The sequence below is a fragment of the Legionella sp. W10-070 genome, from assembly GCF_900640175.1.
In the GTDB taxonomy this organism is placed as follows: Bacteria; Pseudomonadota; Gammaproteobacteria; order Legionellales; family Legionellaceae; genus Tatlockia.
The window spans coordinates 57,672-112,226 of record NZ_CAAAJC010000010.1 but is presented as its reverse complement, the minus strand read 5'-3'; the positions used below and the strand labels follow the sequence as shown (position 1 = coordinate 112,226).

Sequence of the window (54,555 nt, the reverse complement as noted above, 5' to 3'; positions counted from 1 at the left end):
CCCACGACATCCCCCTGCAAGGCGGCACCATTCACATTGAGTGTCAGTGTGCAAATTCCGTTAGCAGGAAGCTGGCAGGGTGCGCTTTGACTTATCCCTGCGATGGGTTTCATCACCAGCATTTTATCCCTCGATGATTGATTTTGTACAGTGTAAATAACCTGCGCGTTATCCCCTTGCGTGACAGTGATGTCAGTCGGTGTTTGTGGCACAAATGTCCATAAGGGCTTGGCCGCCTGCGCACCCGGCAGCATCAGACAGGAGAAAAAGGCTGTTAGTATGATATTCCTAAAAAAGTGTCTTTTTTTTTTGCATGGTTTCTATCCTTATGCCACATAGGTAAGATTCAATATTATTTGATATTGAAAAACCATTTATGATACTTTACTAACGATTAAAATCAAAAAAATTCCTTCATATTTTGATTCAATTAACAACACAAAGACGACAGAGATATTTTCAAAGTATGCGATTGCCCTGTAGGTTTATGGCAAGCAAATTGGTTTCAAACAGTTTAGAATGAGGGATTTAAGGATGAATAATGGATGATCAATATCTGGAAAACATTACCTTTGACGAATTGATAATTGGCACACAGGCCAGCTTGAGCAAGAAACTCACTCAGGATGATATTAACCTTTTTGCCATTATGTCTGGTGACATTAATCCTGCACATATGGATCCAGACTTTGCAAAAAGTGATATTTTCCAAGGAATAGTTGGCCATGGGATGTGGTCAGGTTCTCTGATTTCTACTATTCTTGGAACGATGTTACCAGGGCCTGGCACTATCTACCTTAAGCAAGATATTACATTTAAAAAACCGGTGCGAATTGGTGATACAGTAACGATTACTTTAACCGTTCAGCATAAGCGTGAGGATAAGCCGATTGTTACTTTTGACTGTATCGGTGTAAGTCAGCGTGGTGATAAGCTGATTGAGGGGCAGGCGGTTGTATTGGCGCCGACAAAAAAAATACGTGTCGCCCGTGCCAAATTACCGGATATTGCTATCCATAATCATGATCGGTTTCACGAAACGATTAAGTCTTGCCAGGATATGCCTGCCATCGTTGCTGCTGTAGTTCATCCGGTCAAGGCTGAAGTATTGAGAACGGTTATGGACTCGGTCAATGCCGGGTTAATTGTTCCTCTTTTGATTGGCCCGGAAAAGAAGATAAAGACGGCGGCTTCCGAGGCAGACATTGATATATCGTCCTGGCAGATTATCGATACTGAGCACAGTGACGCAGCAGCGGCCAAGGCAGCAGAGCTTGCAGCTACAGGAAAAGTAGATGCCATTATGAAGGGTGCTTTACAAACCAGTGAGCTGATGTCTGCCGTAGTACCCCTGGCGGCAGGATTGCGAACGAAATACCGTATTAGTCATGCTTATATCATGGATGTGCCGTCCTATCATAAACCGCTTATTGTAACTGATGCAGCAATCAATATTGCACCAAGTGTGTCAGTAAAAGCGGATATTTGTCAGAATGCTATTAATCTTTGGCGGGTGTTATATGGTGATAAATGCCCTAAAGTGGCCATACTTACGGCAACCGAATTGGTAAATCCTCGAATGCAGGCAACAGTAGATGCTGCCATATTATGTAAAATGGCAGATCGAGGACAAATTACGGATGGTATTCTTGACGGGCCACTGGCATTTGACAATGCAATCAATAAGCAGGCTGCAGCGGAGAAAGGTATTGTATCGGAGGTTGCAGGCGATGCTGATATTCTTCTTGTTCCTGAGATAGAGTCAGGCAATATCCTGGCAAAACAGTTCACTTTTTTAGGCCATGCTGATGCTGCAGGTATCGTGCTGGGTGCCCGGGTTCCAATTATTCTAACAAGCCGCTCGGATTCGTTGCGGACTCGGGTGTTATCCTGCGCTTTGGCGGTCAAAATGGCAGCAGCGCGCCGCGAAGGAATACTTAAATGACTTCAAGTGCAACAAGAAGTCTGCTGATGCTCAATGCAGGTTCTTCCAGCGTAAAGTTTAAGCTCTTCTCCAATTCCGATGATTTGCGCGTCCTTGTCAGTGGCAAGGTTTATAATCTTGGAAATTCTCCTTTTTTTATGGCTTCGGGCGAAAAATTAAATGGTGAAAATGAGCTGTTTAGCCAACAATTACCTTCTGATAGTACGCAGGATAGCGCATTACAGTTTATTCTCAACTGGCTTGATAACTGTGGTGAGCAATGGCAATTGGAAGCAGTCACTCACCGCATCGTCCATGGAGGAACACTATTTGCCCGCAGTATACAGATTGATTCAACAGTAACCAGGCAATTGCAAACATTGGTTCCTTTAGCACCATTGCATCAACCTTATAACCTTAACGCTATTGAAATTGTGAAAAAGGTTTTTCCCAATATACCGCAGTTTGCCTGTTTTGATACTGCGTTTCATGCCAATCGGGCTCCGTTGTTTACTGAATATGCATTACCGAAAACACTGCGTGAGAAAGGTATCCGACGGTATGGATTTCATGGTTTATCCTATGAATGGATTGTGCGTTTTTTACAGCAAAGCGAGCCAGACTTGGCGCAAAGCCGGGTGATAGCGGCTCATCTTGGTAATGGTAGTAGTTTATGTGCCATAAAAAACGGCTTGAGTATTGATACTACTATGGGGATGACCGCTTTGGCAGGGTTGCCTATGGGGACTCGTTGTGGTGAATTAGATCCTGGTGTGGTTATTTATTTACTTCGTGATTTGGAGTTATCGTTTGAAGAAACTGAAACTATCCTTTATGAAAACTCCGGGCTTTTGGGATTATCCGGCTGGACAAATGATGTTAAGACTCTACAGGCGAGTCAAGATAAGCGGGCGCAGTTTGCCCTGAATTTTTATTGTTTGAAGGCGGCTCAGTATATGGCAATGATGGCTGTCAGCATGGGAGGCGTCGACGGGATCGTTTTCACGGGAGGAATAGGTGAAAACTCTACTGTTGTGCGCGAGAGAATTCTTGGCTATCTTGAGTTTATGAAGCCGTTTGCAGTTCGGGTTATACAGGCTGATGAAGAACAGATGATGGCAATCCATACATTGTCTCTGCTTGAAAAAAAATAATGATCAATCTTTACGACTGGAATAGAGCATGACTAAGCAAAAAGGACTTATTGTTGGAATAGCGAACGAGTTATCAATTGCCTGGGGTTGCGCCCGGGTACTTCACCAGGCAGGTGCTGAACTTGCAATAACCTACCAGAATGAAAAAACAAAACAATATGTACAACCGTTGTTGCAAGGAGTTACCTGTCCAATATTTATGCCGCTTGATGTCGCGAATGACTCTCAAATGAACGATTTATTTGAGACAATAAAAACAAAATGGGGAAGGCTTGATTTTATTATCCATGCGATTGCCTTTGCCCCGAAAGCTGATTTGCAGGGACGGGTCATTGACTGCTCAAAAGAGGGTTTTGGGCTTGCCATGGATATTTCCTGCCATTCACTAATCCGCCTGGCAAAAGCTGCCGAACCGCTTATGACTAATGGTGGAACAGTTCTGACAATGAGTTATTATGGTGCTGAAAAAGTTGTTACTAATTATAACATTATGGGTCCAGTCAAAGCAGCCCTTGAAGCGACTGTCCGCTATCTGGCTGTGGAGCTTGGTGTAAAGGGAATCCGGGTGAATGCTATCTCACCAGGACCGATCCAGACACGTGCTGCTTCAGGTTTAGCGGATTTTGATAAATTGATGGAAAAAGCGGCAAAACAGGCTCCTCTTCATCAAATTGTCACGCCTGAGTCGATAGGTGAGGCTGCGGCGTTTCTTGCATCAGACAAAGGTAAATACATTACCGGACAGGTTCTCTATGTGGATAGTGGATATAATGTCCACGGCTAAGACATATCTGGTCTTTGAGTAACTTAAGGTAATTAATTGAAGAATAGATAATATATTGACCTTTTCGTTTAATTTACCATTGTTATAACTATATTCTTTAGATAGGATTATCATTTTTGGAGCGCCATAAACTTGATTAATTGGTCAATGTCATTTAAAGATTACAAGATTGATTACAATCATTGTTTAGGCTCAGGTGTCTTTGGTACTGTCTATGCGGTTTTTCCGCGTCCAGAAAATGAGAAAGGCTTTTTTTCTTATTGGTTTCCTTATGCTTATGATTATATTTTTAGGGATAGCTCATCAGAAGAAAAATCAACCCAGTATTGTGTGAAAATTTCTAAAACAGCAATACGTATGGTTTATGAAAATCCTTTGCATCCATTTCGTTTCAAATTACCTTGGCACTCCTTATTTGAAGCTAAAAAAGAAGAACATACAAATCAAGTTTTGCAAAAAAATGGATTATCAAACATATGTTTTTTTAAAACAAATAGTTTTTATTCTCAATTTAAGACCCGTGTAATAGGTAAAACATTACATGACTATATCGACAGTGGAGAATTATTTAATATTGATCATTTTGAGTTGAGGAAAAAATTAGTTAATTTTATGCGACTAATAAATAATCCAAAATTTACATTTTGGGAAATCCATGAGAATAACCTTATGTATGATGAACAAAATCAACAATGGGAAATTGTTGACGGAATATTTAATGAAATTAGTGATACAACACTTGAAAAACATGGAGATAATATTAATTTTTTCTTAGAACATTTGTTACAATCAAATGTTACAGATGAAACTAAAAATTGGTTAAAAACATTATCTGATATAGCTCGTTGTGAGAAAGAATATACAATCAGGATTGATGAATCGATTCGTGAGCAAATGCCAGTGGCTAATAAAATAGGTTCATTAGCATTTAATTGGGGCTAGAATTTTTATAGCCGCAAAACCAATAGTTACAAAATGATTTGCAGCGTCAATGATTAATAAAATACCCTTTCATCAGGTAGGGATTAATATGCAAAGATTGCTGATTGTTCTGGGAATTCTATTGATAGTAATTGGATTCACATGGCCATGGATTAAGCGTATTGGTTTAGGGCGCTTGCCAGGTGATATTATTATCCAAAGAGGCAACTTTACTTTTTATTTTCCTGTTACTACCTGTATTGTGATTAGTGTAATTATCATGTTGATATGGTGGCTTTTAAATCGTTAGTAACTACTTCAATTATACCCTTTCGCAAGGTGGTGGTTATCATAAAAGTACATTAACTGCTAAAATTATAAAGAAGTTACATTTCTACGGAGGAAAGTATTGTCAGGGTAGACATTATTGTCTATTGACCAGTAATGCAGTTGAAAACTCTGGGAGATACGGCGATGAAAACAATTACATTAAGTATTTTTTCTTTCTTTTTAACGTTTCTCAGTGTCTCTGCTCATGCCGACAGAATTGTTATTACAGGCAGTCCGGTTATATTGGAAGAGCGAGGAGATGTTTATTATGTTCCTGAAACCCATCCGGCGGTTACCAGCTATCATTATGTAACTATCGGTGGCACTAATCGGGTATGTTATGCAGAAGAACAGCCTAATTTGGTATCGCTTGACGCAAAGTTAGTTAATGTAGAAATAGGGGGTAGGCAGGTTCAATGGACTTGCTATGCTTATGATGATACTCACTTTATTATAAGCCCTTAATTCAGAGATTAATAGCAGGTTCTCCTGCTATTAACGCGAGCACATGCTGATATCGACTAACTGCTGCTATCATGTTTGGATGGCTAACTCATTTTGCTGGAATTTACATGGAGGTACAGATGGCTTCATTTGCTCATGCTCGAGGAAAATTCGATAAGGCGCTTTACGAGCTTTGCGAGGTGGATTACGATGCTGTAGAGGCTTATGAAGCAGCTATCGTTCGACTTGAGAGTCAGGATTATAAAAATAGGCTATCTGAATTTAAGTCGGATCATGAGCGGCATATCCAGGAACTTTCAAACCTACTTAAACGCCATAATATTAGAGCGCCAGAAGGTCCATGTAGCAGCAGACAACTTTTGGTTCAGGGTAGAGTTATTTTTGCCAATTTATTTGGTGATGAGGCGATATTAAGGGCGATGCTTGCTAATGAAATAGATACTAACATTGGTTATGAGCTGTTAAATGATCATGAAGAGAAATGGGAGGATTCAGGAAAAATACTGCGCTTGGGGGTGGGTGATGAAAGAAGACATAAACAATGGTTTGAAATCACTTTAGGGAGCACAAAGTAATCAATCTGGCTGGCCTGTATTATTCCTGGCAATAGGCAATAGGGGGCATTAAACGCTAAAGAGCCACTTCATATTGACTATGTGCGAATTCGCTACAGGTTGAAGAACAGCCAATGCGGGTTTGTTTTATTTTAATATCTTACAATTGGCATGTGCATGCCCCGAAATAATGCTTGCAGACATATCATATTAATCAGCTTTTTTTATAGCTTTGTTAATTTTTTGAATGATTGTATCAGGCGAGACGGGTCTGATATTACCACGTTTGTCAGGAATTAATATAACATCTATATCGATGATTCTTTTAAGCAATGCCCACTCTTCTTCAGTTAATCCTTCCTGAACTATATGCTCAATATTAAGGACGTTAGCGGTGATTTCGGTAATCGTGGCAATGGCATGGACTTCATCCTGAGTAAATTCAATCGTGATTTTCTTCATCACAGTCTCCCTTTCCATTTGACACGTTTAACATTAGAAAAATATACTTTGAAATTAATGACAACCCTGTAAATTTTAAGTATCTTAAATTCAGTAGCTCTAATCTGCGTTTTTATATAATCATAGGATAGATTGAATAAAAAATGGCGCCAGGAAGAAAAGATTGTACAAATCAGCGCAGGTGGTTTAATTCTCAAATAATTGCTGAGATTTTAGTCTTAATGAAGACAAGCCTTGAACGGGAGACTTTATCTTGATGTGGATTTAGTTGAAAGAGCGGGCCAAGGAGGACAAGTAGTTATGGAAGAAGTATTAACAAATTTAAGAAAGATTATTCAATCTTGTGATTGGACAAAAGAAGTTCGTTACAATGGCATCCGTCAATTCAGTAGAATGCTGGTATTTTTTACCACGCCAGATCTTGTTCCCCCATTTGAAGAAGCTGTGAAGTCTGAGTTCCTTAAACCTAAGGGCATTATTGCTATGGAGAAGATTCTTGAGGGGAACATGGATGATGAAGAAAAAATTACTTCGATCAAAAGCCTGTTGCTAGAAAAAGGCTATAATGGTGACGGTGGAACCAAAAGCTGGAAAAGAACGTTAAAAACCCATGCTATATATGGAACGCTAGCGAAAATTATTGCGAATTATGATAATGAACAGAGGAATACAGATGTATTTGTAGTTTAGGTTAAATTAATGGGAGGTAAGATGCATTATAATCTTAAAGATATTATTCAATATAGCAGAGATGTGGAGGAGGCTTGTGGTCGTACGGGTGTGGCTGCAAGATTTCCTGAGCGTTCCTGGGCAGCAAATAAAGCGCGGATAGATAGTAAATTAAGGGAATTTAATCACAATCGAAGCAGGCATACGTTAGAGCACTATGCACAGGTAATCAATGTGGCTGCACAATTTTTAAAAAACTCAAATGATAACAATGCTTCTTATCTAGCGTTTCTCAGTCTGCATCTTAGGGTTTTAGAGCAGGGATTAAAAGAGTTAATTCCTGAGCGTAATATCACTTTTCCTTCAGAAGGGACAATATCCAAAGGGTTTGGATTGTTTGGATTGTTTGGATTTAATAAAGCAACGACAACTGAGCCTTTAATAAATGACATAGTAGAAAAAATGGAAGCACCAAGTATATCTTGAAGTAGAATGACGCATTAATCTCAACTAAACATACAAGGATTTTTTATGAAACAACCTGCAATGGGTGAATTTTGTTGGAATGAACTGGCTACGCCTGATATTAGTAAAGCCAAAGATTTCTACGGTAAGGTATTTGGCTGGCAATTTGAAGCGCATGAAATGGAAGAGATGAGCTATACTCTGGTCAAATCCCAGGATAGGGAGTTTGCAGGCATATGGCAAATCCCAAAGGATCAACAGGAGCATATTCCCCCCCATTGGATAGCCTATATTTTAGTGGCTGACGTAGCTGCTTCTCTGGAAAAAGCAAAGCAATATGGAGCCAAAGAAGTTAAAGGCGTTACAAAAGTTGGTGAGTTTGGATGTTTTGCCATCATTACTGATCCTACGGGAGCTCATTTAGCACTGTGGGAGTCTGGAAATTGCTAATGTAAAAAATACAGACTACAGGATTAAAGACAAACTTGAATCTGATAGCCTCCCGATTTTAGAAGCGGCTGTCAGGTTAAATTCAGCTAATGACACATGGTTTTAAGGCGTTGCCCAATCCTTTATTTTGGCTTTTTCTGCTGTTTCAGTTAATTAATTCAACTGAATATCAACAGTTATTTTTTTAGAGGTGTTGGGAAACCTCTGGCAAGCTTAGGGAAATCCTGACAGCACAATTTTTCCTCTTGCCTCGCCGCTTTCAAGAAGTTGATGTGCTTTTCGAAGACTGCTTGCGCTAATAGTTCCAAAATGCTCATTTAAAGTGGTTTTAATAATTTTTTTATCTACTAACTGAGCTATTTCATTAAGTATATTATGCTGTTTTATCATGTCAGGAGTTTTATACATTGAGCGAGTGAACATCATTTCCCAATGAATAGAGATACTCTTGGATTTAAATAAAAGAGCATCAAAATGGATGGGATCATCAATTAAGGCAAATTTTGATTGAGGCTTCAGACAGCTGACCAGTTCTTTAACATGATTATCGGTGTGGGTCAGGCTAATGACATAATCTACTTCATTAATACCCAAATCCGCTAATTGCGGTTTCATTGGTTTACTATGATCGATAACATAATGACCACCGTGAGCAGTGATCCATTCTTTAGAGTCTTTTCTCGAAGCGGTCCCAATTACAGTTAAAGCAGTAAGTTGTCTTGCTAACTGTACCAGAACCGAGCCTACACCACCGGCAGCACCAGTTACTAACAGATTGGCTTTCTCGCCTGCAGTAATTAACAAACGATCAAAAAGAAGCTCCCAGGCGGTTAATGAGGTTAATGGAAGCGCTGCAGCTTGTTCAAAAGATAAACTTTTTGGTTTTAATCCAACGATGCGCTCATCGACCAAATGAAATTCGCTATTGCATCCAGGTCTTGTTAAGTCACCTGCATACCAAACTTCGTCTCCAGGCTTAAACAAGCTAACTTGCTCTCCCACTGCTTTAACAACGCCTGAGGCATCCCAGCCAAGAACTCTATGCTGGCCTGCTTCCGGGTTATTCCTCAGCCGCACTTTATAGTCAACAGGATTGACAGCAATAGCCCTTATTTCAACTAATAAATCTTGACCGGTTGCAACAGGGGTAGGTAATTCTATATCAATCAATGCATCCATATTTTCGATGGGTTGCGATTTTTGATAACCGATCGCTTTCATAATATGTCCTTATTTTTTATAATCAATTATATCTCAAGTAAAATAATCTGCTTTACTGGCGCCTGATGATCTGCTTCAGGGGATTTTTCTGCTTTGTTAAATGACAACTGTCGGTGTTTCTTTTATTAGACTGGATGTATGCGTTAAGTTAAAGTATATTATCATGATGCTGTTTGTTGTCTAAATGTTGTTTACTGCAAAAACCGATATCTCGGTTTGTAAAAAAACCAGCTTGTGTCGAGCTCTTGAGACGGTTAAGGCCAATGAATGCTATCACAACTAATGCATTGACTAATGCCCTGCATGCTTTTTTCCTTTTCTTCTATTTCTTAATGGCAGCAATTCAGTGGATGAAGGGTAATAAAAAATTCACACATTTTATCGTGATTTTTTTCCTGACAATTTTTGTATTGAAGATGCTGGGAGTCTGGGTTCATTATGCTTATGGACGGCCCTATGTAGAACATCTATGGATTATAATAAGTTTAGGTGTGGTATTCTTAAATTATTGTCTGATATATGCGATTCGAGCTTCTGAGGCTACCCGAGTTCTGGTAATGTTTGTTTCATTGGGATTTACCTATTTTTACCTTACACGGGATAACTTTTTATTTATTGCGCTTTCTGTGATCTTCATTTATTCACTGGCTGCAGTGCATTCAAAGGGATTGTCACGCATTGGGTTTGTAGCGGTTATCTTTTCTAACATGCTCTGGATTATATTGAGGGAGGGTGTAAGCGCGCTATTGGGTTATACAGTTCCTGTCCAATACCGTTATGATAATGATCTGTATCATATCTTGTTGATTATCTCCACTTTTATTATTTTTTTAGCAATTTGTCGGGGTGATTGGCCTTATCCAAAGACTGCATCATAGGGGATAGAAAATTCGGGTGGTAGCAGTCTTTTTTGCTGATACGGGTGTTGCACCCGAAAATTCTGAAAAGTGGATTAATAATTAATGTGGAAGGTATAATATGATAAGGATAAATCAACTAACCGGACAATGTTATGAGAATCTTATTTGGTGGGCTGCTACTGGCTTTTATGACGTTTGCCAATGCCGCTGATACGATGATTATTAATGTCGATGCAAATCAGCCGCACTTTATAATTACCTTACCCTCTAACCCAACAACTGGATATCAATGGATAGTTAAAGATTATGACCAGTCTTTTTTACGATTATTATCCAGTCGCTATGTAGCACCGCAAAATAAACTTATTGGTGCAGGAGGAAATATGATATTCACCTTTGAATTAATAAAGGGAAAAACCTATCCTCAAAATACCAAAATGACATTTAAGTATGTACGTCCCTGGGAATCAGATAACGGTACCCTGCAAAAAATTTCTATTAATTTCAAATCTTAATGTAAGGCTTTGTGAGGCCTTGTCTTGAATATTCAGAAACGGATGTTTCTGAATATTACCTTTCTTTAATTGCACTTAGCGGCCGTACTATTACCAGCGTGCCTGCTAAATTATTTTTTTTATCATAAAGGGTAATAAAATGTTCATTAAGCCACTTTGCGTCTTCTATAAACATACGAATACAGCCATGACTTGCCCGATATCCTGGCATGTCATCAGATCCATGTAAAGCATACCCTTTATGAAAAAACATACAGTAGGGCATTCTGGCACCCCCGCCCCCTGCGGGAAATGTATTGGATACGCAACGTTCGTTCTCTTTACTGAAAATCTCGAATATGCCGGTTAAAGTAAGGCAGGTGTTATCGCTATCAGAACATTTATCTTGACCTGATGAAATTGGTCCCCATTTCAGGAGTTGACCCTCCTCATTATAAGCGGCCCAAGCCAGTTTATCCTGATCTACAATAATCTGTTTTTCAGACGGTGGAATTTTTAACGGAAAAGGAGAGATGTCGAACAACGTTACATTCGATGGATTTTCAGGTACAGCCAAAATTTTACCTGGCCATAAGCGATTATAGCTGCGATTTAAGCGTTGTATTAAATCACGCTGTTTAGGGTCCGGGAACAACTTTTCCCAGGTTTTACCGCGAGGTACTTTAATGCAGGTATACTGAGGGTAATCACAAAGCGCACTACCATAGTATTTAGGTATCGTTTTATTTTCTGCTAATAAAATGACCGGGAAGAAAGCCAGTACAAATATAGGCAACCATTTCATATCCATATCCTCCTATTACAAATAAAACGAAGCATAAATTGTGCAAAAAATAATCAATAGGCTGTCATTTTTAATGCTAGACATTTTTTAGGTGAACCTGAGGGTAACGTTTTTTTTCTTATAGTCTTTGGGCTTATCCGGTATAATGAGCCGGCTGATATTTTGTATATTTGGATGACAAAAAATTGACAGATACAAAATGACGGGCACTCCCATAGTTTCCTTAACAAGAGGATAGAAATATGCGTGTTATAATTTCTTATTTATTAATTGGCCTTTTGACATTTGGGCTAGCGGTTAATGAGGCGGCAGCAAAACGATTTGGCGGAGGCAGAAGTTTTGGTGTTCAGCGCTCTCATAGCAGTCTTTTCTCTTCTGCTCCCAAAAAAAATTTTAGTGGAACGGGGAAGCAGGGTGCCAACAAAAGAACATGGGGTGGTGTTTTAGGCGGTATGTTGGCAGGTGGCTTGCTGGCAAGTCTTTTCATGGGTAATGGTTTAGGTAGTGGGATATTATCCTGGCTGATAATCGGGCTTATAGTGTTTAGTGTTGTAACTTTTTTACGTCGAAGAATACAACCAGGTTTTCAATCACAAAGCAATAGTTTCAGGCAACCACATGGTTCTCAACATTATGCTTTCACAAAAGATCAGGGTTTTCAAACTGCACATGGCAATACACAGACTTATTCCGCCGGATTTAATACAGAAGAGTTTGTGCGTGATGCCAAGGTGAAATTTATTCGGCTACAAGCTGCCTATGATCAAAAGAATATGCAGGATTTAACTGAATTTTGTGCCCCTGAAGTGTTTGCAGAAATCAAAATGCAACTTGAGGAGCTTGGCGATGTGACGGATAAAACGGAAGTAATTAATTTAAATGCTGAGCTGCTTGATGTTACAAATCAGGTTGACTCAATTATCGCAAGCGTACGCTTTACTGGCTCTATTAAGGAAGGCGGTGAAGCAGCTGCCCCACTTAATGAGATTTGGCATTTTCGTAAATTTGCCAATAGTAGCGATTGGGTAGTTGGCGGAATTCAGCAGGAAGTTTATCAACCTTAACTACTATAGAATAGGTTGAGCCAAGGCTCAACCTACCACAAATAAAGAGAGAGGCTGTCAGGATTCTGTTTTTCTGAATGGCAAATACCTGGGTTCCCAAAACATCTCTTGAACCAGCTTTTCCAGATTAGTCTCCTGGTTTTTCTGGGCAAGATTTTCATTTATTGCCGTACGAGCTACTTCCACTGCAATGTGTTTGGCTACTGTCTGCGCATCGTCAAGTGAGGGTAGTAAGGGTAAGAAACTGTCCTTTTTGCAGGGTGCATGTTCGCTTAATGTACGAGCAGCAGCCCATATCATGCCTTTTGATAATCTGGAAGCATCAACTGCTAAAATTCCCAATCCTATGCCAGGAAATACCAAAGCATTATTGCATTGAGCAATTTCAACCAGACGATTTTGATATTCTACAGCAGGGAAAGCGGTTCCGGTAGCAACTAATGCCTTACCTTGACTCCACATCATAATATCCGCAGGCTGTGCTTCACATTTTTCATCCGGATTTGAAAGAGGAAATATAATAGGGCGTTCACAGGTGGCTGCCATTTTTTCAATAATATCTTGAGAAAAAGCACCAGGCTGGGCTGAACAGCCGATTAAAATTGTCGGCTTGACTTGACGCACCGTGTCGGTCAAGGAAGGGTACTGCCTGTTATGGGTAGGCCAGCTTTCTATTTCACTTGCTTTGCGTGCATATGGTTTTTGGGCATCGGTAAGTTCCATGTCTGAATTAACCAGGAGACCTTGACGATCGATTAACCAAAAACGATCATAGGCCTCTTCCGCAGTTGAGCCAAGACGAAGCATCGCATCAACTATCTGATCGCTAATTCCTGTACCAGCAGAACCTGCTCCATAAACAATAATTCGATGGTCTTCCAGTCTTCTCCCTGCGACATCACAGGCGGCTAACAGGGCGGATAGAGTAACTGCCCCTGTTCCCTGGATATCATCATTGAAGGTGCACATCTTATCCTGGAATTTATCCAGAATACGTCTGGCGTTGCTTCGGCCAAAATCTTCCCAATGTAGAAATGCATTAGGGAAGCGCTTATGAATAGCGTCAACAAAACGAAGAATAAATTCATCATATTGTTCTGAATTTATTCTTTGATGTTGGCAGCCCAGGTACAAAGGATCATTGAGCAGTTCCTGATTGTTGGTTCCAACGTCAAGAAAAACAGGTAGCGTGCGTGTAGGGTCAATACCTCCACAAAGACTATAAACCATCAATTTGGCAACGGGTATGTCCATCCCGCCAATCCCCTGGTCGCCGATTCCTAGCACGCCTTCACCATCTGTAACTACGACAAGATCAATTTCAGGGTTTGAGCGATTGCTAATAATTTCTTCAATTTGATTGATGTCTGAATGGGCAATATACAAGCCGCGGGGTTGGCGATATTCATGACTGAATCGTTTGACAGCTGTTCCAACAATGGGGGTGTAGATAGTTGGCAGCATTTCGGCCAAATGCCTGCTGATTAATTTATAAAAAAGCACCTGATTTTTATCATGGAGATTGTTGAGATAAATGTTTTGTTGCAAATGGCTTTTATAGCTTGAATACTGTAAATAAGCGCGTTTTACCTGTTCATCCAGTGTTTCAACCCGATGGGGTAATTTACCCAATAATCCAAAAGCATGACGTTCTTCCTGAGTAAAGGCAGTGCCTTTATTAAGTTGGGGGGTCGTTAATAAGGGTTTGCCGCAAATGGAGGTTTGCATGACAAGTTCCCCGGTTTGCTCATCGCGAATCGTTTTAAAATCTAGCATGTTTTTTCTTACAAAATAGTGGCTATAGCAATTCCTGCAAGTAATAAAAAGTGTTGGAATTTGAGGATAAATATAGCTTATTTTATTCCCAAACCCAGATTACGGTTTATCGTCAGGAACACCTGGGTATAGCTAAATCAACATAGCGTTAATAACCTACAAATGATAACATCAAAAACTTTAATGAGAATACCAAGAGGTTGGTAATGTTAAGATATTTATTGCTGATTTGTGCCTTGCTCACTTTGGTTGCTTGTTCAGCTCGGGATGAAGACTACTACAGAAAAAACCCACAGGCATTACAGTTGGCTATTAAGAATTGTCCTGAACAAGCACCGGCTGGGTTAAGTTGTGAGCAATTAACAGCAATTGCTCACAGGATCAACCAGTTAGCTTATCAATTGCAAATAAGCCCGCAAAATTTTGGTAGGAAAATTTTAGAATTACAACAAACATTAGCAAAGCAGCAGGCTGAACTGGAGAAAAATCCGGAACAATCTGAAATTAAAGCGATAATTGAAGAAAATAAACAGCAACTGTCTGAGCGTTTGGCAATTGTAAAATGGTTAGAATCACCTGAGAGCTAAGAATGAGAATATTAGTAAGTAATGATGATGGTGTTCATTCGCCAGGGATACGTGCGTTAGCCAATGAAATGTCTCTTGTTGCCGAGACTGTGGTTGTTGCACCGGATCGTAATCGAAGTGGTGCCAGTAATTCGCTAACCTTGACAAGACCTCTTCGCGTCAGGCAGTTGGATAATGGATATTATAGCGTAGAAGGGACGCCAACGGACTGTGTCCATCTTGCTGTTACAGGTTTTTTAGAGTCAGCGGCTGATATCGTGGTATCCGGAATTAATGATGGTGCCAATCTTGGTGATGATATACTTTATTCCGGGACGGTAGCTGCAGCCATGGAGGGGCGGTACCTTGGCCTTCCAGCCATTGCTTTTTCGATGGTAGGGGATAATATCCAATATTACGATACAGCAGCGGCAATTGCCCGGCAATTAGTTCTTAAGTTACGGACAAATATGTTGCCATCGCAAACTATCCTTAATGTCAATATTCCTGATTTACCTCTGGATAAAATTAAAGGGATAGAAGTAACACGTCTCGGTACTCGTCATGGAGCTGAACCCGTCGTGAAGGAATATGATCCAAGAGGCAGGCCTATTTATTGGATAGGCCCTCCTGGTTTGGAGGCAGATGCCGGTCCTGGTACTGACTTTTATGCGGTGAGTCGAGACTATGTGTCTATTACGCCATTGCAACTTGATCTTACTCATTATAATGTGTTCGAGAAGATGTCATCCTGGGTGCAAGAGATTAACTTGACTTGATGAAGGTTTCCCTGCGCTGATAACTAAAATAAGCAGATTATCCGAGACTAACTATGCTCAGGCTTTGGGTGTTAATAATCCTATTTTTCCTTGCCGGATGTCAATCGAGAACTGATTTGGCACCAGTTGTCGAGCTAAAATGGCAACCTCAAGTGACCAATCCTGCTACTCATGTCGTACGTCGTGGTGAAACACTGTATGCCGTTGCTTTCCGCTATGATAAGGATTACAGGCAACTTGCTATCTATAATCACTTACGAAGCCCTTATGCTTTGAGAATAGGGCAAGTAATAAGGCTAAACGCTGCTCTTCACGAAACCAGACCTCTTAAGCAGACTCGGCCAGCTGCAACTCGGCATACAGTAAAAAGTACTATAATCAAAAAACGGGAGTCTAAAACGCCATATTATAGGACATTGGGATCATCATCTGGTAATCATGCCTGGCTTTGGCCTGTAAAAGGTCGGATAGCAACTGGATTTTTTCCACAACAAGGTAAAAAAGGCATAGATATTGCTGGTAAAAAAGGTGAGAAAATTCGTGCAGCATCTGGCGGAGTTGTGGCTTATTCAGGAAATGGTTTATTAGGTTATGGCAATTTGATTATTATCAAACATGGGAATCAAATGCTTACAGCCTACGGCAATAATCTGCGTAATTTGGTAACTGAAGGCCAAAAAATTAAGGCTGGAGAAGTAATTGCAGAGATGGGAGTTATTGATAGACGGTTTTGGGGAGTTCATTTTGAGATTAGAAAAGCTGGAAAACCGGTTGATCCCCTGGGTTACTTAAGGGGTTGATTCTGGCTGATGTTGCAAAGAGACCAAATAATTGGTGTTTTTTTCTTATATAGATAAACACATAGGTGGTGATATGATGCAACCAAATGATGAATCAATAAAAGTAGATGAGCTCTCGGAGAACTGGGAAGAATCTACGGACGAAGCATTATTTCTTGAAGAAGAAAGCACTGCTGATGATTCGGCAGATACAGAGCCTGATTTTAGTGATGAGGACGCGTTTCCCAGCTTTCAGCGAGGGCGACAAGCTGCCAAGGTCATGGATGCAACGCAAATCTATTTGAGTGAAATCGGTTTTTCTCCATTGCTATCAGCTGAGGAAGAAGTTCATTACGCTAAGCTGGCACTTAAGGGGAATACTGCTGCTCGCAAAAAAATGATCGAGTCTAATTTACGCCTGGTGGTTAAAATAGCACGTCGTTATCTTAACCGAGGTTTGCCATTGCTTGATCTTATTGAAGAAGGAAACTTGGGTTTGATGAAATCTGTTGAGAAGTTTGATCCTGACAGAGGATTTCGTTTTTCAACGTATGCGACATGGTGGATTAGGCAAACAATAGAAAGAGCTATTATGAACCAGACGCGGACTATACGGCTGCCAATTCATGTGGTGAAAGAGCTGAATGTATATTTGCGCGCAGCACGTCAATTAACGCAGAAACTCGATCATGAGCCATCGGCAGAAGAAATTGCTGAAATGGTTGACAAGCCTCTGGAAGATGTAGAAAAGCTTCTTGGTCTAAACGATAAGGTTACGTCAGTAGACACGCCGATTGGTTACGATGAGAATAAATCATTATTAGATACAATTGCTGATGAAAACAGCATGAATCCTGCTGAACTTCTGACCGATGAAAATTTACGTACCCATATCGAATCTTTATTGGACAAACTTACTGAGAATCAGCAGCAGGTTATTGCAAGACGTTTTGGCTTAAGAGGATTTGAAAAAGCTACTCTTGAAGATGTGGGGAAAGAAATTAATTTAACCCGTGAACGAGTCAGACAAATACAAGTCGAAGCGTTAAAAACGCTAAGAGGTCTTTTGGAAAAAGTGGGTTTAAGTCAGGAAGATTTATTTTAAATGAAGACACACCCTGGATTGGGTTTGCTTTTTCGGCTAATACAAAATTTACTCGATTTTTAAGTTAATATGTTATGATTGACGGCTTATTCCTGGCTTCATTAGAAAGAGCAGGTAGCAGCAATTTTGTTAATTTGATTGTCATAGTGTTGTTCAGACATGCTTTCTGCTTTTGCTATCAGGTTCAATAATTTTGGCTTAACGCAGGTACAATAGTTTGTAGTATTGGAGTTGCTGTCGGTTTGTGGTGAAATAAGACGTGTTCTATCTTCACAATAAGCACTAATATCTTCTTCTGTTGCTTTATCCAGACCAATTTCGTTTTCTATCGAGGCCATGATATCCTGAAGCAATGTTTGAGAAAGACAGAGTGTACTGTCTTTGTCTGAAGTTTTGTCCTCTGGCGATTGAGCTTGCATGCATTCACAATATTTCTCGCCAAGGTTTTGATAACTTGCAATATCCTTACTCTTATTGATTTTCTCCATCCATCGGTTTATACATTGGGATTTAAGAGACTCAAGACTTCCTATGTCATTGGTTGAATTTCCAGATAGAGAATAAGAACCAAGTACAACAGCAATTATCAACTTACAATAAACTAACGCCATCTTCTATTATTCCTTAACTTTGCACATGAGAATAAACATGGTCATTCCTGCTCCAAGGTACCACTAATTCGACACGAAGGGGTCGTTATTACTGTCTAATTTATAGCAAAATATTTCGAGATTATTATCTCAAGCAATTATAAAATTAGCAGATCACTGGGCTGATGAAAATACTGATTGGATGGAAAATAGGCCCCTTTTTAAGCTTTCTTAAAAGTAAGCGGCAAATTTTGCCAGCACTCTGAATAAGTTAATTCTCTGGCAGGATGATTGAATGCCTGCTCACTAACCAACCAGGTTTCTCTTGCTTCAAACATGAATGCCAATGTTTCCTGGTAGCGGGTTGGTTTCAGTTCTTCATTAATGACATCCCGATAAGACTTATCGTCCGGCCCATGCGCTGTCATGCAGTTATGGATGCTGGTTCCACCAGGCAGGAAACCTTCTTTCTTGGCATCGTACTCACCCTTAATGAGTCCCATTAGCTCACTCATAATATTTTGATGAAAGTAAGGGGGTCTGAAGGTATGCTCTGCTACCATCCAACGGGGAGGAAAAATTACGAAATCAAGGTTGGCTACTCCTGGAGTATTACTCTCAGAGGTTAGAACTGTAAATATGGAGGGATCAGGATGATCAAAACTTACTGTATTGATTGTATTAAACAAGGAGAGATCATAGCTGTAGGGCGCATAATTACCATGCCATGCTACTACATTAAGAGGGGAGTGCCTGGAGCCTGCTTCCCATAGCGTATGTTGATACTTGCAGATTAACAGAACGTCTTGCTCTTTGTCTTCGTAAGCAGCTTGCGGATAAAGGAAATGACGCGGATTGGCTAAGCCATTTGAGCCAATGGGGCCTAATTGTGGCAAATTAAAAGACGCTCCCATATTCTCACAGAGGTAGCCACAAGCATGGGGTGATTCTAAATCAACTTTAAATTTTACTCCCCTTGGAATCACCGCAATTTTACCAGGAGATACTGAAAGATGTCCGAATTCTGTATGTAGGCTAAGCTCTCCCAGGTAAGGAACAAACAGCATTTCCCCATCACTGTTACTAAAATAGCGCTTGTACATCGATTGATTGCATTGATAAATATAGGCATTGGATAATGAATTGCCTGCCAAATGAAATAAGCCATCAACAAAGTCTGTCTTGCCGGAGGGAGCTGGTAAAGGAGCCCAGCGCATGGGATTGGGTGGTTGTTTGTCTGCATAGGCTAAAGCCCACGTTTTTTCATAAAGCTTATAATCTTCATGGACGACTGATGGCAGTATTCGATAGAGCCAGCTATGGAAATTTAGATGCCTTGGCCGGGTAAATGCACTTCCGCTGAGTTGTTCAGCATATAGACCCAATGGACATTGCTGTGGCGAGTTTTGTTTTTTGGGTAATGCGCCAGAGATAGCTTCACTTTGATGGTAGTTCCCGAATCCTGCTAACACTATTGTCTCCCTCCAGAATGAATGTGACTAGGTTCTGTGCACTTATCTGCTATCTTGGCCAAAAAGCCTTGATTTTCTGCGCTCTGATGCTCACATACTTCTATGTATGCTCCGTTTCGGTGCTCGCCAATCAAGGCTTTTTGACTCAATCTAGAGATAAGTGCACAGAACCTAGAATAGCTTGAAAAACCAAGAAATGTCGAGATTGATAAATACAATGTTTTGTTGAAGATGTATAATTAATTCCTAATGTATTAGACAATTTTTTGAGGGTGTTTTATGGCTGGACATAGCAAATGGGCTAACATTCGTTTCCGTAAAGGTGCGCAAGATGCCAAGCGTGGGAAAATATTTACCAAATTAATTCGTGAAATTTCAGTCGCAGCAAGGATGGGAGGAGCCGAGGAATCCTCCAATTCAAGACTAAGAGATGCGATTAGTAAGGCGCTTAAAGCCAACATGAAACGCGATACAATTGATAATGCAATCAAACGTGGTGTCGGTGGTTTAGAGGGGGCTAACATGATGGAGATGCGCTATGAGGGTTATGGGCCTGGTGGAGTGGCCGTCCTGGTTGATTGCTTATCAGATAATAAAAACCGCACTGTTTCTGATGTGAGGCATGCTTTTACGAAGCATGGTGGAAATTTAGGCACAGATGGTTCGGTCGCTTATCTTTTTAACAAGCAAGGGGAAATTTTACTGGCAGCTGGCCAACCCGAAGAGCAGGCAATGGAAACTGCCATAGAGGCAGGAGCAGAGGATGTAGGGGTAGACAATGGTCAGGTGGAAATCATTACCACAGCAGATAATTATAATCTGGTACTGGCTGCATTACAGGAGGCAGGTTATCAAATTGAACAATCCCAACTGACTATGCATGCCCAAACTACTGTGCCTCTAGATAAGGAATCTGCTGAGAGCCTATTAAAACTGATTGATATGTTGGAAGATTTAGACGACGTACAAGAAGTTCATAGTAACGCAGAATACCCTGAATCTTTTTTTGAACTTGCCTGATGAGTATTATTTTAGGAATTGATCCCGGATCGCGTATTACGGGGTATGGGATCATTAAGGAAGATAAAAATAAAATTCAATATGTTGATAGTGGTTGTATTCGAACTTCTGAAGGTGGGTTAAGCCAGCGATTGCTTGAGATCTTTGATGGGGTCTGTCGGTTAATGGATGAATATACTCCGGAACAGGTTGCCATAGAGCAGGTTTTTTTACATCAAAACCCAAATGCGGCTTTAAAATTAGGGCATGCAAGAGGGGTCGCCATGGTGGCTGCTGCCTCTCACAGGGTGGAGATCAGTGAGTATTCTGCTCGTGAAGTCAAGCAAGCGGTGGTTGGTTACGGTGCTGCTGAAAAAGAACAGGTAAAGCACATGGTAGTAAAACTACTTCTTTTAAACAAGGCGCCTCAAAGCGATGCGGCAGATGCTTTAGCGATTGCCATTTGCCATAGTCATATGCGGCGTTTCAGGGGATATAAAAGATGATTGGCTGGTTGCGTGGACAAGTTATGGACAGGCATCAACCGGGTAAGCTGGTGGTTGATGTTAATGGCGTAGGTTATGATGTGGAGACATCACTACAGACTTTTTTTCAGCTTGAGTCTCATCAAGGTATTATTAGTTTGCATATTCATACTGTAGTGCGTGAGGACGCCTTATTATTGTATGGTTTTCTTGACAAGCAGGAGCGGGCCTTATTCAGGGCATTAGTCAAAGTAAATGGTGTAGGGCCGAAGCTGGCTATGGCCATTCTTTCCAGTGTGACACCAGAGGAATTTATTCAATGCATTAATCAGCAAAACATATTATTTTTAACCAAATTACCGGGGATAGGTAAAAAGACTGCCGAGCGGTTGGTTATTGAAATGAAAGATAGTCTAAAGCAATGTTCAACTACTGATGTTGTCAATTCGCTACCGCAAGGCAACCTACGGGAACAAGAGGAAGCCATCAGCGCTCTGGTAGCATTAGGATATAAACAACCGGAAGCCATGAGAGCGGTTAAAAAGATAGAGGTTGTGAATAAAAGTTGTGAGCAACTTATTCGAGAAGCGTTGCAGTTACTTGCTAATCGTTAAAATTTGTTCGCAGGGGAAATATACTCGTACAACCAGACCTGTTCCTTCAGCCGGTGAGCCAAGCTCTACCCTTCCGCCATGAAGGTCGGTGATTTGCCGAACTATGGCTAATCCCAAGCCACTTCCTGGGCTTTTGTTGCCCAAAACGCGGAAAAATCGTTCAAAAACTCTCCCTTGCAACTCACCTGGAATACCAGGTCCGTTGTCGCTTACTTCCAGGATTAATTCCTGATTTCGAGTATAAACTCGGACTAAGACCTTGCCGTTCTCCTTGCAATAGCGGATTGCATTGTCTACCAGATTACGGATAAGGATGCCAATTGCTGTTGGGTTGCCGGAAAAATTAGGCAGGTATTCATCTGACTCGAATTCAAGTTCAATTTTCTTTTCTACTGCCCCAGGTGCCAACATTGCCAAGACTTCACGCGTTATTTTGACCAGATTGACTTCATCAATATCATTAATACTGGTTGCTTCAGGGACTAGCTTACTCATTGTAAGCAGTTGTTGTATGATATGTGTGCTGCGATTAACACTCGCAATTAATTTTTGTAGCGCCAGGTTTTTTTCCTCAACATCATTTGTATTTAAGGCCACCTGGGCTTGTGCCTTGAGTGCTGCAAGAGGGGTGCGCAATTCATGGGCAGCATCTGCTGCAAATCGTTTTTCCCGTTCAAATCCTTCTTTAAGACGATAAAACAATTTGTTTAATTCGTCGATAACAGGTTTAATTTCCTCAGGCACTTCCTGCAAATCAACAGGTTCTAAATGCGTTGGTGCGCGATTTGCTACTTCCTGGGCTACACGATCAAGGCTATCCAAACCTCTGCCGATAATAATCCAAATCAGCAATCCTGATAAAGGGAATGTCAGCAGCATGATGTATAAGTCGTCCTGAGCAATGCGATGCCCTAATTCATTGCGCGTGTCATACCGTTCCGCTAATACGGTTCGTATGCCAGCCTGCTCGTTATAAGTTGTAAATACACGCCATTTTTTATCCGCCACTATTTTGTCACTGAAACCATCTACTTCAGCTGTCAGGGGAATTTTGGGTGCAGTTGGAGAATGAAGGAGGAGTTTGCCGCCATTAGTCCAGACTTGAAAATTAAATTTATCCAGGTAGTTTTTTGGAGGCAGATCATTTAAAAAGCGTTGTTGGTAATAATTATCAATTTTTTGTGGAATAACTTCCAATGCATCTTGAATTTTACCAATGGGCCTATCATGAAGATCATCTCCTAATAAAGCCTGATAAGAGAGGGCAGAAATTGCCATTAAAGTATCAAGATGTTCCTGAATATCCTTTTGATCCAGATAATAATTACCTATTGCGGTTAGAGTAGTTGTTATGGTAATTGCCAATAGTAAATTTATTAACAAAAACTTGCGGATGGAAGACTTCACAATATCTAATTGCTCTCATTTTTTTCTACCATGTATCCAACACCACGAATGGTCCGAATAAAATTGGCATTTAGTTTCTTACGTAAGTTATGAATATGAACTTCCAATGCGTTAGAGTCTACATCTTCATCCCAACCATAAATGCTTTGCATGAGTTGCTCACGTGACAATACCTGACCACTATTCTCAAGTAATTTTTGTAATAAAGAAAATTCTCGCCGAGGTACATTAACTATAACATCATCAACGTATACAGAGTGTGCAGCCGGATCCAGCGTAATATTCCGATATTGTAAAGTAGAATCTGCTCGTCCTTGGGAGCGTCTTACTAACGCCCGCACCCTTGCGCTCAATTCATTCAAGTCAAAGGGCTTGGTCAGGTAATCATCAGCGCCGCTATCCAGCCCTTTTACTCTGTCTTCAACACTTTCACGAGCCGTCAGAATAATAACGGGTGTCGCATTTCCGTCATGACGGATAGATTGAAGAAAGCCAAGACCTGAGAGCTTTGGCAAACCCAGATCGAGAATAATCAGTTCAAAAGACTCGGATTTAACAGCGGCTCGAGCTGCCTCACCATCTTTCAGCCAGTCAACAATATAGCCGAATTGAGTGAGGCCTGCTTTAACAGCATCACCAAGTAATTCATCATCTTCAACCAATAGTAGTCGCATTCTTGCTCCTAACAGTTATTTAAGGTGAATCGCTTGAAGGCTCTTCAATGTCTTTTTCTACCAAATGTCTTGTCAGGTAAATGGCTTGTAAAAAGACAAAAACCAGGGTAAAGCCAGCACCACCAAATAATTTAAAGTTAACCCAAATATCTGTGCTATAAAAATAAGCCACATAAAGATTAGCACCACCCATTAAAATAAAAAACAAAGCCCAGGCATAATTTAAACGATACCAGATTCTGGATGGTAAACTAATATTCCCATCCATCATCTTTTGGATTAAAGGCTTCTTACCTACAAAGGCAGAGATGAAAAGTACCATCGAGGTTAACCAATAAATGCCTGTGGGTTTCCATTTTATAAACCAGGGATTATGAAAGAATAGTGTGGCTCCGCCTAAAATAAAAATAATTGCTAAACTTATCAAGTGAATTTTTTCATAACGCTGATGCTTAAGCCGATAAGCGGTTACTTGAATAAGTGAGGCAACCATAGCTACGGCAGTAGCATTAAAAATGCCAAACAATTTATAGCTGATGAAAAAAAGTAAAACAGGGAAAAAATCAAAGAGTAGTTTCATAACCTTAGGTAATCCTTAATACTTCATTAAGTATATCACATGATTTTAATTTCTGATGCAAGCATTAATTTATCAGTAATGCCGACATAAGAGACAATTTAGCTTGATTTACTACCTGCCGGCCTATCCTATGACCAGTTCCTGACCTGGTTTAAGTAGATTTCTGCTGATATTAGGGTTTAGCTTGGTCAATACAGACACTTTTGTCTGATTGCGCTTGGCAATGCCGCTTAATGTGTCGCCTGCTTTAACCGTGTAAGTTTGATATTGAATCGCCTGCTTCCATATTATTAATTGTTGGCCGGCTTTTAATGGTTCGGCATCAGTCAATTTATTCCACTGACGAATATTTGCAGATGAAACGTTGTATCTTTTTTCCAGTAAAGGGTAGTCATCGTTTGCTTGAATAATATGTATGACTTTATAACTTCTGGTATTTGCAGCTTGATTTGCTGCAGGTGTTGGCGGTTGCTCAACAGGTTTGACGGTCGTGTTTTTACTGCTCGGTATTAAAAGATATAGTCCTTTTTTTAATTTATCTGATTTTAATTGATTTAATTCTTTAAGTAATTTTACGGTGGTAAAGAATTTACGGGCAATAGTAGTTAAATCATCTCCCTGACGAACCTGATAACGAGTCCAGCTTACGCGCTTATCAGTCGGCATATTGGCTAAATTACGGCTGAAGTGTGCTACTTTATCAGCAGGTATCAGGAGTTTGAAGGGTTTATAAGGAGCTGTTGTCCAGCGGTTATAGCCAGGATTTAATTTGATTATTTCTTTATAGGAAATGCCTGCAAGTTTAGCTGCATGGTTTAAATCAATCTGGCTGCCAATGTTAACTTCCTCAAAATAGGGAACATGGGGAATATCCGGTAGGGTGACTTTATAGCGTTGAGGGTACTTAATTACTTCTGCAAGTGCTAGTAATCTGGGAATATAAGCCCGTGTTTCATTAGGCAAGGGTAGTGACCAGAAGCGAATATTACGAGATGACTGCCGGCTATTTTTTATGGCACGGGACACAGTTCCTTCTCCCGAATCATAGGCAGCAATAGCGAGAATCCAGTTTCCCTTAAAATATTTATTGAGATAGGTTAGATAACTAAGTGCAGCGGCAGTTGAGGGAGTGATACTGCGGCGCCCGTCGAACCACCAGTCTTGTTTTAATCCCAGCTCACTTCCTGTTCCTGGCATGAGCTGCCAAAGCCCTGCAGCGCCGGCACCAGAATAGGCAAAGGGATCATAAGCGCTTTCAATCATAGGGATAAGGGCAAGTTCCCCTGGAAGTTTTCTTTTTCTGATTGCAGTCACAATATGATAAATATAAGGTTCGGCGCGAGCTAACTCCTGTAAATAACTCGGGTGGGAAACAATCCAGCGGATTTGGTTTTGAACCTCGGGTTGGGTTACTTCGTGATTCAGATTGAACTGGCTACGCAAGACATCCCATACGTTAGGGGCCAGGTGAGAATATGCAGAAGCATAAAAAAGATAACTTATTGATATTAAAAGGATTAATCTAAAAATTCTTAATGGTCTAAACTTCAATGTGATAGCCTATTACGAATTAAAAGGCCGGCCAGTGTACTAAAAAAAATTCAATCGATAAACCCTTTTTGGTGAGTTTACGATCTAATGGATTGAAATTAAATCTAAATGTTCAATAAAAATTATCTTTATCTATTCTTAATTGTCTAAAAACTGACAGGGAGCTTTTGCCTTCACTGCCCTGTCGGAGCGCATAATGTTGGACATCCTTGTTTTCTGTCCGAAAAAAAGGATTAATTTCTTTCTCCAAGGCGATAGTTGACGGTAGCGAGGAGGCATTTTTGTTTTTTTGCAGTTGCAAGCTGTGTTGTTTTATGGCCTGGTTATCAGGCTCAACGGTTGTTGCAAAGCGCAGATTTGCCTGAGTGTATTCATGAGCACAAAATACCTGGGTACTGTCGGGAAGCGCCTTTAGTTTACTCAATGACTGGTGCAATTCTTCAATTGTTCCATCAAAGACCCTGCCACAACCAGCTGAGAATAAGGTATCTCCACAAAATAGCCATTCATGGTGCGGTTCATAAAAACTAATATGAGTTTTAGTATGCCCCGGGGTTCCTATAATAAGAAACTGGCAGGATAGAAGGGATAAATTATCGCCGTCTGCAAGTGTTTGAGTAGTGGGTATTTGGGGGTCATCTGGTCCATAAACAGCCATTTCAGGGTAGGCTTTTACGAGTTCAGTTATGCCGCCGATATGATCGTGATGATGATGCGTCACTAAAATCGCTACGAGCTGAATAGAAGATTTACAAATGAAATCGATAACTGGCTGGGCATCGCCAGGATCCACACAACAGGCAGTTTTGTTTTTTTCATTGATGATTAGCCAAATATAATTATCACGAAAGGCTGAAATTGGTAAAATTTTCATTGTTAGTCTAACCGGAGCTTTTCAATAATTATAGCCGACCTGAACTCAATCCGTTTTTAGGATTATTTTCAATTACAAAAGAAGAAGTGCCAGGATTGAATAAGTTTTTTAATTGTTGCAATGTATCCTGCATTTCTTCAGCGAGGGAAAATGGTGGATTAATAATCCATAAACCACAACCAGTCATGCCTGCTGTTGTTGTAGCGTTTAAATTAAATTCAATCCTTAATGTGCTTTGAGCACCAATATTATTCATGCCGCGCAGGAGTTTTTCATGCAGACTTTGGTCTACCAATGGATACCAAAGACAAAAAATACCGGTTGAGAATCGCTTATAAGCAGATTTGATTGTGTTTGGGATTGTTTTATAGTCATTTTTAATTTCATAGGAAGGATCAATAAAAATCAAGCCACGACGCTCAGGCGGAGGAAGCAGAGCATTTAAAGTAACCATTCCATCACTATGGCTGTAAAATACACGTTTCTCATCATGGGGCAAGGTGCTAAGGGTTTCAAATTCACGGGGATGTAGTTCACAACAATATAACCTGTCCTGGGCGCGTAGCATCTCAATAGCCAAAGTGGGGGAGCCAGGATAAAAGCGCAAATTAGAAGACGGGTTTAGTCTTTTAATGGTTTGTAAGTAGGGAGAAAAGAGAGGGGACAATTGATTTTTATGCTGCCATATCAGGTGAATTCCCTGAAGGTACTCACCTGTTTTTAATGATTGGCTACCTTTTAAATCATAAAAACCTTTTCCTGCATGAGTCTCAAGATAAAAGATAGGCTTTTCTTTTTTTGTCACATAATCAAGTATTCGTGAAAGGGTCAGATGCTTAATGACATCGGCAAAATTTCCGGCGTGATACCCATGTTGATAGCTTAACATAAAGAAACTTAAAAATTGTTGATGAAGTAGTATACGCCTCTGGGAGCTTTCTTCCAAATTTAACCTGTATGGGTGTGATTTAAAGTACGACATCGACAGAAAACCGCACACCCCACCTCGGCATGGTTTTTGAATAAAAAAACGTAATAATTATTTAATAAGCTTTCATGAACTGATTTAACGTCAATCCCGGATAGTGTGAAAGGGAGATCTAATAATTTTTTATAAAATAAAAAGATAATACAATAAATATCTTGCACTATACTTACATTGTTACAAGTAAAGCAGGAGAGAATGATGAGCTTTCCTAGAGGGTACGAAGAAAATAATTCTTTTTCGGAATATTCTTACGAAGAAGATACTGAAAATTTAGATCATAAGAAACGTGTGCGTAAATTACTTGAAGAAAGACTTGAGCGCAAACGTTTACGTGAGGAATTAAAAGAAGAATTTGATGATCTTGATGATCGCTTTGATTGGGATGACGATGTCAATCGTTAGTGGTTACCAGGTAATCGACTTGCTGCAAGCAATGTATTTTGCAGCAAGGTCGTAATGGTCATAGGCCCAACCCCCCCTGGAACAGGCGTTATCCAGGCTACTTTCTTACTGGCTTGAGCAAAATCTATATCGCCCCGCAACTTACCGTCAGGTAATCGATGAATACCAACATCTACGATAGTTTGTGCTGAATTTAACCAGTCTACATTGATGACATCCTTTATTCCCGTAGCGACAACAAGAACGTCGGCAATTCGGACATATTTCTCCAGGTTTTCAGTGAAACGATGGCAGATAGTGACGGTCGCTCCGGCTAACAAAAACTCCAGAGCCATAGGACGTCCGACAATGGTTGATGCTCCAATGATTACAGTATGTTTTCCTTCCAGGGGAATTTGATAAAATGCCAATAAATTAATTATCCCGTAAGGAGTACAGGGTCTTAATAATGGATTGCGCTGAGCAAGTCGGCCCATATTATAAGGATGGAACCCATCCACATCTTTATAAGGACTGATAGATTCTATCACTTTGTTGCTATCAATGGCTTGAGGTAAAGGAAGCTGGACAAGAATGCCATCAACATCAGGAGAATTGTTTAATTGATGTATTAGCCTTAGCAGCTTCTTTTCGCTTGTTGATTGGGGAAGATCATAAGCATAAGAGCTAAGTCCCACTTCTAAACAGGCTTTACGTTTGTTATTTACATAAATACCTGATGCCGGATCATTACCGACCAGGATAACTGCTAATCCTGGGGGACGCTCTCCATTTTGTACCATTTTATCAATGGAGGATTTGATTCCCTGATTTAACTGTGAAGAAACTACTTTACCATCTAATAACGATGCGGCCATATTTAAACAGATAGATTAAAATGGCAATTATGAAATAGCCTGCAGGCTTATGCAAACGAATTAAAATAATCAATGACTTGATCTGAAATGATTGGTCATAATTAAACCATAAGCAGACGATAAATTCCCAACGCTCATCTCTTAATAAATGCCAGTTCAGCAAGACAGGAAAATAGAATCCTTTTGGCTGACTTGCTGAACTGTTAAATTTTTTACTGTGGCTGATCCAGGGCTACGGTTACTTTTGCACTGCAATTTTGATCGCTGTTTACAAAAGAATAGATATAAGGGGTGTCGGCTGCTCTACGATTGATTTGTACCTGGCATGTTTTCACCTGGTTATCAATCTGCACATTGGTAACAGGTATGGTGACGAAGATTGAATCCACTGTGCTGCTTCCTATATCCAGTGTACTGGAACAATGTTCTGTGCTGATTGGATCTGCTTCATAGCGAACTTTATTGTCTTCCGCGTAGAACCTGTAGGTGCATTGTGATTGGTCATCTGTCAATGTTAACTTGGCAGTGAGCAATGTCTGGTTGGCAGCAGCATAGCCTGAAAATGCAAGTATAGCCAAGAAAGTGCTTAACTTTTTCATCTTTAAACTCTCCATGTTATTGTAGTGAAACCATATGCTAGCATCATTCAGCATTAAAAACGCCAATGTAAACCAATAAACGCTTCTCTTGCTGTCTGAATAATAGATTATATACCTAAGATACATCGTTTCAAGGAAAAACCGCACTTAAAATCGCGCCCTATGACTGGGAGAATGTGGACAAATATATTCTGGTGTTATACATTGACCGTTTTTAGCAGGAAAAGTTCATGCGTATTGCCTTAGGGGTTGAATACGATGGTAGCCAGTATCATGGCTGGCAAGCGCAAACTGGCCTGCGTACTGTTCAGCAAGTACTTGAGAATGCAATAACCAAGGTTGCTGACAGTGAGGTCAGTGTAATCTGCGCAGGCAGAACCGATACAGGTGTACATGCGACAAACCAGGTTATTCATTTTGATTGTGAAAAGCAAAGAACCATACGATCCTGGATTCATGGGGCTAATTCTTTTTTGCCTAAAGACGTCTGTGTCAAGTGGGGACGGGAGATGGCGGATGACTTCCATGCCCGCTATTCTGCTTTGTCCCGGCGTTATCGCTACATAATTTACAATTCGCCAATACGCCCGGCACTTTTACGGAGCAATGTGACGTGGCAGTATCGTCAGTTAGATCATCGAGTGATGCAGGAAGCCAGTGTATGCCTATTGGGAGAAAATGATTACACTTCATTTCGTTCGGTGGAGTGTCAATCGAATACGCCAATGCGTAATATTCATGATTTGCGTGTGACCCGTACCGGCGATCTGGTAATGATTGATATCAGTGCGAATGCTTTTCTGCATCATATGGTGCGAAATATTGCCGGCGTGTTAATTGCGGTAGGTTCGGGAAGAAGACCTGTGGGCTGGGTTCAGGAGGTTTTGCTGGCAAAAGACAGGCGCCTGGGCGCTGAAACAGCGCCACCCTATGGTTTATACTTGGTAGGTGTGAATTATCCGAGAGAGTTTGGCGTCATACAAGGGAATCCAGGACCATTGTTCTTGTGGGAGCGTTAATTGGCAGAGAATCGGGTACGAATAAAAATGTGTGGCATGACGCGCAGGGAAGACATAGCCCATGCAGTTGCATTAGGTGTAGATGCCATTGGATTAATATTTTATTCTGGAAGTTCCCGCCATATTTCCATCGAACAAGCTAGATTATTGCTAAAAGATGTTCCCTTGTTTGTGGATATTGTAGCGGTGTTCGTCAATCCTCTTAAGTCTTTAGTAGATCAGGTGATTAATGAATTACCTGTTCAGTGGTTGCAGTTTCATGGTGAGGAGACCCCAGCGTTTTGTAATCAATTTCAGATACCTTATATTAAATCCATTCAGGCGGCCTCAGCAGATGTTATTAGCCAGTTAGCCATAGATTACCAGCAGGCATCGGCTATCTTACTGGACACGCCCTCTGATAATTATGGGGGTACAGGTAAAACTTTTAACTGGGGGATAATCCCTGTAAATTTAAAAAAACCATTTATCTTAGCCGGGGGATTGGATTTTGCTAATGTAACTAAAGCGGTTGGCCTATGTTCACCTTATGCAGTAGATGTTTGCAGTGGCGTAGAATTATCAGCCGGTATCAAGGACCATGAGAAAATGAGCCAATTTGTTAACGCATTATGGGGTAAAGCATGAGTGAAATAGAGTTCCCGGATAAGCATGGTCATTTTGGTCCATACGGTGGTATCTTTGTAGCTGATACTTTAATGGATGCATTACAACAGTTGCAGGAAGCTTATCAGCAATACCGTAACGATCCGGAGTTCCTGGAAGAGCTGGCATCTGAGTTACGGGATTACGTTGGTCGGGCAACCCCTCTTTACCATGCCCGGCACTTAAGTGAAAAGATAGGTGGTGCGGCTATTTATTTGAAAAGAGAGGATTTAAATCATACTGGTGCCCATAAAATTAATAATACAGTGGGTCAAGCCTTGCTTGCCAAGAGAATGGGAAAGACCAGGATTATCGCGGAAACCGGTGCTGGGCAGCATGGTGTTGCTTCAGCAACTGTAGCAGCAAAGCTTGGCATGGAATGTGTCGTTTATATGGGGGCTGAGGATATTAAACGGCAAGCCAGTAACGTATACAGAATGAAGCTGTTAGGGGCGCAGGTTGTGCCGGTTACTGCTGGCTCAAAAACCTTAAAAGATGCTTTGAATGAAGCCATGCGTGACTGGGTAAGTAATATAGATAATACCTTCTACATTATTGGTACCGTAGCTGGCCCTCATCCATACCCCCAGATGGTAAGAGATTTTCAATCAGTAATAGGTCAGGAGGCACGGTCGCAGATTTTGGGGAAAACCGGGAAATTGCCTGATGCTCTCGTTGCTTGTGTAGGAGGAGGGTCTAATGCGATTGGTTTATTTTATCCATTTTTAAAGGATGAATCAGTTGCTATTTATGGTGTGGAGGCAGGAGGTAAGGGCATTGAAACAGGCGAACATGCTGCCTCTTTGATAGCAGGTAAACCAGGGGTATTGCATGGTAACCGTACTTATTTGTTATGTGATGAACATGGACAGATTAAAGATACCCATTCTATCTCTGCAGGCCTTGATTACCCAGGGGTAGGACCAGAACATGCTTACCTTAAAGACAGTGGACGGGTAAACTATGTCGCTATTAATGACGATGAAGCACTGGATGGCTTTCGTACATTAACTCGAGTAGAGGGTATTATTCCGGCTTTGGAATCAAGTCATGCTGTTGCTTATGCCATGAAGCTTGCTAAAAACATGTTGCCTTCGCAACGTATCGTGGTGAATTTGTCTGGGCGAGGGGACAAGGATATGCATACGGTAGCCAGTATTGACGGGTTGTCTGTATAGCCTGTTATTCGCTTCCCGGTTGAAATACCTGGGTTCTGTGAACCAATTAGCCGCATTTGCAGCCGTGAAAATTTTTGTTCACAGAACCTATTAGTTAGGGTAATTTATGAATCGAATTAGTAAAACATTGGCGCAGCTTCAGGCTGACGGCAAAAAGGCACTGAGCCCTTATATTACAGCGGGTGATCCAACGCCTGAATTAACTGTTCCGTTGATGCATGAACTGGTTGCAGCCGGTGCCAATATACTTGAAATAGGTATTCCTTTTTCAGATCCCATGGCAGAAGGACCTGTAATTCAGGCTGCTATGGAGAGAGCGCTTGCTTATGGAGTTGGGTGTAATGAAGTATTTTCCATGGTGGAAGAGTTTCGCAAAAAAGATCAAAATACACCAATTATATTGATGGGTTATGTTAATCCAATCGAGCAGTATGGCTATGAAGCCTTTGCGAAACGGGCGCATGAAACTGGTGTAGATGGGACTATTATTGTTGATTTGCCGCCAGAGGAAAGCGGGTTTGTCGCTTCGATATGGCAAGCTAATAACCTGGCCAGTATTTATTTGTGTTCACCTACCACCTCTGATGAGCGGATGGTATTGATAGATAGATCGGGGAGTGGCTACCTTTACTATGTTTCATTGAAAGGAGTGACTGGATCTGATTTTGACTTGCAAAATGTCAGGGAGAGGTACTTGCAGAGGAAAAAACAGACGGCTTTGCCTTTAATGGTAGGTTTTGGTGTTAAAACAGCGGCAATGGCTGCTCAGGTGGCGGCATTTGCTGACGGTGTAATCGTTGGAGCTGCCCTGATTAATAAAATTTATGAAGCCTATATTTCCAATAGCAATACACTTGCTGCAGGAGCTTCTTTAATTAAAGATATGCGACAAGCGATGGATAACCATGAGTGATAAGATGAATGACGGTGTTGAAAAAAGAGCACATTTTATAAGACAGATGATTGCTGATGATTTAGCGAGTGGTAAGCACCAAGAGGTTATAACCAGGTTTCCACCAGAACCTAATGGTTATTTACATGTAGGACATGCCAAATCCATCTGTTTAAATTTTGGTTTGGCTGAGGAGTTTACAGGACGTTGTTATCTACGTTTTGATGATACTAACCCAATCAAAGAAGAGGAAGAGTTTGTTAATGCCATTATAGATGATGTGCATTGGCTTGGTTTTGAATGGCATGCGATAACTCATTCCTCTGATTATTATCATGATCTATATGATTTTGCTGTTCACTTAATTAAGCATGGAAAGGCTTATGTGGACAGTTTGTCTATGGAGGAAATACGTGCTTATCGTGGTACGCTGCAAGAACCTGGTCGGGAGAGTCCTTACCGTAATCGCGCTATAGAAGAAAACCTTGACTTATTTGCACGAATGAAAGCGGGTGAATTTGCTGATGGTACTCATGTTTTGCGGGCGCGTATTGATATGAAATCAGGAAACGTCAACATGCGTGACCCGGTAATTTATCGTATAAGACATGCCAGCCACCAACGCACAGGCAATGAATGGTGCATTTATCCTATGTATGATTATGCTCATCCGATTTCAGATGCGTTGGAAAAGGTGACCCATTCATTATGTACTTTGGAATTTCAGGATCATAGGCCGCTTTACGATTGGTTTATCGATAATTTGCCGGTGCTTGCTAAACCTGTTCAAACTGAATTTGCAAGATTGAACTTGTCCCATACGGTTACTTCCAAACGTAGGCTAAGGGAGTTGGTTGAGAAAAAAATTGTTTCAGGCTGGGATGACCCTCGGTTACCTACATTACGCGGTATGCGCAAAAGAGGCTATCCTCCTGCTGCTATCAGACAATTTTGCGAAATGATAGGTATTTCCCGCAGCGACTCGGTTATTGACATGTCTTTGCTTGAGGAATGTGTACGAGATGAGCTTAACCGGACTGCGAAACGAGCTTTGTGCGTACTTGAACCATTAAAAATTGTGATAGAAAATTATCCCGAAGGCGAAGTAGAATCATTGAATGCAAAATTCAATCCGCAGGATCCTGAGTCTGAAGGTCGTGTTTTACCGTTTGGCAGAGAACTTTATATTGAGCGAAGTGATTTTATGGAGGATCCGCCAAAGAAATATTTTCGACTGTCTCCCGGTGCTGAAGTACGTTTAAGACATGCTTATGTCATTCGCTGTACTGATGTAATCTGTGACGAGCAAGGTCATGTTATTGAGCTGCGTTGTACTTATGATAAAGAGACATTAGGGAAAAACCCGGTTGATAGAAAAGTAAAAGGGGTTATTCATTGGGTATCAGCTAACCACGCTCATCCAGTCACTGTTTTACAATATGATCGCTTGTTTAATGATGCTAATCCGGCACGTGAGGAAAATTTTCTCCAATTCCTCAATGAAGAATCCCTGCAAGTCAGGCAAGCTGTTTGTGAACCTTCCTTAGCCTCACAACCTTTAAACGAAGTCTTTCAATTTGAACGCTTAGGTTATTATTGTGTCAATCAAACTGAGAAAGGACAGGTCACAGCGGTGCACCGAGTAGTGGGGCTTAAGGATACCTGGGGAAAAATGAGTTAAGGGTTAACTATGCTATATCTTTATAATTCTTTGACTAGAACCAAAGAACTCTTCCAGCCTGTTCAACCAGGTAAAGTTGGAATTTATGTTTGTGGAATAACGGTTTATGACCGTTGTCATTTAGGCCACGCTCGTTCTATGGTGTGCTTTGATGTGATGGTGCGTTATCTGCGCTCTCAAGGCTATGCTGTAACCTATGTTCGTAACATAACCGATATTGACGACAAGATTATTGCGCGGGCGAGGGAGAGAGGTATTTCTATTGATGAACTTACTTCGCAGTATATCAATGCAATGCATGAGGATACCAGAGCGTTAAATATCCTGACTCCTGATATACAACCCAGAGCAACAGCTCATATTGAGTCGATCATTCAGTTAATTGGAAAACTAATTGATAAAGGGTACGCCTATTTAAGTGATAATGGTGATGTTTGCTATCAGGTAGAATGCTTTAAAGAGTATGGCAAACTGTCTCATAAGGATCTGGATGGTTTGATAGCAGGAGCACGGGTCGAAGTTGTAAAAGAAAAGCGCTCGCCACTGGATTTTGTCTTATGGAAAAAAGCAAAGACAGATGAACCCAGTTGGCCATCTCCCTGGGGTGATGGCAGACCTGGCTGGCATATTGAGTGCTCTGCCATGGCAATGCATGAGCTTGGTGAGCATTTTGATATTCACGGTGGCGGCTTGGATTTACAATTCCCGCATCATGAGAATGAAATTGCACAAAGTGAAGCGGCAACCGGTAAAAAATTTGCTGACTATTGGCTGCATGTGGGTATGCTGCAGGTCAATAATGAAAAAATGGCCAAGTCCACCGGCAATTTTTTTACCATTGAGGATGTATTACAGCGATACCATCCAGAAGTTATCCGCTATTTTTTGCTCAGTAGTCATTATCGAAGCTCGTTGAATTATTCAGAAGAAAATTTACAAAACGCCATAAAAGCGTTAACAAGGCTTTATCAGTCATTAAAGGATACTAATTCTTCTGGCATTGATATTGATGAGCACTGGCTTGAGCAGTTTAATCAGGCGATGAATGATGATTTTAATACCCCAATGGCATTATCAGTGTTATTTCAGCTAAGTCATGAGCTTAACAAGACAGGCTCACCACGCCTCGCATCTACTTTAAAGCAGTTGGCCTCAACACTGGGTTTACTGCAAGTTTCGCCGGAATCTTTTTTGCAATCAGGAATTAATGAGGTTGAAAAGGAAACTGTCGAAAATTTAATTGCTGAAAGGTTGCAGGCCAGACGAGAACGAAACTGGGCTAGAGCAGATGAAATTCGTCAAATTCTTGCCAATCAAGGGATTGATTTAGAAGACGGTCCTGAGGGTACTACCTGGCGCAAACGGGTGGAGAAACGTACTGACTAGATGGTCCATTGACTCTTGAATAATTAATTCTAAGAGTCAATGGAAATCTCATCAATGTCATGGTCTTATTTTTGGGGGAAAGATCAATAGCCTATAACCTCAGACTAACTAAATTCACGTAATAATAATTCGCATATTTTCAAATTTGAAATCAATAAAAATGAATAACTCATCTATACTCTGATTAGGGATAATATCCTGCGTATGAAATCAATTTCAGGGGGATAATCATGAAAAGGATAATTTCAGTTTTTATAGCAACCTTTGGGCTATCAATGTTTGCTCATGCGGGCATGAATGCGCCCAATACTGATTCTCAGGGGACAAACAATATTGAACAACCTACTGGAACAACTACTTTACCGGGTAACTCTCAACCGACCACAACTACTCAGGAAACAAATCCTGGTCTCAATGATGACGGCACTGTAACGGGCTCTACCTCTGTTGATCATAATACCAGTACGATGGACTCTGGTACCACCACGGGAATGCCTACTGATCCAATGACCCATGGTAGTGACCCGGTAACCACGCCTGATCCGACAACAACCGATGGTAGCCTGGATACTACTGACTCTGGTACTACTACTGCTCCACCCGATACCACAACTAATGGAAATACTGATACGGGTATCGGAACAAGTAGCACTACTACGTCTCCTGATGGCGCCAACGATACTTCCAACGACACAGGTATTACGGATGCGGCAACCGAATATTAGAGTCTGTTGATATTTCAACTTATATTGTCCACTTCCCGCGCTTTATGCGCGGGATTCATACAAACAACACGAAAATAACCATCCTATTGACGAGTTTGGGACTAGATTCCACGCATAAAGCGCGGAACGTAGGCTCTGGGCCAATTGTATTAGGATTTAGCTTTTGGATAAGGTGGATGGACATTTGTCGCTTCCACTTTTTGCTTTATTTAAAGACCAATCAGATTATTTAAAAGCAATATTGTTCTTTATTTTTTGTAAAAGCATCATTTTTGAACTAGTTTTAAAAGAAGGAGGTAAAGGGGGAGAGCCTAATGAGGGAGCAATTAAAAGCGCTAGAGGACGCTTTGGCCTATATGTTTGAATTACAAACCAGGAAAACCGGTAAATATATTAATCCTTCCATACAAAATCTTAGAAAAGCATTAGATAATTACAAAAATGGTCCCTCTCTTTCATTACGTGAATTAATCGCAGCTATTAAATTTGCTTTGCCAATCATAGGAAATTATGTTGATACTTACATAGTAAAACAAAAGATGAATGCTTTGGCAGAGGCTAAAGGATCTTTTATTGTCTGGGATACCCGAGGTAGTCGATATCCTCATTTCCAATTTGCTGCTCATAACCAGAAAGTAGAAAATAACTTTATCTCCTGGATTTCTTTGCAGACAGGCAAAGATTTCTTGGCGCTTGATATTCCGGCTCAGACGGAGCTTATGCTGGCTTGCAGATCGGAGATTGAATTTACAACTAAATTGGGAGAATGTCTATTATCCAATCCCGATTTTCTTCTTGATTTTGTTTTAAAATCATCTGATGCTTTTCTAAAAATTATAACTACCAGGATTGGGTTTCAATTAGAAAAACATCAGATAGCAAAAGCAATTGCTCATCATTGTGATTCAATGATTGATAATACACTTTCCCCTTCTAAACAAAGAGTAAAACTGATTCAATTTTTAAATGAAAAATTATCAGAAACAGGGTGCTCTTTTGAGAAGTTGATGGCTGATCCATTGGCAAAAATCGAGATCAAAAAGTTAGAAAAACTAAAGTTTCACTTTCACCAGGAAGCACCTTCCAAAGCCTTAAATACAAAAAATATTTCTGCTATTTAACCAATAAATGCATTTGCAAATTTTTTAAAGGAGAGAAAATTCATTGTTAAGGTATTGCTGCAGTCTAATGTTGGCTGGTAACGCGCAAAATTTCTGCCAGTGAAGTATCACCGGCTATAACCCGCTTGAATCCATCTTCACGGATGGTTGGGGTAGCCGGGCGTAAATAACTATCAATGAGTTGCAGGTTTTCATTACGATGAATCATTCCGCGCAAGGTTTCATCAATGGTTATCAATTCATAGATTCCTGTTCGCCCTCGATAACCTAGTTGGTTGCATTGCTCACACCCATTCGGTTCGCACACTTTGGAAATATCAGTGTCAGGCTTGATACCCATTAACTCTATTTCATCTTTTCGCAAATGATGGGGAGTTTTACAATGAGGGCATAATTTTCGTACTAATCTTTGGGCAATCAAGCCTACAATACTGGAAGCCAGTAAAAAAGATTCTACTCCCATATCGTGCAGGCGGGTTAATGCTCCCAGTGCGCTGTTGGTATGCAAGGTTGAAAGTACTAAATGGCCAGTGAGACTGGCTTGAACTGCAATTTCGGCAGTTTCCAGATCCCTGATTTCCCCAATCATCACTACATCTGGATCTTGACGAAGGATGGCTCTGAGCCCTTTGGCAAAGGTCATTTGTACTTTGGTATTGACCTGAGTCTGGCCGATACCGGGTAAATCATATTCAATGGGGTCTTCAATGGTGAGAATATTACGGCTAACCTCATTAAGTTCAGTGAGCATCGCATAGAGTGAAGTTGTTTTTCCTGAGCCGGTGGGCCCTGTTACCAGGATAATACCATGAGGCTCGGCAATCATTTTACGCATGGCTGTTAATGTGGATCCAGGCATCCCTAAAAGGCTTAAATCCAGTTGGGCGGCCTGCTTATCCAGAATCCGAAGTACAATACGTTCTCCATGGTTGGAAGGCAGGGTTGAAACACGCACATCAATGTTGTGTCCACCAATACGTAAGGCAATTCGACCATCCTGAGGTATGCGCTTTTCAGCGATATCTAATTTAGCCATGACCTTAACGCGGGAAATGACTAAAGGAGCAATTGCCCGTTGAATTTCCAGAACCTCATGCAAAACACCGTCTATGCGATTTCGGACAAGAACCCGGTTCTCATAGGTTTCAATATGAATATCAGATGCTTTCTGCTTGATTGCTTGAGTGAACAAGGCATTAAGTAAACGTATAATCGGTGCATCATCCTGATTATCAAGCAGGTCTTCACTGACAGGTAATTGCCCCGCCAGTAATGACAAATCCATATCTTCTTCCATGACCTCCGCCGCATCGAAAATTGACGATTGGGACTGATAAATTTGAGCTAGATGTTGCTGGAAATCAAATTCGCTTACTTCCTTCAGTTTCAATTCACATTGAAGCAAGCGTTTGATTTCCGCAAGCACTGGCAGGGGAGGATTAGCCAAATGATAGAGGACAGCAGTACCATCATCCTGCATGTTGGCAATTACTCCCTGGTTTTTAGCAAAACTATAGGGCAGACGTTTCGTTATTTCATTATTTGCCATCTATTTCGTCATTGGTATGGTTTTTTTTACTTGGTTCTTAATTATAACCTTTTGCTGAACAGAGTCGCTAAAAGGTTTTGGCAATGCTGCCTGATTAAGCGATGGCAGCAATATGTCATCATTTCTTTGGTTATAAGGTTGTGCACGTAAAGAATCCAATTGATCCTGCCGTATGTCACGATATTTATCGTTTGTCACCAGCAGGGCATCATTTTGACTTCGTAAAATACAGGGTTTTATGAAGACCATTAATATGCGCTTTTCACGATTTTGAAGATTATGTTGGAAAAGACGTCCAACACCGGGGATGTCCCCGAGAATAGGAAGGCGTATATTATCATTTCCCAAGCTGTCCTGGGTTAAACCTCCTAATACGACAATATCGCCGCTTTCAACATGCACTGAAGTAACAATGCTGGAAATTTTAAAAACGGGGTTGTCAGCATTAAGTGAACTTGCGGGATCAATTGTATCGTTGCCTTGATCAATTTGTAATTGAATCCCGTTGCCACGAGTAATCTGTGGCCTTACATAAAGATGCAACGCCACATTAACACGATCAAACGTAGTATAAGGGGTGGCAATGGCTGTTCCACCGGCATTATTAGGGTAAGAGGTGGAGGCAACTGAAACCTGTCGGCCAACAAGGATCTTGGCCTGCCTGTTATCAAGCACTACTACTGAGGGAGTTGATAAAATATTGGCTTTACGTTGGTTAGCTAGCGCATAAATTTGAGCTTGCAGGTCATCCACGGCTGTTTTGGAGTTAACGATCGCAAAACCTGGCCTGAAATCGCCAGGTCTGCCAGTTTGCTGATTAGAGCCCCATTCGATTCCTAGGCTGTTGAGATCACTTTCATCAATTTCAGCGACCAGCGCTTCAATTAGTAATTGGGCTGGACGAATATCCAACTGGCTAATAACTGATTTCAATATTCGTATCAGGCTTGCCGGTGCATTAATGATAATGGAATTGGTATTAGGCTCACCAATAATTTGTACTGTCGGTTTAGTAGTCCCTTCCAGTTGGGTGGCAGCACCAGTCGTAGTGGGTGTGGCTGCTGGATTTGTTGCCTGAGACGATGATGAGGTTGAAGTAAGGCCTTGAGTAGCAGAAGAGGTACCTACCAGATTAGAGGCAGGATTTGTGCTATCCAGGACAGGCCTTGTTATGGTACCTATCGTTGTGCCAACGTTACCACTGAAATTTGCTTGAGCAATTCCTGCCAGTATAGGAACCAGATCTTCGGCACGCAAATAATGTAGATAAACCACTTGAGTGTTACTGTTGCTGCCATAGGGACTTTGACGATCCAGTTTTGCGATAAGCAAACGAAGTCTGATACGTTCTGTCTTGCTGCCACTCAGTAAAATAGCATTGCTGCGATCATCAGCCGCAAGCATGGTCTGACTGTGACCGCCGGAAGCGGGTTGGGCCTTGATCAAATCCTTAAGGGTATTTGCAACATCCATAGCCAGGGCGTGCTTGAGGGGAACCATATCAATACCATTTGCTGATGAGCTATCTACCTGTTTGATGATTCTGACCATCTGTTTAATATTGTTTGCCCGCCCTGATAAAATGAGCATATTAGAAGGAGTATAGGCAGATACACTGCTCCATTGGGGCATTAAGGGTCTCAAGACAGGTACAAGCTGTTCAGAAGGCACATAGTGTACAGGGATTACAGCAACCATCATGTCATCCCCCTGAGGGCGACTTTTTAATTGGCTTAGTAAATCAGGTGACTGGGTCTTGGCGTCAATATTGGGTACAATTTTTATCACATCGCCACTGGGGATTGCTGCGTAACCTGAGATTTGCAGCATAGATAAGAAGACCTGATATAACTCCTTATCTGAAATGGGGGTGCTGGAGACAATGGAGATTTTTCCTTGCACGCGTGGGTCAATAATAAAATTTTTTCCAGTAACCCTCGATACCTCCCCAATAACAGCACGAACATCTGCCCCTCTTAAGTTCCACAGTTTCTTGGGAGGCGGTGTATTGGCTTTTTTGCTTGTTGCGGTATTAACGATGGGAGCTGGAGGGGGGGCAGTGTATTTCGTTAACGGCAAGTCTTCTTTAATTTCGGTTTGTAATTTTTGCGCTACTTCATAATCTTTAACAGGACCTACTTTTACAACATAATTTTTTTTATCAGATAATTGTGCAAGCGTAACAGGCTGATTAATGGATGAGGATAGTTTAAGTTTAAGTTGTAATGCATTGCTTTCATGAAGAAATTTACCTACATGAATCATATAGGCAGGATTGCCAGCTTCGGTAACTGTCTTTATAGTAACTTCGGTGGCATATGCAAGCTTCAAGCAAAGCAAAACTAAAAGATAACCCGCAATTTTTCGCATTAAACAACCATAAAATAATTCATAGCAACATCATAACTAAATTTATAAGGATACAATAGAGTTTTCGGAAATAAACGTAATTCATTGATTAAGGGTATTTAATCCAGAGCCAGGAAATTGAAGTGCTTATCTGATACGAGGATTTCGTTATATTTTCACATTTGAAGATATGTGATTGTATGGTGGCTATGGGTGGACTCGAACCACCGACCTCAGCATTATGAGTGCCGCGCTCTAACCGGCTGAGCCACATAGCCATCGAGGCGTGATTTTGTCCTTTTAGGACTTTAATGTCAAGAGAAAATCCTAATTATTTTTAAAATAGCTCTATAATATCATGGCTTATTTGTCAAACATGGATATGAGTAAAATCAAATACTAAGAAATATAAGGGGGCGATTAAAACTACAGTTTTTCCTTGAAAGTTGTAGACACCATTAATTAACACCAACCGCAGTTTTAATCTCACCCGAAATATAAATTTGCTCTTCTTTGAGAAACAAGCTGAGTGTCAGCTACTGAAAAAAATACAGGGAAGGGGGAGGATGTTCTGGCAAAAGCCAGGACATCCATCTCGTTAGTTAAACTATTAATAAATAAAGGGCTCCAGGTCCACGTAACACCTGCAACAGCAATTGCTTGTTTTTCTGCTGGGCAATCATTTGCAGAGCCCTGACAGTTGGTGTCGATTGCTTGTTTGCTGCAATGATAATGTCACCAGGTCTTAAACCAGCCCTCCATCCGGCACTGTTTTCTGACGCCCCAGTGACTTGTACGCCAATAACAGGACCGTGCAAGGGTGAGTCTTGCTCAAAGTTCTTCAGTGCAAGGCCGTACAGGAATGGATTATTAGCTTGCAATTTCTGCTCATGTTTTTTGATATCGGTAACCATCGCGCTTAAGGTCATTTCTTTACCATCTCTCTTAATAGTCAGTCTTGCCTCACTACCAACTCGTAAGAGTCCAATGGTTGATTTAACCTGAGTAGCCTGAGTGATTTTGGTATCATTAATCTGAGTGATAATATCACCTGGCTTGAGGCCCGCTTTTTCTGCAGGGGAATCTTGATTCACCTGAGCGATAATTGCGCCTTGCAGTTCCTCAGGATAACCCATTGCCTGGGCTAATTCGGGAGTAAGGTGCTGAACGAAAATTCCCATTAACCCCCGATGGATAGAACCAAATTTTATCAATTGTTGTGCGACATCTTTCGCCATATTGATTGGTATGGCAAAACCAATTCCGACGTTGCCTCCGTAGGGCGAAATGATGGCGGTATTGATGCCGATTAATTCCCCATTCGTATTCACCAGGGCACCGCCTGAATTTCCGGGATTAATTGCTGCATCAGTTTGAATGAAGTTTTCGACACCTTCAATGTTCAGATCGCTTCGCTTAGTGGCGCTAATAATGCCAAAAGTAGCGGTTTGGCTATTGCCAAAACTGTTTAAGCCGAATGGATTACCTATGGCGACCACAAAGTCTCCGACTTCTGCTGTATCGGAATTTCCAATGGGGAGGCTTTTAAGGTTTTTGGCATCAATTTTTAAAACAGCGATATCTGTCTCACTGTCGCCACCAATAAGTCTTGCTTTCAGGCGTCGCCCGTCATTTAATGTGACCGTAATTAAAGAGGCATTACGGATGACATGATCATTGGTAATGATCACTCCATTTTGCGGATCTACGATAACGCCTGAACCAATGCTTTGAAACTTTTTAGGCTTTTCTGGCAACTGAGGTCTTGCCTGCTTGTCCTCACCTTCTTCATCTTCAGGGCTTGCAGGGTTTTGCACAAAACCCTGTACCGCTACGTTAACAATAGCAGGCATGGTATTTTTAAGTATGGGCGCCCAGGTAGCCAGTGGCTTTGCTTCTTCAGCTATTGCTGTAAAAGTAAAGAGCGTTAAGAGTAAGATTTTTATTGTAATACGAAGTTTTCTAATCATATCAAATATTCCGGTTTTTTTCATTGAACCAAATGAGAGTAGCCATTCTACCTGTTTGTGACTCTCGGCGATAGGAATAAAAGTCATTTTTTTGTTCAAATGTACATAAATTTGACTGATAAACAGACATGATGCCCAAACTGTTTAACATATATTCTGCGAGTTTTGGTAAATTCGCATGCCATTTGTCACCTTTAGCGCGGAATGCCTCCGGTGTGTAAGCATGGCTGTTTTGAAAGGCCGTTAAAACGTCAGCTCCTACCTCGAAGCAGTCTTGGCAAATAGCAGGTCCTATCCAGCCTATCAGTTGAGACGGGTGACTTAGCATTTTACTGACAGTATTTTCAATCACCCCATTTGCCAATCCTCGCCATCCGGCATGGATTGCGGCTACTTCATCACCTCTTTGGCTGCAAAGTAAAATTGGCAGGCAATCTGCGGTCATAATAGCCAGAGTATGCTGTGCGCTGCGGGTAATCGCTGCATCAGCAGTGCGATTAGTGTCTTCTTCAACAATAATGCAGGTATTGCCGTGTACCTGCTCTAACCATTCCGGATCTGTGGGTAGATTGAGTTCTGTTTTTAATTGCTCACGATTTAAACGAACATGAGATGGATCATCACCTACATGTAAAGCAAGGTTGTTGCTGGCGAAGGTTAATTTGCTGTGCCCTGTATTTCTCAGGGTTGTCAGGGCATGCACATTGGGAGGAGAAGACCAGTTAGCGTGTATATTAGTCAAGATGAGTTTCCAGCATTTCCAGAAGTAATTGAAAATCATCCGGTAAAGGCGCTTCAAATGTCAATTCTTCTTCGGTTTCAGGATGAAGGAAAGACAACCTGAAAGCATGAAGTGCCTGACGTTGGAATTGACTTAGCGTCTCCCTTAACTCTTGCGAGACTTTAGCCGGAAATCGCAGTCTTCCACCATATAATGGATCACCAACAACAGGGTGGTTAATATGAGCCATATGAACACGAATCTGGTGTGTACGCCCAGTTAAAAGATTAACATTAAGAAGTGTAAAGTCGTGGTATTGCTTGCGTATCGAATAATGAGTAATGGCTTCCCGCCCCTGGGTACAAACTGCCATTTTCAATCGATTCCTTGGGTGTCTGCCATAAAATGTGTTTATTTCACCGCCTGAGATAAGATGCCCATAGACTAATGTAATATATTGTCTGTGAATTTCGCGAGCCTGCATTTGTCTTATCAGGCTGGTATGTGCAGTCAAGGTTTTGGCAATTACCAATAGGCCGGTAGTATCTTTATCCAATCTATGAACAATTCCTGCCCGAGGCAAATGTTGTGACTGAGGCGCATGATATAGAAGGGCATTGACCAACGTATGCTCACGATTGCCTGCTCCTGGATGGACGACAAGCCCTGCCGGTTTATTAATAACCAATAATTGTTCATCTTCGTAAATAATATTCAGAGGAATGGCCTCAGGAAGTGAGAGCGTTTGTTCTGTTATTTCAGAGGAAGTGATCGCTATATCAATTTCATCGCCGCCAAAGACTTTCTCTTTGGGTTTACATTCTCGCTGATTCAAGGTTATGGCTCCCTTTTTTAACCAGTTAGTTAATTGGGAGCGGGAATAGGCCGGAAATAGCTGTGCAAGTACCACATCGACACGTTGTCCGTGATACTCACGCGGGACAATAATTTGTTTGGAAATTAATTCACTCATTCAGCGACAAGCTCATCCACTAGCCTTCCTCGCAGCGAATTTGGTAATGCTTCAGTGATATGCACATTAACAAATCTGCCGATCAACGCAGGAGTTCCATCAAAATTTACTACCCGGTTGCATTCAGTTCGCCCAGCCAGCTGCTGAGAGTTCTTTTTAGATGTGCCGGTAACCAGGATACGTTGAGTGCTGTCTGTCATTGATTGGCTATAACGTGCTGCTTGTAAGAGAAGTCTGTTTTGCAGTATTTGCAACCGTTGCTTTTTTACTTCCATTGGCGTTTCATCTTCCAGGTTGGCAGCTGGGGTTCCAGGGCGTGGGCTATAAATGAAACTAAAAGAAGTATCGAAGCCAATTTCATGAACCAGATCCATGGTATCTTGAAAATCTTTTTCAGATTCGCCTGGAAAACCTACAATAATATCAGTTGAAAGACGGATATCCGGACGGACCTTACGTAATTTACGGATTTTTGATTTGAATTCCATCGCTGTATATCCACGTTTCATCATGCTAAGAATCTTATCAGAGCCACTCTGGACAGGGAGATGCAGATGGTTGGCAAGTTCAGGCACTTCAGCATATGCGTTAATTAAGTTATCAGAGAAGGCAAGGGGATGTGAGGTAGTAAAACGAATTCGCCCAATCCCATCAATGGCGGCCAAATAATGAATAAGTAACGCTAAATCAGCGATATCCCCATTGTTCATTGGACCTCGATAATCGTTAACGTTTTGTCCGAGGAGATTAATTTCCCTGACTCCTTGCTCTGCCAACTGATAACACTCTGCCAAAACATCATCAAAAGGCCGACTAATTTCTTCTCCTCTCGTGTAAGGGACAACACAATAACTGCAGTACTTGCTGCACCCTTCCATGATAGATACAAAAGCAACGGGGCCTTCGGCACGAGGGGCCGGAAGGTGATCAAACTTTTCAATTTCTGGAAAGCTGATATCGACAATTGGTTTTTTGGTGCTTAATCGCTCATTCAACAATGCAGGTAGTCGATGGAGAGTCTGGGGACCAAAAACCAGATCAACAAAAGGAGCTCTTTTAATAATATCGGCGCCTTCCTGACTGGCCACACAACCCCCAACACCTATAACGACATGGGGATTTTTCTGCTTAAACTCTCGCCATTGTCCTAATTGAGAGAATACTTTTTCCTGGGCTTTTTCGCGAATTGAACAGGTATTTAGCAAAATAACATCTGCTTCTTCAACTTGTTCCGTTTTTTCCAAGCCATGGGAATGTAACAAGACTTCAGCCATTTTAGATGAATCATATTCATTCATCTGGCAACCGTTGGTTTTGATATAGAGTTTTTTCGCCATAATCTTATCTACTGTTAAAAACTTGTTTATTACGCTATCCGCTGCACAGGATGGCAATACGTTTCTTTAATACGGGGTAAAATTAATAAAGACATTAAAATGCACGCCGGTAATAAAGCCAAGGCAACATGGTAAGCTTCCAGAGGGTAAGCCCGTACATTATTAATTATCTGGCCTTGCCACATCTTGTCCAGGATATAACCTATAATGGGCTGGGCAAGTGCGATGCCAACCATGTTCATCATATTCATAAAGCTTAAACCGGTTGCTACATATCGTTTGCTGCATAACTCCTTAGCAACAGCAAATGCAGGAAGAAACCCGGCAGAAAACAAACCGAAAGCAAGCAATAGCAGCTGCATTATCCAACCAGACTGAATATTTAAATAGATAAATCCCAGGGATGTCATCAATGCACCGACGCTCCCTATATACATGGGAGGTTTACGTAAGCCGATACGGTTGGAAATAATTCCCCACAGAGGACTGGCTATCGCCCAGCCGACAAAAACCAGGGAAATATAGTTTGCAGCAGTCGTTTTTGCAAGATCCATTTTGAACATTAAAAAGGGAACACCCCATAATCCACAAAATACCGGCGTTGTCATATACATTAACCCGCCATAAGCGGCGACCAGCCATAATTGCCTGTTTCTTATAATAGTCAGCAAGCTGGCTAACACAGGCTCCTCTTCATGTACGTGACTCTCATGGGTTTTGCCTGGGGAATCTTTGGCAATTGTTGTAATTAATATTGCCAGCACGATTCCGACGCAACCCATGATAATCATGCTATGCCGCCAGCCAAAGTTGTCAATTAATAACGCTAAAGGAGCTTCTCCGCCAATTGCTCCCAGCATGCCAATTGTGACCATCATTCCTGTTAACAAAGCAAAGCGTTGGGCAGGAAACCAGTTGGCTGCCAATTTCATTGTACCAACCGCAGCAAACGCTGAGCCGAAACCAATCATTAAACGGGCCAGACAAGCCATAATAAAACTGTCAGTAAGACCAAAGAAAATTGTGCTGACAGCACAAATCGAAGTCGCTATTGTTAACAGGCGTTGAGGTCCAAAATAATCCATCAATACACCGCCAGGTAATTGCATGGCAGCATAAGAGTAAAAATAAACGCCTGACAAAATACCAAGCGTCTGGCTGGTGACGCTAAAATCATGCATAAGTTCAGAGCTCATAACACTGGGTGATACTTGAAGCAAACATTCGTAGAAATAGAATAGACAGCCCAGACCCCATACGATCCAGGGTAACAGGTATTTAAGGCGGGTATTATTAGGGGAGGCAGGTTGCGTGCTGCTTAAATCCATCGATTGTTTAACTCCTGAACTTTGAAATCAAGGTGACTATTGCAATTCGACAATCATGCAAGAAGCCAAATTAAAAATATTATCATCTTGATTACTTATTGTCTATTCTGTATCTAAAGTAAGGGGGTTATGACTTTCAAGGAAAAACCGCAGTTTTAATCGCCGCCAAATTAATATCATTAGTGGTAAATCTAAAATTAACATGATAGTTTATTGGAACCCAGTGGACAAAAGTTTCTAACTTACAATAACCTAGCTTTTTCAGGTGGACAGTACCGCTGCTGATCATTTCTGATGTATTACCATTTTTGAGGGTGGTTATATGATTGTAGAAATTCTATCAAGAGTACAGTTCGCTTTCAGCATAGGGTTCCATATTCTTTTCCCAACGCTTAATTTGGGTCTGGCGATATTCCTGGTTATCATGGAAGGCGTATGGCTTAAAACGCAAAAAAACATTTACTTAAAAATCTGTAAGTTCTGGACGAAGATTTTTGCGTTGACTTTCGGTATGGGCGTGGTCTCAGGCATCGTTTTAGCTTATCAAATAGGAACTAACTTCGGGCCTTTCATCACTCGTTTTGGAAATGTTCTGGGTGCCTTGTTTGCTTATGAGACGCTGACTGCTTTTTTCCTTGAAGCCGGGTTTTTGGGCGTGATGCTATTTGGTTGGAATAAAGTGCCCCGAAATTTACATTTTTTAGCGACTTTACTGGTGGCAATAGGCACCACAATTTCTGCTTTCTGGATTTTATCGGCTAATTCCTGGATGCAGGTACCGTCCGGATATGAAATAGAAAACGGGCAATATATTGTTTCCAGTTGGTGGGATGCTCTGTTTAATCCTGTTTTTATTCCTCGAATGATTCATATGTTATTGGCCTCTTATACAACCACCTCTTTTGTGATAGCGGCTGTTTCCAGCTATTTTCTTCTGAAAAACAGGCACATTGATGTGGCTCAGAAATGTCTTTCCTTTGCCATGTGGGCTGCATTAATTGTGGTTCCTGCCCAGATGTATATGGGGGATACTGTGGGACTCGCTGTGCATCAATATCAGCCGCTTAAAACTGCCGCGATGGAAGGGGTTTGGGAAACACAGCGTGGGGCGCCATTTTTGATCTTTGCATGGCCGTCTCAGGTAGAACAGAAAAATAATTACACCCTGGAGATCCCTAAACTGGCAAGTCTACTTAATACCCATGAGCTGGAAGGGGAGATGATTGGCTTGAAATCAGTAAGCCGAGCTGACCAGCCTTTGGTTGCTCCGGTCTTTTTTTCTTTCAGAATCATGGTAGGCATAGGGCTATTAATGTTAGCTACGACGTTGATTGCTTTATTTCTGCGTTTTCGCCAAACATTTTACACTTCAAGAAAATTTCATCAATTATGCCTTTTTATGGCTCCTTTGGGATTTGTGGCGACTATTGCCGGGTGGTTAACTGCTGAAATAGGACGTCAGCCATGGGTAGTCTACAATCTGATGCGAACAAAAGAGGCTGTGTCTGCGATAGGAATGGAAGAAGTGATTATTTCGTTGACACTTTTAATCCTTGCTTATGGGATTGTCTTTAGTTTTTATCTCTATTACCTGATGAAAACTATCCGTCGCGGACCGATGGCAAGCCATGAAGTTGAGCATCATTCATTCCAATATATGACAGACAACAGGGGAGAAAAAAAATAATGCTTCCTTTTATATTTGCAGGCATCTTAGCCTTCATTATCATAATGTATGTTATTTTGGACGGTTTTGATTTAGGGATCGGTATTTTATTTCCTTTCACGGAAAGTGAGCGTGAACGGGATCAAATGATGAACTCTATTGCGCCTGTGTGGGATGGCAATGAGACCTGGCTGGTTTTTGGTGGCGCCATGTTATATGGTGCGTTTCCTATTGTATATGGCTTATTGCTTCCTATCCTTTATATGCCTCTGATGCTGATGTTAATTGCGTTAATTTTCAGAGGAGTCTGTTTTGAATTTCGTTTCAAGGCAGAGCGAACCAAACCTTTATGGAACTGGTCATTTGCTATCAGTTCTATTGCTGCTGCCTTTTTTCAGGGAGTGGTACTGGGGTGTTTTGTTCAAGGGTTTCCAATTGATAAAGGGGCATTGACGATTAATGAGACCGATTGGCTAACACCATTCAGTCTGCTTACAGGGATCGCGTTAATATGTGGTTACGGCTTATTGGGTGCTACCTGGATGATTATAAAAAGTGAGTCCCAATTACAGAGGAAAATGAGGCATCTTGCAAAGGGACTATTGGTATTGGTGAGTATTTTTTTGGTTTTTGTGAGCATTTGGACCCCCTTGCACAACCCTGAAATATTTAGTCGCTGGTATAGCTTTCCCAATATGCTGCTTTTATCTCCTTTGCCTCTTGTTACAGCGTTTATGATTGTATTAACATGGAAAAATTTATCAAAAAATCATGAGGTTAAACCTTTTTTTTATAGTATCATTATATTCCTGTGTTCTTATACAGGAATTGCAATTAGCGTTTACCCTTATTTGATTCCTCATGAAATTACAATTTGGGAAGGGGCTGCTCCTGATTCCACGTTAATCTTCATTTTGGTGGGTGTTGTTATTATATTGCCGATTTTATTAGCTTATACCAGTTATGCCTATCATGTATTTCGTGGTAAATCACAGGAAGGTTACCATTAACAAAATTAGATTATGACAGTTTTCAAATAGTTGAATAGGACTAATATGTGGTATTCTAGGCGCGCTGTACATTTATCTTTTAACGAAGCGACGTTTTGATCAAATTAATCTCAATTTGCAGTTGATAAAAATAAGTGTACAGAGTCTGAGCCTCTCAAAATTGGGGCTACCAAATTTAAGGCGTCGAGAGGTAAATGAGAAGAGATTCGTCTATCTGATAGGCTGATAATACCGTTGTTGATTAGATTTTTGAGGCATAAAGCTTATGCATACCGGGGCAGTTTTTTATACCATATTTTTAATTTTTGCAGGCGCAGCTGTATTTTCAACTATAGTTTTATATACCAAGCAATCTCTACTTGTTGCGTATATTTTATTGGGTGCTGCTCTAGGTCCATGGGGGTTAAGGCTGGTTTCAGATATCAGCGTAGTCCAGCAGGTAGGAGATATTGGCATCGTATTTCTGCTTTTCTTGTTAGGTCTGCATCTCCAGCCTCAAAACCTCGTGCATATGCTAAGAAAAATAACCTGGATTGCTATCGTAAGTTCAGTGTTATTTGCCGTTATTGCCTACCTGATAGGGCGTTGGTTCGGCTTGAGCGTTACCGAGTCGATGATTTTGGGGGCGGCAATGATGTTTTCAAGTACCATCATTGGATTAAAGCTGTTACCCACAACAATTTTGCATCATCAACATACTGGTGAGGTCATGATAAGTGTTCTCCTGATGCAAGACGTTATTGCTATTATTGTGTTAATTCTTATTAACGGCGCACAGGGGGCGGGTTTTTCCTGGAATGATTTGATTTTGGTAGGACTTGCTTTACCCGGACTCACGCTTTTTGGGTTCGCCGTAGAACGGTATGTTCTTGTAAAATTACTGGCTCGTTTTGATAGAACTCAGGAGTATGTTTTTCTGCTGTCAATTGGCTGGTGCTTGGGAATGTCATTTCTTGCACAGAAGCTCGGATTATCTGAAGATATAGGGGCTTTTGTAGCGGGTGTAGCTTTGGCGTCGAGTCCCATTTCTCTTTATATAGCCGAAAGCCTGAAACCTTTGCGCGATTTTTTTCTGGTAATGTTTTTCTTTTCAATTGGTGCTACCTTTAATTTTAGTTTTGGAGCCCAGGTGGTCATACCAGCTTGTATATTGGCGTTTTTAATGTTACTGATTAAGCCACTACTATTTAATTTTCTATTATCAAGGGCGGGTGAAAAAAAACCTGTAGCGAGGGAAGTCGGTTTACGTTTAGGTCAGGCAAGCGAATTTTCTCTTTTGGTGGCAAGTATTGCATTAAGCACCAGGCTAATTTCGGAAGTGGCGGCAAATCTTATACAAGCCACAACTATTCTGACCTTTATTGTTTCCTCTTACCTGGTTGTGTTGAAGTACCCGACACCAATCGCTTTGTCTGATAAAATGCGTAAGGATTAGAAATGAAATTATTAGTTATCGTCCTTTGTTTATTGAGCGAACGTTTTTTGATTCATAGGATATCTCATAGTCGATTTCATTGGTTTTCGTCTTATTTTACCGGCATTAGTCAGAGATTGCCAAAAACTGAAATCTCTTTATTCAGTGAAATTTTTATTTTATCTGCTGTTGTATTGCCGTTGCTCTTGCTGACCTGGTTGGTGTTGGCTATTTTGGGTCATTGGCTGTTTGGATTCGTTGGTTTGTTACTCCATTTAGTAATTTTTTATTATTGCCTTGGTCCTGAAAATCCTTTTTATCCTGTTAGAGAGGGTGAAGAAGGTGAGGATGAAGTAATAACTGGTAATTATTTTGCAAAAGTTAACGGTGGGCTTTTCGCTGTAATTTTCTGGTATATAGCAGCTGGTCCTTTGGGGGTTCTTGTTTACCGCTTGATTTCTCTATCCAGAACACAATCATTAACTACCAGGCTTGCTCAGATGCTTACAGATCTCCTTGATTGGGTTCCTGCAAGGCTTACTGTGCTTCTTTATTTGTTGGTGGGCAATTTTCAAAAAGGAATACGCTTTTGGATAGGGATGTTTTTTGCCTCGCCTGATAAAAATTATTTATTGCTTAGTCAGGGAGGACTGCTTGCCGCCAAAACGGATGAAATGGAAGTCATACAAATGCCTTATGCAGAAAATCTTGTAGAATATGCGTTAATAGTTTACTTGGTTTTCCTGGCATTATTTACTTTGGTTGCCTGGTTATAAGTTGTATACACAGGGGCGGTCAGAGTTTCTTAAAACGGAATTTAATAACAAACTGATGAATTAATTATGATTAAAATTATTACGTTGCTTTTAGCGAGTGTTTTTCTTGTTTCCTGTATTCATACCATGACGGTTCAGGAAAAGAATAAAATAGCTGCCTGTCAGGTATCTTGTCAAAACAAGGCCGCTAGTTGCAAGCAGGCTTGTCGTAATAATTGCCCTCAATGCTGTTCTTTTTCTAATAAATCAGCGATAAAAAAATACAACCATTATAAACATGAGGTTTGTGTTAAAGGAGAATTTCTCACACTTCAGTTGAATTCCTTCCGTGATCCACTACAATGCCGCAAAACTACTTGTAATTGCCAGGCGGATTATCAGGTTTGCATGCAGGCTTGTAGTGGAATGGTTTATAAAAGCCTGCGAGTTGCGCCAGGTTGCCGCTGAGATCCTGAAATAATGAGGAACATTCATGTTATATGAAAATAGTAACGATATCGATCCAACTGAAACACGTGAATGGCTAGATGCCTTGCAGGCTGTGCTTTCCACTGATGGGAATGAGCGTGCTGCATTTCTTTTGCAGGAGCTTGTGAAAAAGGCCGGTGCGGAAGGTGTGAAGCTCGGAAGCTCAATTAATACTCCTTATCGCAATACAATTAAACCATATGAAGAAAAACTGATGCCCCCCGATGAAGGCATTGGCAAACGGATCAGTGCATTGATTCGTTGGAATGCGGTGGCTATGGTTTTGAGAGCAGGTAAATATGCCCCTGAGTTGGGAGGGCATATTGCTTCTTATGCTTCCTCATCGACCTTGTATGAAACAGGATTTAATTATTTTTTTAAGGGAGCGGAAGGAAACAATGGTGGGGATTTGGTTTATTTTCAAGGACATTCTTCACCTGGAATTTATGCGCGCGCATTTCTTGAAGGCAGGCTGACAGAGCAACAACTGGATAAGTTCAGGCAAGAAGTAGAGGTGAATGGGCTTTCATCTTATCCTCATCCCTGGCTTATGGGGGACTTCTGGCAATTTCCTACTGTTTCCATGGGGTTAGGCCCTCTACAGGCTATTTATCAGGCACGATTCCTT

The 54,555-nt window shown here is 41.0% G+C and carries 57 protein-coding genes, 1 tRNA gene and 1 pseudogene (1 of these 59 cut by a window edge); 36 read left to right on the top strand and 23 right to left on the bottom strand.

Annotation, left to right across the window (positions count from 1 at the left end; genetic code table 11):
* Positions 1 to 212: pseudogene (locus tag E1O65_RS06175) on the bottom strand (DUF1566 domain-containing protein); the annotation flags it as partial.
* Between the two features lie 329 nt (positions 213 to 541).
* Here E1O65_RS06175 and E1O65_RS06170 point away from each other — a divergent pair.
* The 7 genes from E1O65_RS06170 (at position 542) to E1O65_RS06140 (ending at position 6,153) form a co-directional block, all read left to right on the top strand.
* Positions 542 to 1,945 (top strand): bifunctional enoyl-CoA hydratase/phosphate acetyltransferase, encoded by a 1,404-nt coding sequence (locus E1O65_RS06170; protein ID WP_133132719.1) that lies wholly within the window; start codon positions 542 to 544, stop codon positions 1,943 to 1,945.
* Positions 1,942 to 3,078 carry an acetate/propionate family kinase gene (locus E1O65_RS06165; protein ID WP_133132718.1) on the top strand — a complete coding sequence of 379 codons (1,137 nt, stop codon included), beginning with the start codon at positions 1,942 to 1,944 and terminating at the stop codon, positions 3,076 to 3,078. The genes E1O65_RS06170 and E1O65_RS06165 overlap by 4 nt, the downstream gene beginning before the upstream one ends.
* Before the next feature lie 28 nt (positions 3,079 to 3,106).
* Positions 3,107 to 3,862 (top strand): enoyl-ACP reductase FabI, encoded by a 756-nt coding sequence (gene fabI, locus E1O65_RS06160; protein ID WP_133132717.1) that lies wholly within the window; start codon positions 3,107 to 3,109, stop codon positions 3,860 to 3,862.
* 147 nt (positions 3,863 to 4,009) lie between these two features.
* On the top strand, positions 4,010 to 4,804 hold the full coding sequence (locus tag E1O65_RS06155; protein WP_133132716.1) for a hypothetical protein: 795 nt from the start codon (positions 4,010 to 4,012) through the stop codon (positions 4,802 to 4,804).
* Between the two features lie 49 nt (positions 4,805 to 4,853).
* Positions 4,854 to 5,093: a DUF2905 domain-containing protein gene (locus E1O65_RS06150; RefSeq protein WP_242601545.1), complete on the top strand. Its 240-nt coding sequence runs from the start codon at positions 4,854 to 4,856 to the stop codon at positions 5,091 to 5,093.
* 164 nt (positions 5,094 to 5,257) lie between these two features.
* Positions 5,258 to 5,578, top strand: a complete 321-nt coding sequence (locus E1O65_RS06145; RefSeq protein WP_133132715.1) for a hypothetical protein — start codon at positions 5,258 to 5,260, stop codon at positions 5,576 to 5,578.
* Between the two features lie 119 nt (positions 5,579 to 5,697).
* Positions 5,698 to 6,153, top strand: a complete 456-nt coding sequence (locus tag E1O65_RS06140) for a ferritin-like domain-containing protein (protein ID WP_133132714.1) — start codon at positions 5,698 to 5,700, stop codon at positions 6,151 to 6,153.
* Positions 6,154 to 6,342: 189 nt separating this feature from the next.
* Here E1O65_RS06140 and E1O65_RS06135 read toward each other — a convergent pair whose 3' ends face one another.
* On the bottom strand, positions 6,343 to 6,594 hold the full coding sequence (locus E1O65_RS06135) for a hypothetical protein (protein WP_133132713.1): 252 nt from the start codon (positions 6,592 to 6,594) through the stop codon (positions 6,343 to 6,345).
* A 300-nt stretch (positions 6,595 to 6,894) separates the two neighbouring features.
* Here E1O65_RS06135 and E1O65_RS06130 point away from each other — a divergent pair, with 300 nt between their 5' ends.
* The 3 genes from E1O65_RS06130 to E1O65_RS06120 are packed head-to-tail and all read left to right on the top strand — an operon-like array spanning position 6,895 to position 8,178.
* Positions 6,895 to 7,284, top strand: a complete 390-nt coding sequence (locus tag E1O65_RS06130; RefSeq protein ID WP_165474913.1) for a hypothetical protein — start codon at positions 6,895 to 6,897, stop codon at positions 7,282 to 7,284.
* Between the two features lie 21 nt (positions 7,285 to 7,305).
* Positions 7,306 to 7,749 carry a hypothetical protein gene (locus E1O65_RS06125; RefSeq protein ID WP_133132711.1) on the top strand — a complete coding sequence of 148 codons (444 nt, stop codon included), beginning with the start codon at positions 7,306 to 7,308 and terminating at the stop codon, positions 7,747 to 7,749.
* Positions 7,750 to 7,794: 45 nt separating this feature from the next.
* Positions 7,795 to 8,178 (top strand): VOC family protein, encoded by a 384-nt coding sequence (locus E1O65_RS06120; protein ID WP_133132710.1) that lies wholly within the window; start codon positions 7,795 to 7,797, stop codon positions 8,176 to 8,178.
* A 213-nt stretch (positions 8,179 to 8,391) separates the two neighbouring features.
* Here E1O65_RS06120 and E1O65_RS06115 read toward each other — a convergent pair whose 3' ends face one another.
* Positions 8,392 to 9,399, bottom strand: coding sequence for a zinc-binding alcohol dehydrogenase family protein (locus E1O65_RS06115; protein WP_133132709.1), 1,008 nt, complete (start codon positions 9,397 to 9,399; stop codon positions 8,392 to 8,394).
* Between the two features lie 263 nt (positions 9,400 to 9,662).
* On the opposite strand from E1O65_RS06115, the gene E1O65_RS06110 reads away from it, so the two are divergent.
* Positions 9,663 to 10,277, top strand: coding sequence for a hypothetical protein (locus E1O65_RS06110; protein WP_133132708.1), 615 nt, complete (start codon positions 9,663 to 9,665; stop codon positions 10,275 to 10,277).
* Positions 10,278 to 10,411: 134 nt separating this feature from the next.
* Complete coding sequence (locus E1O65_RS06105) at positions 10,412 to 10,774, top strand: protease inhibitor I42 family protein (protein WP_133132707.1); 363 nt, start codon at positions 10,412 to 10,414, stop codon at positions 10,772 to 10,774.
* Between the two features lie 55 nt (positions 10,775 to 10,829).
* Here E1O65_RS06105 and E1O65_RS06100 read toward each other — a convergent pair whose 3' ends face one another.
* A complete protein-coding gene (locus tag E1O65_RS06100) occupies positions 10,830 to 11,558 on the bottom strand; it encodes a L,D-transpeptidase (protein ID WP_133132706.1) in 729 nt (242 codons plus the stop codon).
* Between the two features lie 242 nt (positions 11,559 to 11,800).
* Between E1O65_RS06100 and E1O65_RS06095 the strand changes: the two genes are divergently transcribed.
* Positions 11,801 to 12,622, top strand: coding sequence for a TIM44-like domain-containing protein (locus E1O65_RS06095; RefSeq protein WP_133132705.1), 822 nt, complete (start codon positions 11,801 to 11,803; stop codon positions 12,620 to 12,622).
* Positions 12,623 to 12,679: 57 nt separating this feature from the next.
* Here the strand turns inward: E1O65_RS06095 and E1O65_RS06090 are convergent, their stop codons facing one another.
* Positions 12,680 to 14,398 (bottom strand): NAD-dependent malic enzyme, encoded by a 1,719-nt coding sequence (locus E1O65_RS06090; RefSeq protein ID WP_133132704.1) that lies wholly within the window; start codon positions 14,396 to 14,398, stop codon positions 12,680 to 12,682.
* A gap of 206 nt (positions 14,399 to 14,604) precedes the next feature.
* Here E1O65_RS06090 and E1O65_RS06085 point away from each other — a divergent pair, with 206 nt between their 5' ends.
* The 4 genes from E1O65_RS06085 (at position 14,605) to rpoS (ending at position 17,627) form a co-directional block, all read left to right on the top strand.
* A complete protein-coding gene (locus tag E1O65_RS06085) occupies positions 14,605 to 14,985 on the top strand; it encodes a hypothetical protein (RefSeq protein ID WP_133132703.1) in 381 nt (126 codons plus the stop codon).
* Positions 14,986 to 14,987: 2 nt separating this feature from the next.
* The gene (surE, locus tag E1O65_RS06080; protein WP_133132702.1) at positions 14,988 to 15,743 is read left to right on the top strand and encodes a 5'/3'-nucleotidase SurE; all 756 of its coding nucleotides are present in this window, start codon (positions 14,988 to 14,990) and stop codon (positions 15,741 to 15,743) included.
* A gap of 68 nt (positions 15,744 to 15,811) precedes the next feature.
* Positions 15,812 to 16,543 (top strand): peptidoglycan DD-metalloendopeptidase family protein, encoded by a 732-nt coding sequence (locus tag E1O65_RS06075; RefSeq protein ID WP_242601544.1) that lies wholly within the window; start codon positions 15,812 to 15,814, stop codon positions 16,541 to 16,543.
* A gap of 76 nt (positions 16,544 to 16,619) precedes the next feature.
* On the top strand, positions 16,620 to 17,627 hold the full coding sequence (gene rpoS / locus E1O65_RS06070) for an RNA polymerase sigma factor RpoS (protein WP_133132725.1): 1,008 nt from the start codon (positions 16,620 to 16,622) through the stop codon (positions 17,625 to 17,627).
* A gap of 101 nt (positions 17,628 to 17,728) precedes the next feature.
* On the opposite strand, the gene E1O65_RS06065 is transcribed toward rpoS, so the two are convergent.
* Both E1O65_RS06065 and hmgA read right to left on the bottom strand, forming a co-directional pair.
* A complete protein-coding gene (locus E1O65_RS06065; RefSeq protein WP_133132700.1) occupies positions 17,729 to 18,238 on the bottom strand; it encodes a hypothetical protein in 510 nt (169 codons plus the stop codon).
* A 200-nt stretch (positions 18,239 to 18,438) separates the two neighbouring features.
* Positions 18,439 to 19,692, bottom strand: a complete 1,254-nt coding sequence (gene hmgA, locus E1O65_RS06060; protein WP_133132699.1) for a homogentisate 1,2-dioxygenase — start codon at positions 19,690 to 19,692, stop codon at positions 18,439 to 18,441.
* 276 nt (positions 19,693 to 19,968) lie between these two features.
* On the opposite strand from hmgA, the gene E1O65_RS06055 reads away from it, so the two are divergent.
* The 3 genes from E1O65_RS06055 to ruvA are packed head-to-tail and all read left to right on the top strand — an operon-like array spanning position 19,969 to position 21,787.
* Positions 19,969 to 20,709, top strand: a complete 741-nt coding sequence (locus E1O65_RS06055; protein ID WP_133132698.1) for a YebC/PmpR family DNA-binding transcriptional regulator — start codon at positions 19,969 to 19,971, stop codon at positions 20,707 to 20,709.
* Positions 20,709 to 21,194 carry a crossover junction endodeoxyribonuclease RuvC gene (gene ruvC / locus E1O65_RS06050; RefSeq protein ID WP_133132697.1) on the top strand — a complete coding sequence of 162 codons (486 nt, stop codon included), beginning with the start codon at positions 20,709 to 20,711 and terminating at the stop codon, positions 21,192 to 21,194. Before E1O65_RS06055 ends, ruvC begins: the two co-directional genes overlap by 1 nt.
* Entirely contained in the window at positions 21,191 to 21,787 is a 597-nt protein-coding gene (gene ruvA / locus E1O65_RS06045) for a Holliday junction branch migration protein RuvA (RefSeq protein WP_133132696.1), read from the top strand. Before ruvC ends, ruvA begins: the two co-directional genes overlap by 4 nt.
* Here ruvA and E1O65_RS06040 read toward each other — a convergent pair.
* From E1O65_RS06040 to rlmJ, 6 genes are all read right to left on the bottom strand, one after another.
* Complete coding sequence (locus E1O65_RS06040; RefSeq protein WP_133132695.1) at positions 21,770 to 23,194, bottom strand: ATP-binding protein; 1,425 nt, start codon at positions 23,192 to 23,194, stop codon at positions 21,770 to 21,772. The genes ruvA and E1O65_RS06040 overlap by 18 nt on opposite strands.
* 5 nt (positions 23,195 to 23,199) lie before the next feature.
* Positions 23,200 to 23,868 (bottom strand): response regulator, encoded by a 669-nt coding sequence (locus tag E1O65_RS06035; RefSeq protein WP_133132694.1) that lies wholly within the window; start codon positions 23,866 to 23,868, stop codon positions 23,200 to 23,202.
* A gap of 19 nt (positions 23,869 to 23,887) precedes the next feature.
* Positions 23,888 to 24,448, bottom strand: coding sequence for a septation protein A (locus E1O65_RS06030; RefSeq protein ID WP_133132693.1), 561 nt, complete (start codon positions 24,446 to 24,448; stop codon positions 23,888 to 23,890).
* 123 nt (positions 24,449 to 24,571) lie between these two features.
* Positions 24,572 to 25,891 carry a LysM peptidoglycan-binding domain-containing protein gene (locus E1O65_RS06025; protein WP_242601543.1) on the bottom strand — a complete coding sequence of 440 codons (1,320 nt, stop codon included), beginning with the start codon at positions 25,889 to 25,891 and terminating at the stop codon, positions 24,572 to 24,574.
* Positions 25,892 to 26,111: 220 nt separating this feature from the next.
* A complete protein-coding gene (gloB, locus tag E1O65_RS06020) occupies positions 26,112 to 26,873 on the bottom strand; it encodes a hydroxyacylglutathione hydrolase (RefSeq protein WP_133132692.1) in 762 nt (253 codons plus the stop codon).
* Between the two features lie 28 nt (positions 26,874 to 26,901).
* A complete protein-coding gene (rlmJ, locus tag E1O65_RS06015; protein WP_133132691.1) occupies positions 26,902 to 27,762 on the bottom strand; it encodes a 23S rRNA (adenine(2030)-N(6))-methyltransferase RlmJ in 861 nt (286 codons plus the stop codon).
* Positions 27,763 to 28,059: 297 nt separating this feature from the next.
* On the opposite strand from rlmJ, the gene E1O65_RS06010 reads away from it, so the two are divergent.
* Positions 28,060 to 28,263, top strand: a complete 204-nt coding sequence (locus E1O65_RS06010; RefSeq protein ID WP_133132723.1) for a hypothetical protein — start codon at positions 28,060 to 28,062, stop codon at positions 28,261 to 28,263.
* Here E1O65_RS06010 and folD read toward each other — a convergent pair.
* Positions 28,260 to 29,120: a bifunctional methylenetetrahydrofolate dehydrogenase/methenyltetrahydrofolate cyclohydrolase FolD gene (gene folD, locus E1O65_RS06005; RefSeq protein WP_133132690.1), complete on the bottom strand. Its 861-nt coding sequence runs from the start codon at positions 29,118 to 29,120 to the stop codon at positions 28,260 to 28,262. The genes E1O65_RS06010 and folD overlap by 4 nt on opposite strands.
* A 212-nt stretch (positions 29,121 to 29,332) precedes the next feature.
* Entirely contained in the window at positions 29,333 to 29,719 is a 387-nt protein-coding gene (locus tag E1O65_RS06000; RefSeq protein WP_133132689.1) for a hypothetical protein, read from the bottom strand.
* 230 nt (positions 29,720 to 29,949) lie between these two features.
* On the opposite strand from E1O65_RS06000, the gene truA reads away from it, so the two are divergent.
* From truA to E1O65_RS05955, 9 genes are all read left to right on the top strand, one after another.
* Positions 29,950 to 30,738 (top strand): tRNA pseudouridine(38-40) synthase TruA, encoded by a 789-nt coding sequence (gene truA, locus E1O65_RS05995; RefSeq protein WP_133132688.1) that lies wholly within the window; start codon positions 29,950 to 29,952, stop codon positions 30,736 to 30,738.
* Complete coding sequence (locus tag E1O65_RS05990) at positions 30,739 to 31,365, top strand: phosphoribosylanthranilate isomerase (protein WP_133132687.1); 627 nt, start codon at positions 30,739 to 30,741, stop codon at positions 31,363 to 31,365. It abuts the gene before it with no gap.
* Complete coding sequence (gene trpB, locus E1O65_RS05985; RefSeq protein WP_133132686.1) at positions 31,362 to 32,561, top strand: tryptophan synthase subunit beta; 1,200 nt, start codon at positions 31,362 to 31,364, stop codon at positions 32,559 to 32,561. Before E1O65_RS05990 ends, trpB begins: the two co-directional genes overlap by 4 nt.
* Before the next feature lie 106 nt (positions 32,562 to 32,667).
* On the top strand, positions 32,668 to 33,474 hold the full coding sequence (trpA, locus tag E1O65_RS05980; RefSeq protein WP_133132685.1) for a tryptophan synthase subunit alpha: 807 nt from the start codon (positions 32,668 to 32,670) through the stop codon (positions 33,472 to 33,474).
* 4 nt (positions 33,475 to 33,478) lie between these two features.
* Positions 33,479 to 35,134: a glutamine--tRNA ligase/YqeY domain fusion protein gene (locus E1O65_RS05975; RefSeq protein WP_133132722.1), complete on the top strand. Its 1,656-nt coding sequence runs from the start codon at positions 33,479 to 33,481 to the stop codon at positions 35,132 to 35,134.
* A 9-nt stretch (positions 35,135 to 35,143) separates the two neighbouring features.
* Positions 35,144 to 36,520 carry a cysteine--tRNA ligase gene (gene cysS / locus E1O65_RS05970; protein WP_133132684.1) on the top strand — a complete coding sequence of 459 codons (1,377 nt, stop codon included), beginning with the start codon at positions 35,144 to 35,146 and terminating at the stop codon, positions 36,518 to 36,520.
* Positions 36,521 to 36,750: 230 nt separating this feature from the next.
* A complete protein-coding gene (locus tag E1O65_RS05965) occupies positions 36,751 to 37,245 on the top strand; it encodes a hypothetical protein (protein WP_133132683.1) in 495 nt (164 codons plus the stop codon).
* 163 nt (positions 37,246 to 37,408) lie between these two features.
* Positions 37,409 to 37,609 carry a hypothetical protein gene (locus tag E1O65_RS05960; RefSeq protein ID WP_133132682.1) on the top strand — a complete coding sequence of 67 codons (201 nt, stop codon included), beginning with the start codon at positions 37,409 to 37,411 and terminating at the stop codon, positions 37,607 to 37,609.
* Positions 37,602 to 38,366 (top strand): hypothetical protein, encoded by a 765-nt coding sequence (locus tag E1O65_RS05955; RefSeq protein WP_133132681.1) that lies wholly within the window; start codon positions 37,602 to 37,604, stop codon positions 38,364 to 38,366. Before E1O65_RS05960 ends, E1O65_RS05955 begins: the two co-directional genes overlap by 8 nt.
* Before the next feature lie 64 nt (positions 38,367 to 38,430).
* Here E1O65_RS05955 and lspE read toward each other — a convergent pair whose 3' ends face one another.
* From lspE to E1O65_RS05915, 8 genes are all read right to left on the bottom strand, one after another.
* On the bottom strand, positions 38,431 to 39,915 hold the full coding sequence (gene lspE, locus E1O65_RS05950) for a GspE family T2SS ATPase variant LspE (RefSeq protein WP_133132680.1): 1,485 nt from the start codon (positions 39,913 to 39,915) through the stop codon (positions 38,431 to 38,433).
* Positions 39,916 to 42,285, bottom strand: a complete 2,370-nt coding sequence (lspD, locus tag E1O65_RS05945; RefSeq protein WP_133132679.1) for a GspD family T2SS secretin variant LspD — start codon at positions 42,283 to 42,285, stop codon at positions 39,916 to 39,918.
* Between the two features lie 180 nt (positions 42,286 to 42,465).
* Positions 42,466 to 42,542 (bottom strand) — tRNA-Met (locus E1O65_RS05940).
* Positions 42,543 to 42,866: 324 nt separating this feature from the next.
* On the bottom strand, positions 42,867 to 44,234 hold the full coding sequence (locus E1O65_RS05935) for a Do family serine endopeptidase (RefSeq protein WP_133132678.1): 1,368 nt from the start codon (positions 44,232 to 44,234) through the stop codon (positions 42,867 to 42,869).
* Position 44,235: 1 nt separating this feature from the next.
* Positions 44,236 to 44,976 carry a peptidoglycan editing factor PgeF gene (gene pgeF / locus E1O65_RS05930; protein WP_133132677.1) on the bottom strand — a complete coding sequence of 247 codons (741 nt, stop codon included), beginning with the start codon at positions 44,974 to 44,976 and terminating at the stop codon, positions 44,236 to 44,238.
* On the bottom strand, positions 44,969 to 45,928 hold the full coding sequence (gene rluD, locus E1O65_RS05925; RefSeq protein ID WP_133132676.1) for a 23S rRNA pseudouridine(1911/1915/1917) synthase RluD: 960 nt from the start codon (positions 45,926 to 45,928) through the stop codon (positions 44,969 to 44,971). The genes pgeF and rluD overlap by 8 nt, the downstream gene beginning before the upstream one ends.
* Positions 45,925 to 47,265 carry a tRNA (N6-isopentenyl adenosine(37)-C2)-methylthiotransferase MiaB gene (gene miaB, locus E1O65_RS05920; protein WP_133132675.1) on the bottom strand — a complete coding sequence of 447 codons (1,341 nt, stop codon included), beginning with the start codon at positions 47,263 to 47,265 and terminating at the stop codon, positions 45,925 to 45,927. The genes rluD and miaB overlap by 4 nt, the downstream gene beginning before the upstream one ends.
* A 29-nt stretch (positions 47,266 to 47,294) precedes the next feature.
* Positions 47,295 to 48,593 carry an MFS transporter gene (locus E1O65_RS05915; protein ID WP_133132674.1) on the bottom strand — a complete coding sequence of 433 codons (1,299 nt, stop codon included), beginning with the start codon at positions 48,591 to 48,593 and terminating at the stop codon, positions 47,295 to 47,297.
* A gap of 322 nt (positions 48,594 to 48,915) precedes the next feature.
* Here E1O65_RS05915 and E1O65_RS05910 point away from each other — a divergent pair, with 322 nt between their 5' ends.
* The 6 genes from E1O65_RS05910 to aceE all read left to right on the top strand — a co-directional run.
* Positions 48,916 to 50,280 carry a cytochrome ubiquinol oxidase subunit I gene (locus E1O65_RS05910; RefSeq protein ID WP_133132673.1) on the top strand — a complete coding sequence of 455 codons (1,365 nt, stop codon included), beginning with the start codon at positions 48,916 to 48,918 and terminating at the stop codon, positions 50,278 to 50,280.
* Complete coding sequence (gene cydB, locus E1O65_RS05905; protein ID WP_133132672.1) at positions 50,280 to 51,269, top strand: cytochrome d ubiquinol oxidase subunit II; 990 nt, start codon at positions 50,280 to 50,282, stop codon at positions 51,267 to 51,269. The genes E1O65_RS05910 and cydB overlap by 1 nt, the downstream gene beginning before the upstream one ends.
* 265 nt (positions 51,270 to 51,534) lie before the next feature.
* A complete protein-coding gene (locus E1O65_RS05900) occupies positions 51,535 to 52,704 on the top strand; it encodes a cation:proton antiporter (RefSeq protein ID WP_133132671.1) in 1,170 nt (389 codons plus the stop codon).
* A 2-nt stretch (positions 52,705 to 52,706) separates the two neighbouring features.
* Complete coding sequence (gene ampE, locus E1O65_RS05895) at positions 52,707 to 53,459, top strand: regulatory signaling modulator protein AmpE (RefSeq protein WP_133132670.1); 753 nt, start codon at positions 52,707 to 52,709, stop codon at positions 53,457 to 53,459.
* 66 nt (positions 53,460 to 53,525) lie between these two features.
* A complete protein-coding gene (locus tag E1O65_RS05890) occupies positions 53,526 to 53,906 on the top strand; it encodes an acyltransferase (protein WP_133132669.1) in 381 nt (126 codons plus the stop codon).
* A gap of 25 nt (positions 53,907 to 53,931) precedes the next feature.
* Positions 53,932 to 54,555 carry the beginning of a pyruvate dehydrogenase (acetyl-transferring), homodimeric type gene (gene aceE, locus E1O65_RS05885; protein WP_133132668.1) on the top strand. It continues 2,040 nt past the right edge of the window, so the window shows 624 of its 2,664 coding nt (coding positions 1-624); the start codon lies at positions 53,932 to 53,934; its stop codon lies beyond the right edge, outside the window.

What these genes read in the sequence shown, in the direction of transcription:
- E1O65_RS06170 (WP_133132719.1), top strand. Translation starts at nt 542, where the DNA reads ATGGATGATCAATATCTGGAAAACATTACCTTTGACGAATTGATAATT.
- E1O65_RS06165 (WP_133132718.1), top strand. Translation starts at nt 1,942, where the DNA reads ATGACTTCAAGTGCAACAAGAAGTCTGCTGATGCTCAATGCAGGTTCT.
- fabI (WP_133132717.1), top strand. Translation starts at nt 3,107, where the DNA reads ATGACTAAGCAAAAAGGACTTATTGTTGGAATAGCGAACGAGTTATCA.
- E1O65_RS06155 (WP_133132716.1), top strand. Translation starts at nt 4,010, where the DNA reads ATGTCATTTAAAGATTACAAGATTGATTACAATCATTGTTTAGGCTCA.
- E1O65_RS06150 (WP_242601545.1), top strand. Translation starts at nt 4,854, where the DNA reads ATGATTAATAAAATACCCTTTCATCAGGTAGGGATTAATATGCAAAGA.
- E1O65_RS06145 (WP_133132715.1), top strand. Translation starts at nt 5,258, where the DNA reads ATGAAAACAATTACATTAAGTATTTTTTCTTTCTTTTTAACGTTTCTC.
- E1O65_RS06140 (WP_133132714.1), top strand. Translation starts at nt 5,698, where the DNA reads ATGGCTTCATTTGCTCATGCTCGAGGAAAATTCGATAAGGCGCTTTAC.
- E1O65_RS06135 (WP_133132713.1), bottom strand. Translation starts at nt 6,594, where the DNA reads ATGAAGAAAATCACGATTGAATTTACTCAGGATGAAGTCCATGCCATT.
- E1O65_RS06130 (WP_165474913.1), top strand. Translation starts at nt 6,895, where the DNA reads ATGGAAGAAGTATTAACAAATTTAAGAAAGATTATTCAATCTTGTGAT.
- E1O65_RS06125 (WP_133132711.1), top strand. Translation starts at nt 7,306, where the DNA reads ATGCATTATAATCTTAAAGATATTATTCAATATAGCAGAGATGTGGAG.
- E1O65_RS06120 (WP_133132710.1), top strand. Translation starts at nt 7,795, where the DNA reads ATGAAACAACCTGCAATGGGTGAATTTTGTTGGAATGAACTGGCTACG.
- E1O65_RS06115 (WP_133132709.1), bottom strand. Translation starts at nt 9,399, where the DNA reads ATGAAAGCGATCGGTTATCAAAAATCGCAACCCATCGAAAATATGGAT.
- E1O65_RS06110 (WP_133132708.1), top strand. Translation starts at nt 9,663, where the DNA reads ATGAATGCTATCACAACTAATGCATTGACTAATGCCCTGCATGCTTTT.
- E1O65_RS06105 (WP_133132707.1), top strand. Translation starts at nt 10,412, where the DNA reads ATGAGAATCTTATTTGGTGGGCTGCTACTGGCTTTTATGACGTTTGCC.
- E1O65_RS06100 (WP_133132706.1), bottom strand. Translation starts at nt 11,558, where the DNA reads ATGAAATGGTTGCCTATATTTGTACTGGCTTTCTTCCCGGTCATTTTA.
- E1O65_RS06095 (WP_133132705.1), top strand. Translation starts at nt 11,801, where the DNA reads ATGCGTGTTATAATTTCTTATTTATTAATTGGCCTTTTGACATTTGGG.
- E1O65_RS06090 (WP_133132704.1), bottom strand. Translation starts at nt 14,398, where the DNA reads ATGCTAGATTTTAAAACGATTCGCGATGAGCAAACCGGGGAACTTGTC.
- E1O65_RS06085 (WP_133132703.1), top strand. Translation starts at nt 14,605, where the DNA reads ATGTTAAGATATTTATTGCTGATTTGTGCCTTGCTCACTTTGGTTGCT.
- surE (WP_133132702.1), top strand. Translation starts at nt 14,988, where the DNA reads ATGAGAATATTAGTAAGTAATGATGATGGTGTTCATTCGCCAGGGATA.
- rpoS (WP_133132725.1), top strand. Translation starts at nt 16,620, where the DNA reads ATGCAACCAAATGATGAATCAATAAAAGTAGATGAGCTCTCGGAGAAC.
- E1O65_RS06065 (WP_133132700.1), bottom strand. Translation starts at nt 18,238, where the DNA reads ATGGCGTTAGTTTATTGTAAGTTGATAATTGCTGTTGTACTTGGTTCT.
- E1O65_RS06055 (WP_133132698.1), top strand. Translation starts at nt 19,969, where the DNA reads ATGGCTGGACATAGCAAATGGGCTAACATTCGTTTCCGTAAAGGTGCG.
- ruvC (WP_133132697.1), top strand. Translation starts at nt 20,709, where the DNA reads ATGAGTATTATTTTAGGAATTGATCCCGGATCGCGTATTACGGGGTAT.
- ruvA (WP_133132696.1), top strand. Translation starts at nt 21,191, where the DNA reads ATGATTGGCTGGTTGCGTGGACAAGTTATGGACAGGCATCAACCGGGT.
- E1O65_RS06035 (WP_133132694.1), bottom strand. Translation starts at nt 23,868, where the DNA reads ATGCGACTACTATTGGTTGAAGATGATGAATTACTTGGTGATGCTGTT.
- E1O65_RS06030 (WP_133132693.1), bottom strand. Translation starts at nt 24,448, where the DNA reads ATGAAACTACTCTTTGATTTTTTCCCTGTTTTACTTTTTTTCATCAGC.
- gloB (WP_133132692.1), bottom strand. Translation starts at nt 26,873, where the DNA reads ATGAAAATTTTACCAATTTCAGCCTTTCGTGATAATTATATTTGGCTA.
- rlmJ (WP_133132691.1), bottom strand. Translation starts at nt 27,762, where the DNA reads ATGTTAAGCTATCAACATGGGTATCACGCCGGAAATTTTGCCGATGTC.
- E1O65_RS06010 (WP_133132723.1), top strand. Translation starts at nt 28,060, where the DNA reads ATGAGCTTTCCTAGAGGGTACGAAGAAAATAATTCTTTTTCGGAATAT.
- folD (WP_133132690.1), bottom strand. Translation starts at nt 29,120, where the DNA reads ATGGCCGCATCGTTATTAGATGGTAAAGTAGTTTCTTCACAGTTAAAT.
- E1O65_RS06000 (WP_133132689.1), bottom strand. Translation starts at nt 29,719, where the DNA reads ATGAAAAAGTTAAGCACTTTCTTGGCTATACTTGCATTTTCAGGCTAT.
- truA (WP_133132688.1), top strand. Translation starts at nt 29,950, where the DNA reads ATGCGTATTGCCTTAGGGGTTGAATACGATGGTAGCCAGTATCATGGC.
- trpB (WP_133132686.1), top strand. Translation starts at nt 31,362, where the DNA reads ATGAGTGAAATAGAGTTCCCGGATAAGCATGGTCATTTTGGTCCATAC.
- trpA (WP_133132685.1), top strand. Translation starts at nt 32,668, where the DNA reads ATGAATCGAATTAGTAAAACATTGGCGCAGCTTCAGGCTGACGGCAAA.
- E1O65_RS05975 (WP_133132722.1), top strand. Translation starts at nt 33,479, where the DNA reads ATGAATGACGGTGTTGAAAAAAGAGCACATTTTATAAGACAGATGATT.
- cysS (WP_133132684.1), top strand. Translation starts at nt 35,144, where the DNA reads ATGCTATATCTTTATAATTCTTTGACTAGAACCAAAGAACTCTTCCAG.
- E1O65_RS05965 (WP_133132683.1), top strand. Translation starts at nt 36,751, where the DNA reads ATGAAAAGGATAATTTCAGTTTTTATAGCAACCTTTGGGCTATCAATG.
- E1O65_RS05955 (WP_133132681.1), top strand. Translation starts at nt 37,602, where the DNA reads ATGTTTGAATTACAAACCAGGAAAACCGGTAAATATATTAATCCTTCC.
- lspE (WP_133132680.1), bottom strand. Translation starts at nt 39,915, where the DNA reads ATGGCAAATAATGAAATAACGAAACGTCTGCCCTATAGTTTTGCTAAA.
- lspD (WP_133132679.1), bottom strand. Translation starts at nt 42,285, where the DNA reads ATGCGAAAAATTGCGGGTTATCTTTTAGTTTTGCTTTGCTTGAAGCTT.
- E1O65_RS05935 (WP_133132678.1), bottom strand. Translation starts at nt 44,234, where the DNA reads ATGATTAGAAAACTTCGTATTACAATAAAAATCTTACTCTTAACGCTC.
- rluD (WP_133132676.1), bottom strand. Translation starts at nt 45,928, where the DNA reads ATGAGTGAATTAATTTCCAAACAAATTATTGTCCCGCGTGAGTATCAC.
- miaB (WP_133132675.1), bottom strand. Translation starts at nt 47,265, where the DNA reads ATGGCGAAAAAACTCTATATCAAAACCAACGGTTGCCAGATGAATGAA.
- E1O65_RS05915 (WP_133132674.1), bottom strand. Translation starts at nt 48,593, where the DNA reads ATGGATTTAAGCAGCACGCAACCTGCCTCCCCTAATAATACCCGCCTT.
- E1O65_RS05910 (WP_133132673.1), top strand. Translation starts at nt 48,916, where the DNA reads ATGATTGTAGAAATTCTATCAAGAGTACAGTTCGCTTTCAGCATAGGG.
- cydB (WP_133132672.1), top strand. Translation starts at nt 50,280, where the DNA reads ATGCTTCCTTTTATATTTGCAGGCATCTTAGCCTTCATTATCATAATG.
- E1O65_RS05900 (WP_133132671.1), top strand. Translation starts at nt 51,535, where the DNA reads ATGCATACCGGGGCAGTTTTTTATACCATATTTTTAATTTTTGCAGGC.
- ampE (WP_133132670.1), top strand. Translation starts at nt 52,707, where the DNA reads ATGAAATTATTAGTTATCGTCCTTTGTTTATTGAGCGAACGTTTTTTG.
- E1O65_RS05890 (WP_133132669.1), top strand. Translation starts at nt 53,526, where the DNA reads ATGATTAAAATTATTACGTTGCTTTTAGCGAGTGTTTTTCTTGTTTCC.